At 57.9% G+C, this 56,440-nt stretch carries 56 protein-coding genes and 3 pseudogenes (1 of these 59 cut by a window edge); 32 read left to right on the top strand and 27 right to left on the bottom strand.

What is annotated here, in order from left to right; genetic code table 11:
* The coding region annotated (gene tnpB, locus ASD36_RS14055) for an IS66 family insertion sequence element accessory protein TnpB (RefSeq protein WP_156393857.1) crosses the window boundary (this coding region is incomplete at its 5' end): on the top strand, window positions 1–197 show 197 of its 348 nt. 151 nt of the annotated region lie to the left of the window's left edge.
* Window positions 198–271: 74 nt separating this feature from the next.
* Window positions 272–1,705, top strand: a pseudogene (locus tag ASD36_RS14050) (IS66 family transposase); the annotation flags it as partial.
* A gap of 42 nt (window positions 1,706–1,747) precedes the next feature.
* On the opposite strand, the gene ASD36_RS30150 reads toward ASD36_RS14050, so the two are convergent.
* The 3 genes from ASD36_RS30150 to ASD36_RS14040 all read right to left on the bottom strand — a co-directional run bounded on the left by ASD36_RS30150 (window position 1,748) and on the right by ASD36_RS14040 (window position 3,719).
* Window positions 1,748–2,203, bottom strand: a complete 456-nt coding sequence (locus ASD36_RS30150) for a nucleotidyl transferase AbiEii/AbiGii toxin family protein (RefSeq protein WP_244489842.1) — start codon at window positions 2,201–2,203, stop codon at window positions 1,748–1,750.
* A gap of 130 nt (window positions 2,204–2,333) precedes the next feature.
* A complete protein-coding gene (locus ASD36_RS14045; RefSeq protein WP_060511289.1) occupies window positions 2,334–2,921 on the bottom strand; it encodes a DUF6088 family protein in 588 nt (195 codons plus the stop codon).
* A 141-nt stretch (window positions 2,922–3,062) separates the two neighbouring features.
* The gene (locus ASD36_RS14040) at window positions 3,063–3,719 is read right to left on the bottom strand and encodes a 3'-5' exonuclease (protein ID WP_244489841.1); all 657 of its coding nucleotides are present in this window, start codon (window positions 3,717–3,719) and stop codon (window positions 3,063–3,065) included.
* On the opposite strand from ASD36_RS14040, the gene ASD36_RS31700 reads away from it, so the two are divergent.
* On the top strand, window positions 3,657–5,819 hold the full coding sequence (locus ASD36_RS31700; RefSeq protein ID WP_277996000.1) for a LuxR family transcriptional regulator: 2,163 nt from the start codon (window positions 3,657–3,659) through the stop codon (window positions 5,817–5,819). The genes ASD36_RS14040 and ASD36_RS31700 overlap by 63 nt on opposite strands.
* A 116-nt stretch (window positions 5,820–5,935) precedes the next feature.
* Here the strand turns inward: ASD36_RS31700 and ASD36_RS14030 are convergent, their stop codons facing one another.
* Window positions 5,936–6,841 carry a LysR substrate-binding domain-containing protein gene (locus ASD36_RS14030; RefSeq protein ID WP_060511287.1) on the bottom strand — a complete coding sequence of 302 codons (906 nt, stop codon included), beginning with the start codon at window positions 6,839–6,841 and terminating at the stop codon, window positions 5,936–5,938.
* A 147-nt stretch (window positions 6,842–6,988) separates the two neighbouring features.
* On the opposite strand from ASD36_RS14030, the gene ASD36_RS14025 reads away from it, so the two are divergent.
* From ASD36_RS14025 to ASD36_RS30145, 8 genes are all read left to right on the top strand, one after another.
* Window positions 6,989–7,687: a type 1 glutamine amidotransferase domain-containing protein gene (locus ASD36_RS14025; protein WP_060511285.1), complete on the top strand. Its 699-nt coding sequence runs from the start codon at window positions 6,989–6,991 to the stop codon at window positions 7,685–7,687.
* 64 nt (window positions 7,688–7,751) lie between these two features.
* Entirely contained in the window at window positions 7,752–8,192 is a 441-nt protein-coding gene (locus ASD36_RS14020) for a heme-binding protein (protein ID WP_060511282.1), read from the top strand.
* A 190-nt stretch (window positions 8,193–8,382) separates the two neighbouring features.
* Window positions 8,383–9,144, top strand: a complete 762-nt coding sequence (locus tag ASD36_RS14015; RefSeq protein ID WP_060511281.1) for an alpha/beta hydrolase — start codon at window positions 8,383–8,385, stop codon at window positions 9,142–9,144.
* Between the two features lie 76 nt (window positions 9,145–9,220).
* Entirely contained in the window at window positions 9,221–10,501 is a 1,281-nt protein-coding gene (locus ASD36_RS14010; protein ID WP_082562823.1) for an MFS transporter, read from the top strand.
* Between the two features lie 86 nt (window positions 10,502–10,587).
* The gene (locus ASD36_RS14005) at window positions 10,588–11,319 is read left to right on the top strand and encodes an SDR family oxidoreductase (protein WP_060511278.1); all 732 of its coding nucleotides are present in this window, start codon (window positions 10,588–10,590) and stop codon (window positions 11,317–11,319) included.
* A gap of 356 nt (window positions 11,320–11,675) precedes the next feature.
* Window positions 11,676–12,350, top strand: a complete 675-nt coding sequence (locus ASD36_RS14000) for a hypothetical protein (RefSeq protein ID WP_060511276.1) — start codon at window positions 11,676–11,678, stop codon at window positions 12,348–12,350.
* A gap of 527 nt (window positions 12,351–12,877) precedes the next feature.
* The gene (locus ASD36_RS13995) at window positions 12,878–13,756 is read left to right on the top strand and encodes a 3'-5' exonuclease (protein WP_244489839.1); all 879 of its coding nucleotides are present in this window, start codon (window positions 12,878–12,880) and stop codon (window positions 13,754–13,756) included.
* Window positions 13,757–13,925: 169 nt separating this feature from the next.
* Window positions 13,926–14,072: a DUF1127 domain-containing protein gene (locus ASD36_RS30145; RefSeq protein WP_003551724.1), complete on the top strand. Its 147-nt coding sequence runs from the start codon at window positions 13,926–13,928 to the stop codon at window positions 14,070–14,072.
* 550 nt (window positions 14,073–14,622) lie between these two features.
* Here ASD36_RS30145 and ASD36_RS13990 read toward each other — a convergent pair.
* Window positions 14,623–14,826 (bottom strand): cold-shock protein, encoded by a 204-nt coding sequence (locus ASD36_RS13990; RefSeq protein ID WP_011654114.1) that lies wholly within the window; start codon window positions 14,824–14,826, stop codon window positions 14,623–14,625.
* A 147-nt stretch (window positions 14,827–14,973) separates the two neighbouring features.
* Between ASD36_RS13990 and ASD36_RS13985 the strand changes: the two genes are divergently transcribed.
* On the top strand, window positions 14,974–15,360 hold the full coding sequence (locus ASD36_RS13985) for a type II toxin-antitoxin system RelE/ParE family toxin (protein WP_037103288.1): 387 nt from the start codon (window positions 14,974–14,976) through the stop codon (window positions 15,358–15,360).
* 30 nt (window positions 15,361–15,390) lie between these two features.
* On the opposite strand, the gene ASD36_RS13980 is transcribed toward ASD36_RS13985, so the two are convergent.
* Window positions 15,391–15,714, bottom strand: a complete 324-nt coding sequence (locus ASD36_RS13980) for an XRE family transcriptional regulator (protein ID WP_037103286.1) — start codon at window positions 15,712–15,714, stop codon at window positions 15,391–15,393.
* A gap of 219 nt (window positions 15,715–15,933) precedes the next feature.
* Here ASD36_RS13980 and ASD36_RS30140 point away from each other — a divergent pair.
* From ASD36_RS30140 to ASD36_RS13950, 6 genes are all read left to right on the top strand, one after another.
* A protein-coding gene (locus ASD36_RS30140; RefSeq protein ID WP_112834743.1) for an IS5 family transposase occupies window positions 15,934–16,697 on the top strand; the annotation gives its coding sequence in 2 pieces (ribosomal slippage) (window positions 15,934–16,249 and window positions 16,249–16,697; 765 coding nt in all).
* Window positions 16,698–16,779: 82 nt separating this feature from the next.
* Window positions 16,780–17,067 carry a hypothetical protein gene (locus ASD36_RS13965; protein WP_060511268.1) on the top strand — a complete coding sequence of 96 codons (288 nt, stop codon included), beginning with the start codon at window positions 16,780–16,782 and terminating at the stop codon, window positions 17,065–17,067.
* Between the two features lie 61 nt (window positions 17,068–17,128).
* Window positions 17,129–17,290, top strand: coding sequence for a hypothetical protein (locus tag ASD36_RS30625; protein WP_156393856.1), 162 nt, complete (start codon window positions 17,129–17,131; stop codon window positions 17,288–17,290).
* A gap of 45 nt (window positions 17,291–17,335) precedes the next feature.
* Window positions 17,336–18,646: a DUF3300 domain-containing protein gene (locus tag ASD36_RS13960; protein ID WP_082562822.1), complete on the top strand. Its 1,311-nt coding sequence runs from the start codon at window positions 17,336–17,338 to the stop codon at window positions 18,644–18,646.
* 22 nt (window positions 18,647–18,668) lie between these two features.
* Window positions 18,669–19,631 carry a DUF2950 domain-containing protein gene (locus tag ASD36_RS13955; protein ID WP_060511267.1) on the top strand — a complete coding sequence of 321 codons (963 nt, stop codon included), beginning with the start codon at window positions 18,669–18,671 and terminating at the stop codon, window positions 19,629–19,631.
* Between the two features lie 24 nt (window positions 19,632–19,655).
* Window positions 19,656–20,852: a hypothetical protein gene (locus ASD36_RS13950; protein WP_060511265.1), complete on the top strand. Its 1,197-nt coding sequence runs from the start codon at window positions 19,656–19,658 to the stop codon at window positions 20,850–20,852.
* Between the two features lie 336 nt (window positions 20,853–21,188).
* On the opposite strand, the gene ASD36_RS13945 is transcribed toward ASD36_RS13950, so the two are convergent.
* Together ASD36_RS13945 and ASD36_RS13940 are read right to left on the bottom strand one after the other, a co-directional pair.
* On the bottom strand, window positions 21,189–21,482 hold the full coding sequence (locus ASD36_RS13945) for a type II toxin-antitoxin system RelE/ParE family toxin (protein WP_060511263.1): 294 nt from the start codon (window positions 21,480–21,482) through the stop codon (window positions 21,189–21,191).
* Between the two features lie 2 nt (window positions 21,483–21,484).
* Window positions 21,485–21,763, bottom strand: a complete 279-nt coding sequence (locus ASD36_RS13940) for a type II toxin-antitoxin system ParD family antitoxin (RefSeq protein WP_060511260.1) — start codon at window positions 21,761–21,763, stop codon at window positions 21,485–21,487.
* 381 nt (window positions 21,764–22,144) lie between these two features.
* On the opposite strand from ASD36_RS13940, the gene blh reads away from it, so the two are divergent.
* The 5 genes from blh to ASD36_RS13915 are packed head-to-tail and all read left to right on the top strand — an operon-like array spanning window position 22,145 to window position 25,392.
* On the top strand, window positions 22,145–23,440 hold the full coding sequence (gene blh / locus ASD36_RS13935) for a bifunctional sulfur transferase/dioxygenase Blh (protein ID WP_060511258.1): 1,296 nt from the start codon (window positions 22,145–22,147) through the stop codon (window positions 23,438–23,440).
* Entirely contained in the window at window positions 23,440–23,781 is a 342-nt protein-coding gene (gene bigR, locus ASD36_RS13930) for a sulfite-sensing transcriptional repressor BigR (protein ID WP_060511299.1), read from the top strand. The genes blh and bigR overlap by 1 nt, the downstream gene beginning before the upstream one ends.
* A complete protein-coding gene (locus ASD36_RS13925; protein WP_060511251.1) occupies window positions 23,778–24,188 on the top strand; it encodes a YeeE/YedE family protein in 411 nt (136 codons plus the stop codon). Before bigR ends, ASD36_RS13925 begins: the two co-directional genes overlap by 4 nt.
* A complete protein-coding gene (locus ASD36_RS13920) occupies window positions 24,185–24,616 on the top strand; it encodes a YeeE/YedE family protein (protein ID WP_060511249.1) in 432 nt (143 codons plus the stop codon). Before ASD36_RS13925 ends, ASD36_RS13920 begins: the two co-directional genes overlap by 4 nt.
* Entirely contained in the window at window positions 24,613–25,392 is a 780-nt protein-coding gene (locus ASD36_RS13915) for a sulfite exporter TauE/SafE family protein (RefSeq protein ID WP_244489838.1), read from the top strand. The genes ASD36_RS13920 and ASD36_RS13915 overlap by 4 nt, the downstream gene beginning before the upstream one ends.
* 136 nt (window positions 25,393–25,528) lie before the next feature.
* Here ASD36_RS13915 and ASD36_RS13910 read toward each other — a convergent pair whose 3' ends face one another.
* The 8 genes and pseudogenes from ASD36_RS13910 to ASD36_RS13880 all read right to left on the bottom strand — a co-directional run bounded on the left by ASD36_RS13910 (window position 25,529) and on the right by ASD36_RS13880 (window position 36,001).
* Window positions 25,529–26,782, bottom strand: coding sequence for an MgtC/SapB family protein (locus tag ASD36_RS13910; RefSeq protein ID WP_060511244.1), 1,254 nt, complete (start codon window positions 26,780–26,782; stop codon window positions 25,529–25,531).
* Window positions 26,783–26,972: 190 nt separating this feature from the next.
* Window positions 26,973–27,368, bottom strand: a complete 396-nt coding sequence (locus ASD36_RS13905; RefSeq protein ID WP_277996001.1) for a CBS domain-containing protein — start codon at window positions 27,366–27,368, stop codon at window positions 26,973–26,975.
* Between the two features lie 111 nt (window positions 27,369–27,479).
* Window positions 27,480–27,617, bottom strand: a pseudogene (locus tag ASD36_RS31770) (CBS domain-containing protein); the annotation flags it as partial.
* Window positions 27,618–27,726: 109 nt separating this feature from the next.
* Entirely contained in the window at window positions 27,727–30,399 is a 2,673-nt protein-coding gene (locus ASD36_RS13900) for an HAD-IC family P-type ATPase (RefSeq protein ID WP_060511241.1), read from the bottom strand.
* A gap of 353 nt (window positions 30,400–30,752) precedes the next feature.
* Window positions 30,753–33,143, bottom strand: a complete 2,391-nt coding sequence (locus ASD36_RS13895) for a phosphoketolase family protein (protein ID WP_060511239.1) — start codon at window positions 33,141–33,143, stop codon at window positions 30,753–30,755.
* 62 nt (window positions 33,144–33,205) lie between these two features.
* The gene (locus ASD36_RS13890; RefSeq protein ID WP_060511237.1) at window positions 33,206–34,408 is read right to left on the bottom strand and encodes an acetate/propionate family kinase; all 1,203 of its coding nucleotides are present in this window, start codon (window positions 34,406–34,408) and stop codon (window positions 33,206–33,208) included.
* The gene (locus tag ASD36_RS13885; RefSeq protein ID WP_060511235.1) at window positions 34,405–35,346 is read right to left on the bottom strand and encodes a bifunctional enoyl-CoA hydratase/phosphate acetyltransferase; all 942 of its coding nucleotides are present in this window, start codon (window positions 35,344–35,346) and stop codon (window positions 34,405–34,407) included. The genes ASD36_RS13890 and ASD36_RS13885 overlap by 4 nt, the downstream gene beginning before the upstream one ends.
* A gap of 88 nt (window positions 35,347–35,434) precedes the next feature.
* Window positions 35,435–36,001 (bottom strand): GNAT family N-acetyltransferase, encoded by a 567-nt coding sequence (locus tag ASD36_RS13880; protein ID WP_060511233.1) that lies wholly within the window; start codon window positions 35,999–36,001, stop codon window positions 35,435–35,437.
* A gap of 391 nt (window positions 36,002–36,392) precedes the next feature.
* Here ASD36_RS13880 and ASD36_RS13870 point away from each other — a divergent pair, with 391 nt between their 5' ends.
* Window positions 36,393–37,949: a bifunctional aminoglycoside phosphotransferase/ATP-binding protein gene (locus ASD36_RS13870; RefSeq protein ID WP_060511230.1), complete on the top strand. Its 1,557-nt coding sequence runs from the start codon at window positions 36,393–36,395 to the stop codon at window positions 37,947–37,949.
* A gap of 299 nt (window positions 37,950–38,248) precedes the next feature.
* On the opposite strand, the gene ASD36_RS13865 is transcribed toward ASD36_RS13870, so the two are convergent.
* On the bottom strand, window positions 38,249–39,607 hold the full coding sequence (locus tag ASD36_RS13865) for an adenylate/guanylate cyclase domain-containing protein (protein ID WP_244489837.1): 1,359 nt from the start codon (window positions 39,605–39,607) through the stop codon (window positions 38,249–38,251).
* 641 nt (window positions 39,608–40,248) lie between these two features.
* On the opposite strand from ASD36_RS13865, the gene ASD36_RS13860 reads away from it, so the two are divergent.
* Window positions 40,249–40,548, top strand: coding sequence for an EF-hand domain-containing protein (locus tag ASD36_RS13860; protein WP_244489840.1), 300 nt, complete (start codon window positions 40,249–40,251; stop codon window positions 40,546–40,548).
* 43 nt (window positions 40,549–40,591) lie between these two features.
* Here the strand turns inward: ASD36_RS13860 and ASD36_RS13855 are convergent, their stop codons facing one another.
* From ASD36_RS13855 to ASD36_RS13835, 5 genes and pseudogenes are all read right to left on the bottom strand, one after another.
* Window positions 40,592–41,005 (bottom strand): hypothetical protein, encoded by a 414-nt coding sequence (locus ASD36_RS13855; RefSeq protein WP_156393855.1) that lies wholly within the window; start codon window positions 41,003–41,005, stop codon window positions 40,592–40,594.
* Window positions 41,006–41,056: 51 nt separating this feature from the next.
* Window positions 41,057–42,655, bottom strand: a complete 1,599-nt coding sequence (locus ASD36_RS13850; protein WP_060511222.1) for an MBL fold metallo-hydrolase — start codon at window positions 42,653–42,655, stop codon at window positions 41,057–41,059.
* Between the two features lie 152 nt (window positions 42,656–42,807).
* Window positions 42,808–43,827 carry a carbamate kinase gene (arcC, locus tag ASD36_RS13845; RefSeq protein WP_082562820.1) on the bottom strand — a complete coding sequence of 340 codons (1,020 nt, stop codon included), beginning with the start codon at window positions 43,825–43,827 and terminating at the stop codon, window positions 42,808–42,810.
* Window position 43,828: 1 nt separating this feature from the next.
* The gene (gene argF / locus ASD36_RS13840; RefSeq protein ID WP_060511221.1) at window positions 43,829–44,830 is read right to left on the bottom strand and encodes an ornithine carbamoyltransferase; all 1,002 of its coding nucleotides are present in this window, start codon (window positions 44,828–44,830) and stop codon (window positions 43,829–43,831) included.
* A 21-nt stretch (window positions 44,831–44,851) separates the two neighbouring features.
* Window positions 44,852–45,457 (bottom strand): annotated as a pseudogene (locus tag ASD36_RS13835) (arginine deiminase family protein); the annotation flags it as partial.
* Window positions 45,458–45,497: 40 nt separating this feature from the next.
* On the opposite strand from ASD36_RS13835, the gene ASD36_RS13830 reads away from it, so the two are divergent.
* Entirely contained in the window at window positions 45,498–45,692 is a 195-nt protein-coding gene (locus tag ASD36_RS13830) for a BON domain-containing protein (protein ID WP_347360131.1), read from the top strand.
* Window positions 45,693–45,903: 211 nt separating this feature from the next.
* On the top strand, window positions 45,904–46,887 hold the full coding sequence (locus ASD36_RS13825) for a zinc-dependent alcohol dehydrogenase family protein (protein WP_060511219.1): 984 nt from the start codon (window positions 45,904–45,906) through the stop codon (window positions 46,885–46,887).
* A gap of 220 nt (window positions 46,888–47,107) precedes the next feature.
* On the opposite strand, the gene ASD36_RS13820 is transcribed toward ASD36_RS13825, so the two are convergent.
* The gene (locus ASD36_RS13820) at window positions 47,108–48,988 is read right to left on the bottom strand and encodes a heavy metal translocating P-type ATPase (protein ID WP_082562818.1); all 1,881 of its coding nucleotides are present in this window, start codon (window positions 48,986–48,988) and stop codon (window positions 47,108–47,110) included.
* A gap of 221 nt (window positions 48,989–49,209) precedes the next feature.
* Between ASD36_RS13820 and ASD36_RS13815 the strand changes: the two genes are divergently transcribed.
* Complete coding sequence (locus tag ASD36_RS13815) at window positions 49,210–49,659, top strand: hypothetical protein (protein WP_060511216.1); 450 nt, start codon at window positions 49,210–49,212, stop codon at window positions 49,657–49,659.
* Window positions 49,660–49,666: 7 nt separating this feature from the next.
* Here the strand turns inward: ASD36_RS13815 and ASD36_RS13810 are convergent, their stop codons facing one another.
* Window positions 49,667–50,380, bottom strand: coding sequence for a response regulator (locus tag ASD36_RS13810; RefSeq protein WP_060511214.1), 714 nt, complete (start codon window positions 50,378–50,380; stop codon window positions 49,667–49,669).
* Window positions 50,381–50,524: 144 nt separating this feature from the next.
* Here ASD36_RS13810 and ASD36_RS13805 point away from each other — a divergent pair, with 144 nt between their 5' ends.
* The 3 genes from ASD36_RS13805 (at window position 50,525) to ASD36_RS13795 (ending at window position 54,181) form a co-directional block, all read left to right on the top strand.
* On the top strand, window positions 50,525–51,277 hold the full coding sequence (locus ASD36_RS13805) for a helix-turn-helix domain-containing protein (protein WP_082562817.1): 753 nt from the start codon (window positions 50,525–50,527) through the stop codon (window positions 51,275–51,277).
* 14 nt (window positions 51,278–51,291) lie between these two features.
* The gene (locus ASD36_RS13800; protein ID WP_060511212.1) at window positions 51,292–53,205 is read left to right on the top strand and encodes a PAS domain-containing sensor histidine kinase; all 1,914 of its coding nucleotides are present in this window, start codon (window positions 51,292–51,294) and stop codon (window positions 53,203–53,205) included.
* A gap of 142 nt (window positions 53,206–53,347) precedes the next feature.
* Entirely contained in the window at window positions 53,348–54,181 is an 834-nt protein-coding gene (locus ASD36_RS13795) for a universal stress protein (protein ID WP_060511209.1), read from the top strand.
* A 118-nt stretch (window positions 54,182–54,299) separates the two neighbouring features.
* Here the strand turns inward: ASD36_RS13795 and ASD36_RS13790 are convergent, their stop codons facing one another.
* Entirely contained in the window at window positions 54,300–54,746 is a 447-nt protein-coding gene (locus ASD36_RS13790; protein WP_347360130.1) for a pyridoxamine 5'-phosphate oxidase family protein, read from the bottom strand.
* A 155-nt stretch (window positions 54,747–54,901) separates the two neighbouring features.
* Here ASD36_RS13790 and ASD36_RS13785 point away from each other — a divergent pair, with 155 nt between their 5' ends.
* Window positions 54,902–55,549: a BON domain-containing protein gene (locus ASD36_RS13785; RefSeq protein WP_060511207.1), complete on the top strand. Its 648-nt coding sequence runs from the start codon at window positions 54,902–54,904 to the stop codon at window positions 55,547–55,549.
* Window positions 55,550–55,633: 84 nt separating this feature from the next.
* On the opposite strand, the gene ASD36_RS13780 is transcribed toward ASD36_RS13785, so the two are convergent.
* Window positions 55,634–56,155: an Hsp20/alpha crystallin family protein gene (locus ASD36_RS13780; protein ID WP_244489836.1), complete on the bottom strand. Its 522-nt coding sequence runs from the start codon at window positions 56,153–56,155 to the stop codon at window positions 55,634–55,636.
* Window positions 56,156–56,197: 42 nt separating this feature from the next.
* On the bottom strand, window positions 56,198–56,440 hold a 243-nt coding region (locus ASD36_RS31170; protein WP_210173793.1), incomplete at its 5' end, for a hypothetical protein.

Raw genomic sequence — 56,440 nt, 5'->3', positions numbered from 1 at the left:
GTGTCCGGATCGTGTGGTGGGATGGCAGCGGGGTCTGTCTCTATTCGAAAGTTATCGAAGGAAATGGCTTTTGCTGGCCGGCAGCGACGGCGGCGCGCATCCGTCTGGATCATGCCCAGCTCATGGCCCTACTCGCCGGAATGGATTGGAAGAAGATCCGCCCGGCGACAATCAGGAGGCCGCTTTCGACGGGTTGAACCCATCCAAGAAATCTCACGCATGTTATTGTAAACGCTAGGAAAAGATCACTATTTGTGATCTACTTCCAGCTATGATGTTCTCTGCTTCGGACCTTCCTGACGACGTTGATGCACTCAAGGCGATGATCGTCGCCATGAGCGCAGAAGGCGCCGCTGCCCGAGCGGAGATCACCCGGCTTGAAGCGCTCAAGAAGGATACGGACGAGCGGATAGCCACTCTCACTGCGATTGTAAAAGTGCTTGAGCGGGCTCAGAAAGGCAAGCGCTCGGAACGGCTGCGACTGGGGATCAACGACGATCAGATCGACTTTGCGTTCGAGGAAGTCGAGACCGGCCTGGCAGCGATCGACAGCGAGCTCGACCAGTCACGGAAAGACAAGCCAAAGCGGGAAGCACGCCCGCGCAAGGGCTTTGCCGCTCATCTCGAGCGCATCGAGGAGGTCATCGAGCCTGAAATCCCCCAAGAATGTCGAGGTCTGGAAAAGGTTTTGATTGGCGAAGACCGATCCGAGCGGCTCGATGTCATCCCACCGAAGTTTAGGATCATCGTTACTCGGCGGCCGAAATACGCATTCCGAGGGCGTGACGGTGTGCTGCAGGCTCTAGGCCCTGGCCATATCATCGAAGCCGGACTGCCGAGCGAACAGCTCCTAGCTTACATCGCCGTGTCCAAATATGCCGACGGCCTTCCGCTTTACCGTCAGGAAACAATCTACCTGCGCGATAGCGTGACGCTGAGCCGCTCCGTGATGGCTCAATGGATGGGACATCTCGGCTTCGAGCTCAAGATCCTGGCCGATTACATCCTGGAGAAAATCAAAGCAGGTGAAAGGGTCTTTGCCGACGAAACGACATTGCCGACCCTGGTGCCTGGTTCGGGAAAAACAATGACGGCATGGCTATGGACCTATGCACGTGATGATCGGCCGTTCGGGGGATCAGGGCCACCAATGGTCGCCTATAGATTTGAAGACAGCAGAGGTGGGCGCTGTGTGGCCCGTCACCTGAGCGGCTTCAACGGCATTCTCCAGGTTGATGGGCACGGCGCCTATACGAGCATGGTTAAAGAGCAGGTCAAGGCAGGCAGCAACGAAACCATCACGTTGGCAGGGTGCTGGGCGCATGTCAGGCGCAAATTCTACGAACTGCATATCGGTGGTATCAATCACGCCGCGACAGCCTCGGTGAAGGCGATGAGCGAGTTGTGGAAGGTTGAGGACGAGATCCGGGGAAAGGATGCCAACATCCGTGCTGCCGCACGACAAGAGCGGTCTGCGGCCATTGTCGCCAACCTTTTTGACATCTGGGAAAAGGAGCTGGCCAAGGTCTCTGGCAAGTCCAAGACCGCGGAAGCGATCCGCTATGCAATGACCCGTCGACAATCTCTGGAACGCTTTCTCGGTGACGGCCGCATCGAGATTGACTCCAATATCGTCGAGCGCGCAATCCGTCCCCAAACGATCACACGCAAGAATAGTCTATTTGCCGGAAGCGAAGGCGGTGGCGCCTGTGAGCTTGGTGCCGGGGCGAGAGAGGCGCTTTTGGGACTATCCAATGGGGCGTGCGGGGTGAACGGGAAGTGCGCGATTATCGATCAGCTCGACGCGCGATGCCGCGTAATCATAGGCCCAGGAGCTGATATCCTTGTTGATATTGGGAGCCACCGTGTCAAAGCCGGCTTCGAGCAACACGCCGTCCTTGAGATCCGATTTCGTTCCGGTCGTCTCGGGGTAGTAGAGGCGGATGCCGCCGCTGCGATACGTCTCGTTGTCAAATTCGGTATCGCGCTCGATCTTCTGGATGCCGTCGATCGTGATCGTCTCCGCCAGCCAGTCATAGAAGCCCTTGCGGCTTTCACGATGCGCTGCCTTATCGTGATTGGGGCCGGTTTTTACCTCCATTGCCTTCGGCGGTTCGATACGGATATCGATATCCTCCGAAAAGCGGTTGATGATGCGGTATCCTTTCGATAGCGAGGTGCCTCCCTTCAGCTCGAACGTCATCTCCAGCTGCTGCAGGCCGTACAGGCAATGCATGATCCAGTAGTCTTTTTCGACCAGCACCGGCTGCACCTTTATCTGGTCAGCGACGATGCGCAGCAGGGACGCAAAATCCTTGTGCTTATGGAGGAAATCAGCTGGCATGCGTGTCGGCGGCGAGGGTGTTGAAGAATTTACGCGTGCGCACCATGCCGTATTCCTTGGCGGCACGGGTGAGTGCGGTGCGATTGCCCTGCAGGGCACGTTCCTTCACGCGGGCCAGCACCTGATAGCGGTCCTCGGCCAGTTGGTCGAGATTGTTGACCAGGTCGACCAGCAGGAATTCTTTGGTCAGGGTTTTGGGGAAGGCTGGCTTTCTGCGGAACTCGAACTCTCGGCCGCCCAGCATGAAGTTGCCGTGGCGCTTATGGTTATAGACGACGGTCTTGTTATAGAGCTGCGTCGCGCCGACACCCAGGCTGTTATAGGCATTGGGCGAGGTGACGAGGTAACGGTCATCCTTCAGGAAAGCCTCGACGAGCGCGTCATCCTCGGCGGGGGCTTTGCCGAACGCGGTCTGCTTCGGCCGGTGATAGACGCCGGTCGATAGCTTGGTCAGGTATCCTTCTGCCAGCAGCTGCTGAAGATGCCGATCGACAGACGACGACCATTGGGTGAGATCCTCCCGACGGTAGACCTTGCCGGACCGCAGATGCTTTTTCAATTCCTGTAACTTCGTCATGGGTTAGCTCCTGCACTCACTATAGCGACATATGGTCGTGAATGCAATTTTTTCCAAATTTCATGCAAATTTTGGCGACGACTCAACACCCAGTTTACTGAAATCATAGAATTATATAAGGGGACTTTCCGGCAACCTCCACTACTCGAATATCGAAAATCCCGGAACCGACTTGCCCTCCGGAAGGTCATGGACGATAGCGACGACATGACGTGCCCTCGTCAAGGCGACGTACAGTTTGGCACGCGCCTCTCCTTCCAGTTGGTCCTTTGGGTCTTCCAGCCACGACATCATTTTTTCCGTGGGATAGATAACGACGCGGTCAAAACCGAGGCCTTTAGATCGTCCGAACGTAAGCGTCGGTAGATCGGCCGCCGCGACCTTGATGCTGGAACTCCACCGAAGCTGCACCGGCTTACCCGTTTTTAGATAGCGAGGCAGGTCCTTGCGCCTGACGATATGAAGTCCTGCGTCATCAGGGACTGGCTGGCGGCAATGGTCGCAGTCGCATGCAGCGGTCGCTGCCATGGCAGGATAGAGTTTGGAGGACAATGCACAAATAGCGGCGCTATTGCGGTGCGATGTGGCAAGGCTCGCCGTATCGATCTCGCAGGAAACCTTTTTAGGCAGTTTCTCGCGAATGAAGTTCTCGATTCCGCCGTTCCTGTATTTCTCGTAGCGTGCTTCCAGATGGGTGAGGTAGGTCACCTGCCTCGGATCACCTACGAGCACGACATGGGAAGGCGTTTTGAACAAGGCCACCAGGATATCGAGATCGTAGCCAGCAAGATCCTGCACTTCGTCCACAAAGATGAACGGGTAGACGTCCCTGCATTGAGCAGGGCTGCCGTAGGTGAACTTGCAAAGCTACGCGGTTTTGACGGTGATGAGATTTTTCGTGTCACCGGGGGCAATCCCTATTTCATTACCGAGCTGATCGAGGCGGGCGGCTGGAAGGTGATGCCGACAACCATTCGCGATGCCGTTCTTGCGCGTGCGGAGGGTCTAACGGCTCCTGATAGGGATGTTCTTGCCGCAGCCTCGATCTTTCCCGATGCAGTCGACTTCAAGTCTCTCGATGCGATTTGCGGCGATGGCGCCGAAAAATCTTTGCAGGCATGCCTCGACTGCGGCCTGATGCGTCGGGTTGACGGAACATACTCGTTTCGTCACGAGATCACTCGCCAGGTGATAGAGCAATCTTTATCGCCCATTCGCCGTCGTGGCTTGAACGCAACGGCCCTGGCAGCCTCCCGCCATGCCGAGCATGTGCCGTGGGTGCGGTTGATACACCATGCGAACGAAGCGCAGGATATCGCTGCCATCTGTGAACTGGCACCGCAGGCGGCAGCAGAAGCGGCAAAGCTGGGTGCCCATCGCGAGGCGATCGAGTACTATGAACTGTCATTGAACCATGCCTCTGCTTTTGATGAAAAGATGCAGGCAGACCTGTATGAAAACTACGCCTTCGAATGTCACCTGGTCGGTCAGGTCGAGCGGGCCATAGTTTCGCAGAAAAAAGCGCTCGCTATTCATCACCGGCTCGGCGCGCCATTGCGAGAGGGCGAAAGCCTGCGGTGGCTGTCTCGGCTCAGTTACCTCGCAGGCAACCGCGAGGATAGCGACGCCTATGGAAAGGAGGCCGTGGATCTCCTGGAGGCGCAGCCTGAGGGAGCGGAGCTCGCCATGGCATATTCCAATCTCTCGCAACTGAGTATGCTCGCAGGCGACACGGAGACAGCATGCCACTATGGGCAGCGGGCGATCGGCCTGGCGCAATCCGAAGCTATCGGCAGACCCGATATTCTCTGCCATGCACTGAATAATGTTGGCACCGCAGTCTTGTGGCGTGACCCAGATCAAGCCCGGGAGCTCCTTGGACGTAGTCTGGAAATTGCCCTCGCTCACCAGCTCGAGGAGCACGCAGCTCGGAGTTTCACTAATCGAGGCTGGATAGAGCTGCGTTTGCATTCTGTCGCAGACGCCGAGGATTTTCTCGGGCGTGGAATTAGCTACTGTATCGAACACGACCTCGATACGTGGCGTGACTACATGCGTGGTGAACAGGCGGAGTTGTTCACCCATCTCGGCCGCTGGGACGAGGCGGAGGGGGCCGCCAGCTTGGTCGTCGGCAACGTCAATGCGCCTCCCTTGTCACGATACCCGAATGTTCTTGCGCTCGCGGTTCTCTGGACACGGCGTCGTGAGCCGGCAGATGCGTTACTGGAGGAACTGTCGCGTTTTCTTGAGACGGGCAGGGAGCTGCAGAGGCTGGCACCCTATGCCGAGCTGATAGCGGAGCGGGCTTGGTTGGGCTTGGAGTGCATCGGACGAGCCTTGAATTTGCTCGATCAGGCCATAGCTCTTTCCAGGGATGACGCCAGTGTTTCGCTGCTGCTTGTCTGGAAACGAAAACTTGGAGCAGACGTTTCGCTCGACTCGGCTTTCGGCGTAGATCAGGTCGTTCGCCAGATGCTGGCTGGTGACTGGGCGGCCGCAGCGGAGACATGGGGCGAGAGGGGATCGCCCTATTGGCAGGCCATGGCACTCCTCGATCGCGACGATAATGCCATCTATCACGCACTAGACCTCCTTGAAGGCTTGGGAGCCTCGGCAGTTGCCCAGCATGTCCGTGCGATCATACGTGGCCGACTTGGCCGTGTTGCCGCCCGTGGTCCAAGGGCCAGCACGAAGGCCAACCCGGCCGGCCTGACGATGCGCGAGATGGATGTGTTGCGATGGGTTGATCTGGGCAAATCCAACGGAGAGATAGCTGCTTTGCTGTTCGTCTCGGTCAAGACGGTGGATCACCACGTTTCTTCGATTCTCGCCAAGCTCAACGCAAAAACGCGGACAGCTGCTGCATCTCACGCTCGTAGTCGGGGTCTGCTTTCATAACCACAACAAAGCCAATAATGAGATATTTGGAGGCTTATTTCATTCGACAACAGGTCACCGGTTTGTATCTCATCAAGGCGATACTTTCGCGAGAACGAGCGAAACTCGGAATTGGCTTATTGCGATACCAGGTCTTTCGCAATTTCGCTGACGACGCCCCTAAGCCAACGATGAGCGGGATCGTGACGATATCGCACATGCCAAGCCATCTCGACCGGGAATGTTCCAAGATCGACAGGTGCTTCCACGACCTTAAGCCGAGGGTCGCGCTCCAGGCTGCGACAGATCAGGCGCGGCAATGTTGCGCAATAATCGGTCACCGCGACCATCTCGGGAACTGACAGGAAATGCGTGACGGAGACAGCAACCTCGCGCTTGAGGTTCTGCTGCCCCAACGCCTGGAATACGCCCGCGCGAATGCGACCCGGCGGCAGGACGTTGACGTGCTTCAGGCTCTCGTAAAGATCCCGCGTCAGGCTGGCACCGACATCCGGATGGTCGCGACGTACGATGCAAGCCAGTCCATCGTCCATGAGATGCTGGACGACGAGGTTGTCCGGTGGGTCGATGACCCGTCCAAGCACCATGGCGGTCGTGCCTGAAATAACTCCCGTATCAGCTAGATCGTTGCCGAAAGGCGTCATGCGAAGTTTGATCCCCGGAGCTTGCTCTCGCAGCCTTGCAACCAGCGCTGGCATCAACACAAGTTCGACGTAGCTGTTGGGCGCGATCAGAAAAAGCCGCTCTGCGCTTGCTGGATCGAAATCCTGCTGGTGGATGACGAGATCATCAAGCTGCGCCAACGCCGCCTCGATCGTCGGCGCGATCTCCTCGGCAAGCTGTGTCGGTCTGATGCCGTAGCGCTCCCGGATGAACAGCGGGTCTTTCAGCATGTCGCGAAGCCGATTGAGCGAATTCGACAGCGCAGGCTGCGTGATGCCAAGACGACTGGCAGCGCGGGTGACGCTCCGCTCCTCCATGAGAGCCAGGAAGACGGGCAGAAGGTTCAGATCGTATTTCATCCAGATGTAATTGCACGTGAATATCTAAAATCCAATAAGTAAATTTCTCAAATATCTATGCGGATGACATGATCACTTCATCGAAAGGCCAGCAGCGCTGATCGACAATCCGGGCCGATCTGGCCGCGACCATCAAAGGATAAGACGATGAAAGTTCTCATGGTACTGACTTCGCACGATACGCTCGGCGACACCGGCCGCAAGACCGGGTTCTGGCTTGAGGAGCTGGCCGCGCCTTATTACCTCTTCAAGGACGCCGGCGCGGAGATCACTCTTGCCTCGCCCAAGGGCGGCCAGCCGCCGCTCGACCCGAAGAGCGACGAACCGATGTTCCAGACCGAGCTGACGGCTCGTTTCAAGGCAGACGCCGACGCTAACGCGCAGCTCGCCCAGACGGTGCGCCTCGACAGCGTCGACCAGAAGGATTTTGATACGGTCTTCTATCCCGGCGGTCATGGCCCGATGTGGGATCTCGCTGAAGACAAGAATTCCATCGCGCTCATCGAATCCTTCATCGCCGCCGGCAAGACCATTGCGCTTGTCTGCCATGCTCCGGGCGTGCTGCGCCATGTCAAGAACGCCGACGGCTCGCCGTTTGCTCAGGGTCGCTATCTCACAGGTTTCACCAGTACCGAAGAAGAAGGTGTTGGCCTGACCAAGGTGGTCCCTTTCCTGGTCGAGGACGTGCTCATCGCCCAGGGTGCCGTGTTCTCCAAGGTGAAGGACTGGGGAGTCCACACGGTCGTCGATGGCCAGCTCATCACCGGGCAGAACCCGGGATCTTCCGCCGAGGCCGCCGAAGCTCTGCTCACAGCCTTGAGCCAGACGCGGGGCCGGGCAGCCTGATCATTCAGCATCGTGGACGGCCGCCAGCAGACGGCGGTCGGCCACCCGAAAATCGGATATCGAAATGATCAGCCTCAAACCAACGCTATCGTCTGCGCATGCCCGCCAGATGATCGAGACATCAAAGTCCAAGGCGAACGAGTTGGATGTCGCATGCTCGATCGCAGTGATTGGCCCGGACGGCCACCTGCTTTCCTTCGATCGCCAGGATGGAGCCATGCCGGGATCCGTTGAACTGGCGATCAACAAAGCGTTCACCGCTCAGATCTTCAACAATGGGACTGACGCGCTGAGCGTGTTGGCTCAACCGGGTGCTGAGCTCTTCGGAATTCAGCATTCCTACAACGGTCGCGTGGTCGTGTTCGGAGGAGGCATGCCTATCCGATTCCAGGGGCAGGCGATCGGCGCGATCGGCGTTAGCGGCGGCACAGTCGCAGAAGATGTGGCCATCGCGGAGGCTGGCGCTGGAGTTCTGGCTGAGAGTTTTGTCCCCTGTGGCGCCTAGGCCAACCAAGGGGCTGAAGCCAAATAGTATTCGGCCCCGGTAATCTAAACCTGTCGCGACCGCCCATGTCCGCGGCTTGTCCCTTCATCGCGCATTTTTGTGCCCGATTTCAACCGCGGTTGTTTCGGGATCGGACAAGTGCGCGCTCAATTTCCCCTCCGATCACCATGATTTCAGAAGGATACATGAAATGAAACTCCTGAACTCCCTCATCTCGGCTGTGGCCGTCGTTGCAATCACAGCCAGTGTCGCTCTGCCGGCGGCTGCGGCAGACTTCAAGGCCAAGACCGTTGTCCTCGTTCACGGCGCATTTGCCGATGGTTCGTCTTGGAACAAGGTCATCCCGCTTCTGAAGAAGGCAGGATTGAAAGTCGTGGCGGTCCAGAACCCGCTGGACACCCTGGAAAATGACGTTGCTTTCACCGACCGGGCGATTGCCGATGCTGAAGGCCCGGTCGTGTTGGTCGGTCATTCCTACGGCGGCGCCGTCATCACGCAGGCGGGTGTTAATCCGAGGGTTCACTCGCTCGTGTACGTCGCGGCCTATGCTCCAGAGGTCGGACAGTCGGTCCTCGATACCCAGAAGCCATATCCGGATGCTCCGGGCAGACCATTCATCAAGAAAGATGATGCGGGTTATCTGAAGTTCACCGACGAGGGGGTCTTCAATTACTTCGCAGCCGATCTGCCTCGCGACGAACAGGAACTGATCGCAGCCACACAGGGTGCGTTTGGCGTCAAGGCCGTTTCAACGCCCGTCACACAGGCAGCCTGGCACACGGTTCCTTCCTTCGAGGTTGTGTCCACGGACGATAAGGTGATCCCGCCGCAGCTCCAGCGAGATCAGGTCAAGCGCCTAAAGGCGACAGCCGTCGAGGTGGCTGCCAGCCATGTCGTCATGCTGTCGCACCCGGACGTGGTGGCGAAGCTGATCATCGAGGCTGCGAAGTAACTCCCATGTCATGGCGGGTTGGCTTCGTCTTGGCCCGCCATGTCCATCAATCTGCTTCTCACCCCGGAGATCCCTGATGACGCATATACTTTCCACCCGCCCGTTAGCCGACTATCGTCTTCGGGTTGTTCAGGCTGATGCTGCCAGCGCAGACGTTCCGGCAGCACTTGCCCGCCCGGCGCTTTCGTTCGCCGCCACTGTCGCTGCGATCGTACTGGTCGCGATCGATCTTCGTCCGGGGATCGTTTCGATCGGACCACTGCTGCCCCATATCAGTCAGGAGTTTGGGATGTCCAACGCCGAGGCATCCCTGCTGACAGCTATTCCTGCAATGCTGATGGGTTTGCTGGCGTTTCCCACCCCTTGGCTCGCCCACCGATTTGGCCGCGACAGGGTCATTCTGACCGCGCTGATCCTCCTGATGTTGACGACAATTCTCCGAGCCTTCTCCGGCTCCGTCGTTATGCTTCTGGCTTCCACTGTGGGAATAGGAGCGGGGATTGCAGTCGCAGGTGCGCTGATCCCAGGCTTCGCAAAGAAGAGTTTTCCGAAGCAGGCAGCGGTTCTAATGGGGATCTACGCATCTTCATTGGGCCTTGGCAGTACGCTTGCGGCCGGCCTGACCGAGCCGCTTGCAAATCTGGGCGGAGGCTGGAGGTTCGCTGACGGCATCCTGGCAATTCCGTGCCTGACGGCCATAGCTGCCTGGATCGTTGTCTCTGCCGCTGAAGGCAGAACACTGGCGCTCGTCAAAGAAACGTCGACATCGGCACGACGCCGTCTGCCCACCGCCAATCCTGTTGCCTGGCTGATTGCTCTCTACTTCGCTGCCAACAACATCCTGTTTTTCGGGTTCGTGTCGTGGACAGCGCCGATATTCAGTGAATTGGGCATGAGTGCCACCGCTGCGGGGCTCCTGCTGGCAGGCTTCACTGCTGCATTCATGGTCGCGAATCCGTTGGCTGGATTGATCAGCCGCGACGAAGACCGTCGCCTCGTGATAGCTCTGTTCGCAGGATTGGCCCTTGTCGGCTCGGCTGCCGTCGCGATTTCGCCAGACTTCCTGCCGTTTTTCTTCATTCCGATGATTGCTTTCGGCGTGGGCGGATCTTTCACGCTCGCAATGATCCTGCCCCTCGACAACGCGGTGGATGCCCACGACGCCAACGCCTGGACGGCGTTCGTCATGGGGATTGGCTATTTTTCCGGCGCGCTTGGCCCACTGCTTCTGGGGATCCTTCGTGACAGTACCGGCGACTTCAGGTTCCCTCTCTGGATCCTCGCTGTTGTGGCGCTCTTGATGTTTGGTCTCTCACCTTTCCTGCAGCCACATCACCACCGTCGCCCCAAAGCATAACATTTTCCCCGAATTGCTGGCCTGGGCCCGCATCAAACGGCTGCCTCGTGGCTGGCCATAACCCCACCGAACTCAAGGACAAGACCATGATCAAAGACAAAGTCGTTCTCATCACCGGCGGAAGTACAGGCATCGGAGCGGAGGTCGCCAGAACTCTCGCGGCAAAGGGCGCAAAGGTGGCGATCGCCGCAAGGCGCCAAGACAAGCTCGATGCGGTCCGTGCCGAAATCGCAGCGCTGGGCGGTGACATCCGGGCGTACGTGATGGACGTTACCGACAAGCATCAGGTCAAGGCTGTCGTCGAGGCCGTGGTTCAAGACTTCGGCCGCCTCGATGTCATCATCAACAATGCGGGCATCATGCCGATCCGGCCGATGTCTGAAGTCAACACGGACGAGTGGGACGCGATGATCGACGTGAACATCAAAGGCACCCTCTATGGGATCGCCGCGGCCTTGCCATTGTTTCTTGCGCAGCAGAGCGGCCACATCATAAATCTGAGCTCCGTCGCAGGCATCAAAGTATTTGCGCCGGGCGGTACCGTCTATTCCGGCACGAAGTTCGCGGTCAGCGCGATCTCGGAGGGGCTTCGCATCGAGGTCGGAAGCGCCGTGCGTGTCACCTCGATCGAACCGGGCGCCGTTGAGAGCGATCTGAAGCTGGGGACGACGGGCACCGCGCGGGACACGGTGCATGGTTTCTACGAACAGGCCATCCCGGCATCGTCCGTGGCACGCGCAATTGCCTTTGCAATCGAGCAGCCCGACGACGTCGATATCAATGCGATTGTGATCCGTCCCTCGGTGCAGGAATTCTAGTCGTCTTGGAATCGGGCGGGATTAATTTTCGCCCGATCTCCGTATTCAATCTTGAGAGCCAATGGCAGTCGTCAACCAACCATATTCGACGTTCGGCTAGCACATAGGTTAAGCTCTATACGGCCTCACAACTGTTATCCCGCGGCGAAACAGAGGGTCGACTGTTCGGATCGGCTCAAGACGACTGGGTTTGCAAGTGGTTCGAAATCAAATCGTATCGGGGCAGATGACGGCGGTAAAATATTCCGGCATTATGCTTTCCCATGTTCCGCCCGTCCACGCTCTCCCCCTTTGTGTATTTGTCTCCGGCTCTTCATCAGGATGAACTGGCAGCTAGCCCACTTGCCACCAATGGCATGAAGCTTCTCCGCTATGTCGAGCAAAACGGCGGCATTCCGTTGACGCAGTCCATGGGCGCTTTCCATAGGAAATGTGTCGAATGGGCCGCACATGGATTCCAGTGGCCCGGGTATGAGCCGGAAATACTCTATTCCGTGAACAAGGTTCTCAACGAGCCGGATTTTCCTCCGCTCTCCATCCTGCATTGGGCGCTGCAGGACCTTCGTATCATCCGCCACTACAAGGGTAGGGCCGTGCTCACGAAGCGCGGCAGTTCGATCCTCGGCAATCACGGCGAGCTTCAGGCAGTTCTCGCAGAATGGATTCTGGCCGCTCCGCTGCAAGAGAGTCTATCCCCCGAAGCCGCCGCCCTGTTCTGGGATCTTAGGCATATGCTGAGCATCGTCTCGACCCGGTTGGGCGACTGGGTGACGCTTGGCGATTATACCGAATGGGCACTCCCGGTGGAGATTTTCCCGGCGCGGGGACCACTCGGCCCCCGACACGAGGCAGGCTGGTTCATCGCCCATAATCTCGTTCGCCCGCTGACCTGGCTCGGCATACTGGAGAACTCGCCGCAGAACGTGCCAGCCATGTCGATGATGGACAGGCAATTTCGGAAGACGGTGTTGTTCGATAAATTCTTCAGGATCGGCCTTCCGATCGGAGTCGAGGCCGTTATCCTCCACTGATAAGGCCAAGTGCCTGTGGATGCTGCAAATCTGGTTCATCGCGCAGGGCTTGGGACCTCTTTGCCGCCAATTCTGATCATGGAGCTAAGGTGGCGGCTCTGGGATGTGAGAAGCGGCCCCGCGCGCCGGGGGCTGTCGATCCCGGATCCCGGCGTTGCCGTCGCTGTGCTAACCCTCCTGCGGCAACCCTTTAGACCGGTCTTACGGGAGGCGAACGGCTTTCGCAGTTCCCGCTACAGCTGGTATGCCCTTTCCTGTTTGGGACGTATCTGCAACGACCCAAGAGCTGTCACTGCGTGAAACTGCGCGATCGTAAACCTTGCTCGACAGATTGGCTGAAATCGCACCTCCACCAACAAGGTTGATCTGCCGATCGTGCCGTGTTTTGAAGCAAGAGAATTGGCGGTGAGGCTTTCACAACAGGAATGGCACAACAGTTTGACATGTTTCCGGAGCAGGTTCCGCGCGACGATTTGGTCACGCGTGCCGCCTCCAGATTAGCCAAACCTGAGCGGCCTGCCGTCCCCATGAGTGAAGAGGACATGGTCCGTCATCTGTCGGAGACAGGCCGCTACCGCATCCTTACGAAAATGGTGCCGCCAGCGGTCGCGCCGAACCCGCGTCCGGAGTATCCCCTCAAAGGTATTGTGCTCGACACCGAGACCACGGGCCTCAATGCGCGCAAGGATGAGATTATCGAGATCGGCGTGGTCGCTTTCAGCTTCGATGCGACCGGACGTATCGGTGACGTGACCGGCATCTATGGTGGACTTCAGCAGCCCAGCGTTTCCATTCCTTCCGCAATCACCAGGCTCACCGGAATAACCGACGACATGGTGGTCGGGCAGTCGATCGATACGGCTGCGTTGCAGGCACTGATCGAACCCGCCGATCTGCTGATTGCCCACAATGCCGGTTTCGACCGGCCATTCTGTGAGGCATTTTCTCACCTATTTTCCGGCAAGGCCTGGGCTTGCTCTAACTCTGAGATCGACTGGTCGTCGCGGGGATATGAGGGCACGAAGCTCGGATACCTGATCGGGCAGGCGGGCTACTTCCATGATGGTCATCGCGCTGTCGATGATTGTTTCGCACTTCTGGAGGTCCTAGCTCTTAAGGGGGATGGCTCTGCTTCCACGGCTTTCGCCGAACTCTATGAAGCAAGCCAGAGATCGCGTATCCGAATTTTTGCGGAGAACAGTCCCTTCGACATGAAGGATCACCTGAAGGCGCGAGGCTATCGCTGGTCCGACGGAAGCGATAGCCGACCCAAGTCCTGGTGGATCGAGGTTGGTGAAGAAGCGCTCGAGGATGAGCTCCGCTATCTCAGGGCCGAAATCTACCGCTATCCAGAGGCCGATCCACCGACTAAACGCCTCACCGCCTTCGACCGGTTCCGGGCCTGATAGCCTCTTCAGCTTACATCTGATTGGACCCATGCTTTGAGCGCATGGCCGGCCTGAGAGCTTGTGCCTTATCGACGGGTGGGTAAGGGTCTACATCCCAATCATCGAAACGACGTTGGAACCGAAGCAAGGTTGCTGGCGTCAAGAGACCTCACGGAAGGGGATCATCATGAACGTAGCACGCTCTTTCAATAACTGGCGCAAGTATCGTCAGACCGTTACCGAACTCGGCCGCATGAGCTCGCGCGAACTGCAGGACCTCGGTATCAATCGTGCCGACATCCACAGTGTTGCTCGCCAATCGGTCGCTCGCTAAGCGGCCCGCTCCCAAGCCGACCTGAATGACAATACGCCCGCTGGTGACGCGGGGCGTTTGCGTGTCTAGCTTGCCGCAGGGCGCTAAGCTGGAGATTTCTTACGATCAGTTTGAGGCCATGCGTTTGTCGCATGGCTGCGCTGCTTCAAAGTCTATTTAATGTGCGGAGGAAAAGAGTATCCTGGTTTCATTGAAGCGATGCACCTCCTCCCGCAGAGCTTCGATTTCAGACGACCCACTCCTCCTCCCAAGGGGCGTCTGTCGGAACAGCGGCACTCCTCCTCCCAGCCGTTGTTCAACTCTTTCGAAAAGCCTGCCGCACCTCCTCCCGCGGCAGGCTTTTTCGTTTTGCGGACGTGCTGATTAGAGCCCAAGAGCTAAGCTGCGGTTCTTGCCCGCTTTCGTCCGTGTTAAGGGACGACAGGGTGATCCCCAGGAGCCGCATCGATACGCTGAAGGTGAAAAGCAGGAATTTTCAGTAAGCACGTAGAGCGCGGACGAGACCAGTCTGCCCAAATCTATCGGTCAGGCTGGCCTCGCGGCCCGCAGTTCAGAGCACGCTAACGTTCTCAGCCTTCGATTTTCCGGTCTTGCGGTCCTGGCCAACTTCGAAAGTGACCTTGTCACCTTCTCTGAGCGAACCGCCTTGCTGCAAGGCGGACACGTGAACGAACACGTCGGTTCCGCCAGTTTCCGGCGTGATGAAACCAAATCCCTTGTCATCGTTGAAAAATTTAACAGTACCGGTTGGCATGACAGTTCCTTTTCAATTTTCGCAGCCTTCTGACTCAAAGCTGTGTTAAAGTTTGCATGTCTGTGTGTGCTTTGCATCCAGGCTGAAACCCAACCCCGCTTCGCGGGAGAAAGAGAGTCCTATAAGCAATGGGGAATTTGAAACTAGATGTCCAAGAAATTTAAGTTTGTGAACGAAGGCGCCAAACGCGCTTTTATGGATCTGCCAACAGATATTAGAATCAATTTTTCAGGCGAGATCCGGAGAGTTCAGGAGGGCGAGGACCCGCTCGATGACTTCAAGGTTCTCAGAGGCGAATGGAAGGGCGTCATCGAGCTACGCGAAAACGGTTCGCCCGCCTATAGAGCCGTCTACTGCGCAAAACACCTCGACACCGTCTACATTCTCCACGCCTTCACCAAGACCAGCGAAAAGGCTGATCAGAAGGAAATGGACACTGCACTGTCCCGCTACAAGGAGATGATGGCCGAGGTCCGGGAAGTGACCCAGGCTGAAGCGAAGGCGGCTAAAGACAAAAAACCGACGAAGAAATAACACTCCGAAACTGGAGCAAGGAGAGGCCGGTTATGCGGCCTCTTTTTGTTTTTCTTCGACACGGCAAACCACGTGATGGTTGCCATCAAGCGACGGCTTGAAGCGGTAGCCGAGAATTGCCAGGTAGCCAAAAAGCTTCTGGACCGAAAGGACGGCGATCTTACCGCGCACGAGTTCACTGACGCGCGACTGCGGGATGTCGAGCGCGGCGCCGATATCGGCGTTCTTCCAGCCGCGCTCCTTGAAGATGGCGACCAGCGTGTTGACGAGATCCGATCGCAACGTCAGATCCGCAGCTTCGATCGGATCGTCCGTGATCGCTTCAAAGATGTTGTCGTATTCAAGCTGTGTCATCGCACAATTCCAAACTTCAAAATTACAGAATTCTGTAAATAGGCCAAAATGACGGAGCCGTCAAGTTGGCAACGCTGGATCGTGCGAACCGGTGCGGAACGCTGCAAGGCCCATCGCCCTTTGGCCGGCCAAGTGGCTGCGCTAGGCCGCGCACTCATAAACCGGGTTTGCAAATCGGGTTGATTTTGATTCATTGAAGCCTTGATTTGGAGGCTTCTCATGACCCGTCGCCGGTTTGATCTCACCGATTTCGAGTGGACTGTTATTCAACCCTTGTTGCCGAATAAGCCGCGCGGCGTGCCCCGCGTTGACGACCGGCGGGTGATCAACGGCATCTTGTGGCGATTCCGGACAGGCTCGCCCTGGGCAGACGTTCCGGATCGATATGGCCCGTATACCACCTGCTACAACCGGTTCGTGCGATGGCGCAAGGCGGGTGTCTGGGATCATGTTCTGGGCGAGATTTCCAAGGCTTTCGATGGCGATATCGTCATGATCGACAGCTCCTGTGTCCGTGTTCATCAACATGCGGCGACGGGAAAAAGGGGGATCAAGACGATGGCTGCATGGGACGTTCCCGTGGCGGCTTGACCACCAAAATCCACGCAGTTGTCGATGCCGATGGTCGACCGATCCGTCTCGCACTCACAGCCGGCCAAGCCCATGATGGCCGTATGGCGGAACCAATGTTACAGACAATCTCAAAGGGTGCGATCCTGCTGGCGGACAAGGCCTACGATACCAACGCTATAAGAGCATTTGCAAAGCAACGGCAGGCATGGGCCAATATTCCTGCCAAGAGCAATCGGAAGGGAAGCTTCCCTTTCAGCCAATGGGTTTACCGCCAGCGCAATCTCGTTGAGCGTTTCTTCAGCAAACTCAAACAGTTCAGAGGCATCGCCACCCGTTACGACAAAGACCCGATGAACTTTCTCGCCGCCGTCAAATTGGCAGCAGCAAGAATTTGGATCAGATCGTTATGAGTCTACGGCCTAATACGCGCTGCCGGTCTGCGCTCTTCCGGCGATGCACGATGTCGCGGGGCCACAGCATCGGGCGACTGCAATGGCCATCTACGTCGCGACATCTTCGATGATTGGCGGCACGTTAGGTCCCTTGTTGATGGGCTTCCTTTCCGATGCCTATGCTTTGCGTGCGATGGTGGGGGCGGGCGGAACCGAAATGACAGAGCAGTTCAAAGCCGTCGGCCTGCACGATGCAATGCGGCTGGTACCGGCCTTTCTGCTCGCCACCGCGATTGCCCTTTTGCTTGCTGCGCGAAGCTTTCCCAACGATGAAAGGGCAGCGACGATGCAGGCCCGACCAAAGGCAGATCGCTCTTCTGGCGGGTGAAAGGCGATCAGCCAGCTGAGTTTCCGGTCGGGGGCGCGCATCGGATGGAGCCTCGCGCTCAATGGCGGCGAAATCCGTCAGCCAGCACCTGGCGAGCAATGCCACCCATGAAGGTGGTCAAAAATCAATTGTCACCGGCGAAGCAAATTGCCCAATCATGGGCAATCCGACCTTCGAGAAGCTGCTACTGAACAAGCTGCCGATCTTTGAGAGGGTGAAATGAAAGCCCGATCATTTGTTTATCGCCGGTAGTGGAAGAGGATAGAATATGTTCCTAAGGTACTGTTCGCAGCGTGTGCCAGCAATTGCGTTGCTCGCGCTTCTGACCTGCCCGATCACGATAGCAAGTACCGCGGCGCAAGACAAAGGCGCTGCCACGGCCGGCGCCGCTGATACAGAGGAAACGCAACCCCGACCGCTCAGCGAAGACGAACTTGAAATACTCGTTGCCCGTATAGCTCTCTATCCCGACGAGCTGGTGGCGGTTGTCACATCAGCCTCGCTGTATCCGCTGCAGATCGTCGAGGCGGTCCGCTTCCTCGAACAGGTAAAGAAAGATGCCAAGCTGCAGCCGAAGGACACTTGGGATGGCAGCGTCATCTCGCTCTTGAACTATCCGCAGATCGTTATGATGATGAGCGACGATCTCGACTGGACGCAGTCGCTCGGCGAGGCGCTTTCCTATCAGCAGCAGGACGTCCTGCTTGCCATCCAGCAGCTCCGCAATGAGGCCGTGGCCGATGGCGTCATCAAGACAAACGACAAGATCATGGTGACACAGGAGAACGACAACGTCGTCATCACATCCGTAAGCCCGGAGAAGATCTACGTGCCACAGTATGCCCCGGAGATGCTTTACGAGCCGGACTACGTGGTGGCCCCGATCTCGTACTATCCCGATCCCTATCCGAACTACTACTATCCGACGGCGACCTTCTTCGCAGGAGCTGTAACCGGAGCGATCTGGGCTGCGACCGTCGACTGGGATCATCATGGAGTCTGGGGTGGCGGCTGGTACGGCGACGTCGACATCGACTGCAACAACTGCTTCAACAACATCAATGGCAAGGTCAACATCAACGACGTCGACTGGAAAAACGTCGATCGCAACAAGATCAAGATCGACAACAACCAGTTCAACAAGGTCGACCGCACCTCGGTTCGCAACAGCATCGAGGCGAACGGCAACAACAGTATCAAGGCGAAGGCAAACGTGATCGGCAACGACCGTTCGACCAACATCCGCAACAACTCAGGCAATGTCAGCGTCAAGGACGTCCGCAACTCCAAGATAGAAAAGAGCGACCTGTCGCGTGCGAAAGTCGGCAACAATGACGGGCTGGCCGTTCCCGGCAAGAAGCCGGCTCAGGCCGCGCAGAATCGCAAGCCGGATCCGAAATTGAGTAAGCAGAAGGCCAACTTCGACCGCCCGAAGACGCCCTCGGCGCTGGGGCGCGTGGATAGCGGACGTCGCACCGAGATGCAGTCCAATCGCGGCAGGCAGGCAATGGGTGGCGGTAATCGCGGCGGGGGCGGCGAGCATCGCGAAATCAAGCGCGGCGGCGGCCGTCACCGGTGACCCAGGGAAAAGGAAGACAGTCATGACCACGTCAGTCAAAAACATGCTCCTGGGCTCGGTGTTCGCCGTCACGCTGATGGGCATCGCTGCCGCTCCCGTTGCGGCCTTCGCACAGGAGCCATCGCAATGCACGGCTATTTCCGGATTCGCCTCCCCGACCGATCCGCCCGTCTTCGATACACCGGAACAGGCTGTCGATGCGTTCAAGGCAGCGCTTGCCGCGGACGATTTTGACAAGCTCACGACCTTGCTTGGCCTCGATGCCGCCAAGTCGAAGGCTGGCGAAGGCGTCATGGATACCTATGCCGAAATCCGCGACGGCACCAGGAAGAAGCTCATCGTAGAGGATGTCGAGGGACGCAAGATTCTCGACATCGGCGACAAGCTCTGGCCGTTGCCGTTCCCCATCGTCAAGGGAAACGACGGCAAATGGGCTTTCGATACCTATGCCGGGTTCGAGGAGATCATCAACCGTCGTGTCGGCGAGAACGAACTTCAGGCGATCGCGACTATGCGCGCCTATGTCGACGCCCAGAAGGAATATGCCTCCGCAGACCATGACGGCGACGGCGTGCTGGAATATGCCGGGAAGCTGATTAGCAGCGACGGCAAGATGGATGGACTCTACTGGTCGCCCGATCTCGGCGAGGGCGACAGTCCGGCCGGCGATGCCTTCGAAAGCGGTGCGGCACTTGACAAGGCGAAGGCAGGAGCGGGCTATTTCGGCTACCTCTACCGGATCGTCGAAAGTCAGGGGCCTAACATCGCCGGCGGCAAGTTCGAATACGTCATCAACGGCAACATGATTGCCGGCTTCGCCCTGATCGCCTGGCCGGTCCGATACGGTGAGACGGGCGTGCATACGTTTTCTGTCAATGCCAACGGCACCGTCTATCAGGCAGACCTTGGGCCGGAGACGGAGAAGATGGCTTCAGGGATCAGGACGTTCAACCCCGATGACAACTGGTCGGTAACAGAAGACTGAGACAATGTTGAGGCGAGGGACAACATGACGGACATCCGTAATCAGAATCCGGAAGTCACATCCGATTTTCTCGCCTCGCATGGTGGTCCGTTCTACGAACTTCAGCACAGGTTGCGACTTCTACACGAGCACGCACTGAAGACCGGGCAGCGAGCGTTGATCTTCATCACCCTTGCATGGTTCATCCCCCTGCTGCTCGGTTTGCCGCAAAGCCTGTCATTGGATACCTCCAGCGGTCTTACATATCTCGCGGACCTCGGCGTCTGGAGTAAGTTCTTCATTGCGGTCGGGGCCTTCGTGCTATCCGAACAGCAGATCGAAAAACAACTGAGGAAGAAGCTACGGCAGGTGATCTCGGCCCCGATCATCGCCCCGACGTCGTTTACCGCGGCCGCACATGCCGTCAACCAGGCCTTGCAACAACGAAACTCCAAGGTGGCGGAGATCATCTGCCTGGTCATCGCAATCTTGGCTGCCATGGTCGCGATCCGTCACCAGTACACCGTCGAAACATCGTCCTGGGCGGTCGTTGCATCTCCCGCTGGAAATACCATCACGTTTGCCGGATGGTGGACGCTGATTGTCAGCGTGCCCTTGTTCTGGTTCCTGGCGCTCAGAGGCGTGTGGAGACACTTCGTCTGGTCGATACTCCTGCGCAAAATCGCCCAGATGGAATTGCGGCTTGTTTCCACTCATCCGGATGGCAAGGGCGGCATCGGCTTCCTTGCAGATTATCCGAATGCTTACATGACGTTTGTGTTCGGCATAAGCTGTGCCGTCGCCGCAGCCGTCGCGAAGAACGTGCTGCAGGAAACGCCACCGATCAGCCATCTCACCATGCTGATGGGCGGCTGGCTGGTGATCGTGCTGGCACTGTTCGCCTATCCGCTCTCCGCCTTCTCGAAACCTCTGGCCGAATTGAAGAAGGCCACCATGACGAGACTGACCGCGCAGGCAACGCAGTTCCAGCGGCTGACCGAGCGCAAACTGATGGGAAGCAATGTGGTGGCAGACAGCGCCTCCGAGGCCGAAGAGGTCCAGGACGTCACCGATCCCGGCAAGCAGTACGATGCCACGAGGAAGCTTTCGACGCTTCTGCTCAATCGATCGGCGCTTCTGCCTGTCTCGGCCGCTGCCCTGTTTCCGTTCGCCATCGTCGCCGCTACGAGGGTGCCGTTCAAGGAAGTGATGTCGCTGGTCAAGAAGCTGCTGTTGCTATGACACCCGCCGCACCGCCGCGATGGCGAAGTTGATCGGCAAAAGGGTCTTTGTTGGAAACATCCGACGACAGAAACAAGCAATTGCGGGGATGCGATGAGATGAAGAGAAATGACGGTGGCGGTGCTTTCCCAGGCTTTGCTGTTGATGTTAATCAATGATTGGTGACGAACGAAGGCGGGCGCTGCATGCGTCCGCTTGTGGCCCGCGAAGCGGAAATCATTTCCGCTCCGGCTCATAGTCGTGATCGCACGAGAGGAATACGCGTTTCCGAGTTCCATAAATCAGCGTTATGCCACGCGTGCGTTTCTTGCCCGTAGTCACGCTGACAGGCGACCCTTAGTCAACGACTTGGGAGGAGATGTTCCGGCGCCCGTGCAGCACGCGGATGATTTCGACTGCGCCGCCGGTGAGCCGGTAAAGAGTTAGATACTCGCCTGAGACCAGATGCCGAATACCCGGTGAAATGTCGTCGCGCGCCACTCCCGAGTAAGGGTGCCGTGCGAGATGCTGCCAGCGCGCCTCAATCGCATCGAGAACTCGATCAGCTGCGACTATGTTTTCGACGGCAATGTAGGACCAGATTTCGATCAGGTCCTCATCGGCACGATCCGTGCGGACAATAGAAAGCACAGTTAGCTTTCGCCTTGTGAAGATTCAAAGCGATGGCGCGCGGCGGCTTTCACCTCGGCCATCGTCGAACGCTGACTCGGACCGCTGTCGATGCCCTCATGAACAAGCGCTCGCAGATCCTCAACTGTATAGCCAAGCAAATCCCGTCTTTCCTTCCACTCACGCACGGCGTCGCGGATGGCTTCGCTAGTTGACGCATATTCGCCAGCATCTACCGCGTTTCGCACAAATCCCGCCATCTCAGGTGTCAGTGCAATGGTAATCTTCTCAACCGTCGTCATCGTAGAAGCCTTCTTATCGTCACATCCATGGTATGCGATTAGCGTACCGAAGGCAAGATGCCGATATGCCGGACTCGGGCAACTACTTGATTCCCTTCCGTGTCGGCTTGCCGGCCGAGGTGGCCCGCAGTTCATATCCCTTCAAGGCGAGGGAGCGGTAACCTTCACTGGTCCCGGTGCACAGTATTCTACTCGGAAGTCAAGGCAGGCAACCCTTCCTCTCTGAGGTGGGGAACATCGTCGGGAGGGAGGGCCACTGTTAAGTTGATCGGCGGGCTTGCATGGGCGACGGTCAAGCAGCTTTTCAAAAACTCCAAGGCTTGAAATGATGTCAATATACATTATATTTAATTGTATAATGTTAAATTGGAGATCACCATCATGGCCCTCACAAAGATAACCGACAAGTTCTCCGTCATGCCACAACCCGAGATAGCAGACTTTCGGTCGTTTGCGGAACAGGGGTTTACGACTCTGATCAACGCCCGTCCAGATTTGGAGGAGCCAGCGCAACCGGGAACGAAAGCCGAGAAAGAGGCTACAAACCGGGCAGGGATGACTTACGCCTACGTGCCAGTCACGGTCGCGACAATCACCGAAGCCGACGTCCGCGCATTCCGGCGGGCCATGGATGAGGCGGACGGCCCGGTCGTCGCTCACTGCAAGTCCGGCACCCGCGCATTGCTGCTGTACGTCATCGGCGAGGTTCTCGACGGGCGCATGAAGCGCGATCATGTTGTCGCCTTTGGCCAAGAGCACGGAATCGACTTGGCGGCCGCCGACGACTGGCTGAACAAACACTTTGCCCGCCGCCCGATCGTGAAGGGCTTCTTCGACGAACGGACCTGGAGCATCCAGTACGTGGTATCGGATCCGGATACGGGCAAGTGTGCCATTATCGATCCGGTCCGCGATTTCGATGAAAGGGCTGGTGCGACAGCGACGATCAATGCCGACGGGATCCTCGAATATATCCGGGAGAACAAACTCACGGTCGAATGGATCCTGGATACCCATCCCCACGCCGATCACTTCTCGGCCGCCCAATACCTGAAGGAGAAGACTGGCGCACTCACCGCGATCGGCGAGCGGGTTGTCGACGTTCAAAAGCTCTGGAAGGCCATCTACCACTGGCCAGAACTCGACACAGACGGTTCGCAGTGGGACAAACTGTTCGTGCATGGCGAGACCTTCAAGGTCGGTTCGATCGATGCGAAGGTTATGTTCTCGCCCGGCCACACGCTCGCTTCCATCACCTACGTAATCGGTGATGCCGCCTTCGTGCACGACACTCTCTTCATGCCGGACAGCGGCACGGCACGGGCTGATTTTCCTGGTGGCGACGCACACATGCTTTGGAAGTCGATCCAGGACATTTTGGCTCTTCCGGAGAAGACGCGCATTTTCACCGGACACGACTATCAGCCCGATGGACGGCCCCCGCGCTGGGAAAGCACGGTCGAGGAACAGAAAAGGAGCAACTCTCACATCGCCGGCGTGTCGGAAGAGGAATTCGTGAAGATCCGAACGGCGCGGGACGAAACACTTCCCATGCCAAAACTGATCCTGCATGCCCTGCAGGTGAACGTTCGCGCGGGGCGGCTTCCGGAGCCTGAGGCCAACGGCAAACGGTACCTTAAATTCCCACTGGACGCTCTGGAGGGGGTCGCATGGTGATGGCCTTGGATCCAGACGCAAGCAAACAGTCTTCAATGACGCCGCAGGATATGGCAGCGCGCGCAGCCGAAGTGTCCGGTCTTTTGAAGACATTGGCCCATCCCGCCCGGCTGATGCTCGTCTGCACTCTCGTCGAGGGTGAGCACTCCGTCAGCGAACTGGAGGCGAAGCTCGATCTTCACCAACCGCATCTTTCGCAGCAGCTGACGGTGCTGCGGGAGGCGAATATCGTCAACACCCGCCGAGAAGGCAAACAGATCTTCTACAGCCTGACAGAAGAAAAGGCGGCCCAGCTCGTGGCGGCGCTCTATACGATTTTCTGCAAGGAGGAAGAACAATGACACACTACCTTCCTTCGCTCATCGGAGGCATGTTGATCGGTTTGTCGGCCGTCATGCTGCTTCTCGTTAACGGCCGTATCGCCGGGATCAGCGGAATCGTTGCGCGTCTTGCCCAAGGAGCAGGGATCGCAACGAACCTTGCGTTCGTCGTCGGTCTGATCCTCGGCCCGGTTGTCTACCTATACAGCTTCGGGCAGTGGCCGACCGTCGAGATTTCTGCTGGCTGGCCGCTGATCATCGGCGCGGGTCTGCTTGTCGGTTTCGGATCAAGGATGGGGTCTGGATGTACGAGCGGACACGGCGTGCTCGGGCTCGCCCGGCTTTCACCCCGGTCGATGGTGGCCGTCGCAACATTTCTGACCGCAGGCGTCGTTGCCGTGACAGTTCTGAGAGGAATCGGACAATGACACGCTACATCCTTCAGACGGCCTCCGCGCTAACATCCGGTCTAGCGTTCGGCTTCGGGCTTTCGCTCTCCGGCATGCTGAACCCGGCGCGGGTGCAGGGTTTCCTCGACGTCTTTGGGGCCTGGGATCCCAGCCTTGCCTTCGTTCTCGGCGGTGCGGTTGTCATAGCGTTCGTCGGCGTTCGCATCATGTACCGAATGGATCGTCCCGTTCTTGATGAATCCTTCCATGTCCCGAAGAACAAAAAGATCGACCCGCCGCTCCTTATCGGTTCGGCGCTGTTTGGCGTTGGTTGGGGCTTCGGTGGTTTCTGCCCCGGCCCGGCGGTTGCGTCCTTGTCGGTCGGCCTCGGTGAATCCTTCGTCTTTGTAATAGCCATGATCGTCGGCATGACGCTACACGACCGTGTGTGGAGGAGGGGATCGTGACCTATTCGATCGTCTCAGCAGTTGGCTCCGGCAGCGTCGTCGGCTTCATGCTTGGTCTACTCGGCGGCGGCGGCTCAATCCTCGCCACGCCGCTGCTTCTGTATGTCGTTGGCGTCGCCGAGCCGCATGTGGCCATAGGAACGGGCGCACTGGCCGTTTCAGCCAATGCCTTTGCCAATTTCGGGATCCATGCGGTCAAGGGTCACGTCTGGTGGCGCTGCGCCATCGTCTTCTCTCTCCTCGGGACAATTGGAGCGCTCTTGGGGTCAACTCTCGGTAAGTCGATGGATGGTGACAAGCTGCTCTTTTTATTCGGCATCGTCATGGTGGTGATCGGCGGGCTGATGCTGCGACCCAAAAAGTCCCTCTCGACCGTGCCACGTCCTATTGATGGCAAAATGTGTCTGATAACCGCGGCTGTTGCGTTGGCTTCGGGTGCTGCATCGGGGCTCTTCGGGATTGGTGGCGGATTCCTGATCGTCCCAGGGCTCATCCTCGCGACAGGCATGCCGATGATCAATGCAGTCGGATCATCGCTTTTATCTGTCGGTGCGTTCGGCTTGGCGACGGCAATCAACTATGCTGCGTCAGGACTCGTCGACGGGATGCTTGCCGTCGAATTCGTGGGCGGTGGGATTGTCGGCGGCGTGTTTGGCATGATCCTCTCGACGCGACTCAGTGTCTACAAAGGCCTGCTCAATCGGATGTTTGCGGGGCTCATCTTCATGGTTGCCGGATACGTGCTGTACCGAAGCCTGAGTGGAGTAATACCATAAAGTTCGTCAACGTTCGGTCCGATCCGTGGGCGCTTGTCAATCATTCTGCCACCGGTGTCCGCACTCGATGAGTTCATCCGCCGACGGGCGCGGGCGTCTTCTGTGACGCGCGACGGGGCCTTCATCATTCAGCCGGTTATCGGGTCACCAGGTAGACAGCACTACCAGCGCTAATTGCCAGTATAGAGGCGATCACGATAGGCAACCAATAAAAGAGCGTTCGCGATGCGATTGCGACGATCAGCCGCCCGACGGCATTGGCGGCGATAGCCGCAAGCACTGCCTGGCCGATGGCAATCAACGGCAGCGGCAGGCCGTCCTGGCCTGCGCGCAAGGCGCTGAGGACCGCAACGTCAACATCGAATGTCCCGGAGATGGCCGAAAGGGCGACAAGTCCGCTGTCGCCAATACGGGACACCAGCGCGGCGCTCAGGGTCGTGGTCAGTGCGAAAAGACTGGCAAAAACGACAATGGGGCCGAGTTCGAATGGGTTTCGCGCGGTAAAAGTCTCTTCCTGTCGCGCGGCGTGCAACGTCATCAACGAGCCGCCGGCAAGAGCCAGCACCGTTGCCGCTGTAAGAGCAGCAGGGGCGATCAAGGGAAAGACCGCTGGCGCGATAACGAGAACGATCGCAATGACCCGAAGGACTGATACAACGGGCGCTAGGATCGCGGCCCCAGCCAACGGCAAAGGAGCCTCGCCGCTTCTGGCCTTCTGTCCGAAACTGGCTGTGACGGCGGTTGAGGAAACCAACGCTCCTGCCAGGCTGCTGACGAGCAGACCCTTCGTCGAGCCAAGCAGCCGGACTGCGATATAGCCGGTGTAGGAGATCGTTGCGCTCAGCACGGTGAAGAGCCAAACTTCCCAGGGATTCAATCCGCCCCATGGATCGGTTGTGCGATTAGGAATGAGGGGAAGGATGATCGCGGTCATCACGGCGAGAACGAGGGCCGAGCGCAACTCGATCCAGGATAGGCGCTGCAGGAGGCCATGGAGCGCTTCCCTGCTTGCTAGCAGAGCTGCAAGGGCGGCGCCGGCCGCGGCGGCAGCTTGATAATCTCCGGCAACAGCGATCCCGCCAAGCGCGAAAACGCAGAGCGCTGCGCAAACCCCGGTGACACTGAAATCGTCGTCACGCCGGGCTTCGCGCAGCTTGAACCAGCTGAAACTCAGTGAAAAACCGAGGAACCCTAAACCGAAGATCACTCCGCCGTTCTGTTCCTGCACCAACGTGCCGAATGCGCCGCCAAGCAAGCCCGCAATTCCATACGTCCGGATGCCGGCGGTGCGACTGCCTGCAGGGGCATCGCGATCCCGCCAGCCACGTTCGAGCCCAACCAGAAGGCCAATAGCGAGGGCGAGGCCAAGACGTGGAATGATCGAGTCCATCTTACTTTTCCCAGTTTCCTGGAAGTGGAGCCGGAAGCCCGCTCGCCAGCGAAATAGACCTGATCTTCATGGGTGCCCCACTGATTTACTTGTAGGGTAGCACGGCATGGCCGGTACCCAGACCGGCTTGTGTTGATCGCACGCAAAGATGCGCAATCCGAACCTGAGGAGCCGTCCATATTCTGCATCGCTAGTGCGCCGCAGTTGGCCGAGCCTTTCGGGTGACAATGCAACTGGCGCCGGCGATAGCTTCGGTCACGATCCTTACGGCTTCGCACGCAGCATCGGATTCGAATTCGCCAATTACCTCCACCACTGAATCCCGGACATTGACCTCCACTTTCTCCCGGCGAAGTCCCAATTCGGCTTGAAGCCGCGTCGAAACTGCCAGCCGTAATGCGTCATCACCGCGAGCGACGGAGTCTGGTGTTGCAGAGATGGCCTTGAGCACGTCGCGCCGGCTGACGATTCCCGAGAGTCTGCCGTTCGTGAGGATGGGAATCCGTTTGATATTGTGACGGCGCATCAGCGCGACGATTTCGGCAAGCGTAGCTTGCGGCGAAGCGACGACGACGTTGGCCGTCATGCAATCTTCGACCGCCCGCCCGTGTTGTTTGATATAGCTTTCGAAAAACGCCACGTCCGGCTGAAGGTGTCCGATTTCATGCCCGCCGTTGAACTCGTGCCGCTTTAATAAGTCTCCCTCGGTCAACATCCCGCATACGCCTCCAGCATCGTCGACCACCGGTAGGCCACTTACATCTCAGTCGATCATAATTTCTATCGCCCGCTTGAGGCTCGTGCCCACCGTCACATAAGCTACATTCGTCGTCATCAGATCCCTGGCAAGCATCGTCGTCTCCTAAGGCCGCTATTGTTTAGTGCGTCGCCAGCTTCGGGGATTGCGGCGTTCACCGCCTTGATGCAGCGCAATTGAGTGCACCTCAATTCACGGTCGTTCTGCGTATCAGCCATTTGTCGAGTTCATTGACGAAAAGAATCGACGAGGCGGCGACGCAGATCCAGGCCCATTGTGCGAGCGAAATCGGCGTGAGTTGCAGTGTCTCGCGCAACCAGGGGACATACATCGCCGACAGGTGCAGTGCCTGGGACGCGACAATGCTCAAGAGCAGCAGCGGGTTGCCGAGGAAGGCCAATGCAAAGATCGACTTGCGTTCTGAGCGGCTGAGGAAAGTCTGGAAGTTTTCAAATATCACGAAAAGCAGGAGCAGCATGTTTCGTGCTTGCGAAACCTCGTATCCATGCTGCAGCAGCCACCAGAAGACAGCAAAACCTCCAACACCGATGGTCAAAGTCGACAGAACGATTCTGCGAACCATGAGCCGGTCAAAGATCGGTTCCCTCGGGCGGCGGGGCGGTCGCTCCAGTTCGTCTCCCTCCGCCTTTTCGCCCGCCAACGCGACATCCTGAATTCCGTTGGTCACCAGATTGAGCCAGAGCAACTGCACCGGCAGCAGGGGCATGGGCAGACCGAGCGGGATCGCCAGCAGGAACAGCAGCATCTCAGCCGCTCCCGTTGCGACGAGCATGTAGATGACCTTTCGGATATTCGAATAGGCTATGCGGCCTTCACGAATACCGCTCACGATGGACGCGAAATTGTCGTCCGATACCACGATGTCGGCACTTTCCTTGGCGACTTCAGTACCCTTTCGCCCCATCGCGACGCCCACATGAGCATGTTTTAGCGCCGGGGCATCATTGACGCCGTCGCCGGTGACCGCGACGAAGTGCCCGTTGCGGGCAAGCGATAACACGATTGCGAGCTTTTGAGCTGGCACAACGCGCGCATAGAGTCGGGCATCTTTTGTCAACGCGTCCAGCCTACCAGGCCCCCCGTCTTCCGCCTTCCCGACATCATCACCCGCGACCACCTGATCAGGCCGAAACTTCAGACCTGCCTGGCAGGCGATGGCGGAGGCTGTCCTTGGGTCATCTCCGGTGATCATTGCGACCTCGATGCCGGCGGCATGACAATCCCGGATAGCTTTGGGTACTTCCGGACGAATAGGATCCTGCATACCCGCAAGCCCCAGGAAGACAAGGTCGACGAGATGATGGTGACCAAATGTGCGGTCATTGGCCGCCTTGATCTCGCCCTCGGCAAAGGCGAGGACGCGCAGGCCGCGTCCTGCCATCTCCTCCTTTTGCGCGAGGAGCCCCTCACGGTCGATGGGCACATTACGATTACCCGCATCCATGCGATCGGCCATATCGATCAAGGTTTCGGCCGATCCCTTGGCGAACATGTGGACACTGTCTCCCCGCTGATGGAAGGAGGCTGCATATTTTAGATCAGGCTCATACGGGATGCGTGCCAGAAGCGGATAAGCATCCTGCATGACCCTATGCTCAAGACCCGCTTTGCGGGCAGCTGCCAGAAGCGCTACGTCGACTGTATCTCCGATACCCTGCCAGCCGGCTTCCTGTTTGCTGAGCGCGCCCTCGTTCGGCAATGAGGCAGCCTTGAGCAGGCGTGCGGCCTTTTGACGGGCGTCCGCCACACTCATGTTTGGGCCGCGAATCTCGCAACTATCGAGATCCGTGCCAGCGTCAAGTTCGAGGCAAGTGCCGTCGGGAAGCCGGATATCGGTAATGGTCAGCTCGTTGAGGGTCAGAGTGCCTGTTTTGTCGGTAGCGATCATCGTGCAGGAGCCAAGGGATTCGACCGCCGCCATGTGGCGGACGATGACATTTTGCTTGGCCATGCGGCGCATGCTGATGGCCAGCGCGATTGATATGGCGATCGGCAAACCTTCGGGAACCGCGCTGACCGCAAGTCCGATCGACATCATCAACAGCTCGTTCCAAGGCAACCCTCTTATCAATCCGACCGTGATAAGTACGGCACTGGCAATGCCGACCACCCAGGCGATCCTGTTAGAGAAATGCGCCAGCCGGATCATCAACGGTGGCTTGGAAATGGACGCTTTGCCGACGTCGAAAGCGATTTTGCCGATTTGGGTAGAGGGGCCGGTGGCCGTCACCAGACCCTTGCCGCGGCCACGGGTGACCAACGATCCCCCAAATGCAAGGTCCGAGTTCCGATGTTCCCCAGGCACATCGGCAAGGCCAATGTGCTTGTGGACCGGCGCTGATTCCCCTGTCAGCAGCGATTCATCGCACAGCAGGCCGTTGGCCTCGATAAGCGTGATATCAGCAGGAATTTTGCCGCCGGCCTCAATGCGGATGAGATCGCCGGGAACCACCAAACGAGCGTCGATCTCCCGTGCTTCTCCGTTACGAATGGCGTTCGCATAGGGCTGCTCAAGATTGCGTAGCGCAGCGGCTGCGCGGCTGGCCGAATGTTCCTGAATGCCACCAATCAACCCATTCAGCAGAAGGACGATGGCGATAAAAACGGCATCTTCGGGTTCACTGACGGCGAGCGATACAGCAGCTGCGACAAGGAGGATGTAAATCAGTGGACTGCGGAATTGCCTTATGAAGATCAGCAACAGAGACGCCGCTCTGGGCTCGGGGATGGTGTTCGGACCGAATTGCACCAGGCGCTCGGCAGCCTCAACACTGGTCAGTCCTCCAGGCCCTTGTCCGGTGGCCTGGATGTCACGAGGCAATTGAGCGGTGGCGGTCATGCGACACTCCAGATCAGACGGGTGATCGTCACGACAAAGAGCCGACGATGATCCCGGAGTGTAGTGTTCATGATGTTCCTGGACATTGATATCGGTCAACGTCAGCATCTGATCTTGAACAGGGCGCGACGGCGAATCCACGCCCGCGACGCGTTCAGGACAGCCAGGTTTCTTCTTCGAGAAGGTTGCCCGCAGATCCCAAGGCCACCTCCACATGGGCACCCTTTGGAATTCTATATGGCTGGCACTGACTTACGACTGCGATTGCCTTGCTCGCCCGCTAGAACCGGCGCTGTCCCAGCCGGGTCCGCCTGCAATTCTGGCTCAGCAAGGTTTCGATCCGGACATGCGCATCACGGGTCCCATTTCCAATCGCGGATTTCCGGCATGTCCTCGCCATATTCGCGCACATAACGGGTATGTTCCACGAGTTTGCTCTCAAGAGCGGCGATGGCCGCATCGGCATTCTCCTTCAGGCCAGGCACGCGCTTGATCGCCTCTATCGCCAGGTGAAAGCGGTCGAGCTCGTTCAAAACAGTCATATCGAATGGCGTCGTCGTGGTGCCTTCCTCGATGAAGCCGCGAACGTGGATGTTCTCGTGGTTGGTGCGTTTGTAGGTCAGCCGGTGGATGAGGGCGGGATAGCCGTGATAGGCAAAGATGATCGGCCGGTCTTTTGTGAACAGGCGGTCGAACGCATCGTCAGAGAGGCCGTGCGGATGATGCTCTTGCGACTGAAGGGAAAGCAGGTCGATTACGTTGACGACGCGGATACTGAGCTCAGGGATAGCCCGGCGCAGCAGCTTCACGGCCGCCAGCGTCTCTAGGGTCGGTACATCGCCCGCGCAGGCCATCACGACGTCTGGCTCAACCGAGCCCTCCTCATTGCTGGCCCAGTCCCATATGCCGATACCGGCTTCGCAGTGCTGTTCCGCCTCGTCGATTGTCAGCCACTGAGGCTCCGGCTGCTTGCCCGCGACGATGACATTGATCCGGTCCCAGGTTCTCAGGCAGTGATCGCCGACCCAAAGGAGAGTATTGGCATCCGGGGGCAGATAGATCCGCACCGTGTCGGCTCTCTTATTGGCAACAAGGTCCAAGAAGCCGGGATCCTGATGGCTGAAGCCGTTATGATCCTGCCGCCAGACGTGCGATGTCAGCAGGTAGTTGAGCGACGATACCGGTTTGCGCCATTCAAGTTCCCGCGAGACCTTCAACCATTTGGCATGCTGGTTGAACATCGAATCGATAATGTGGATGAAAGCTTCGTAGCAGGAAAACAACCCGTGGCGGCCGGTGAGCAGGTAGCCTTCCAGCCAACCCTGGCACAGATGTTCACTCAGGACTTCCATCACCCGGCCATCACGCGCGAGTTGGACGTCGTATGGTTCGATCGCCTCCATCCAGACACGATTGGTAACTTCGAATACGCTCCCAAGGCGATTCGATTCCGTTTCGTCGGGACCGAAAATTCGGAAATTGGCATTCTCGTCGTTGAGCTTGAGGACGTCACGCAGATAGTGTCCGAGAATTTCGGTCGTCTGAACCATGGAGCCGCCGCGGGTGGTCACGGGTACGGCGTAGTCGCGGATCGAAGGCACAACAAGTTCCTTGCGAAGCAGTCCGCCATTGGCATGGGGATTGGTGCCCATACGCCGCTCACCCATCGGCGCCAGTGCCTGCAGCTCGGGCTTGAGCCGTCCCCCGACATCGAAAAGGTCTTGCGGATCGTAGCTGCGCATCCAGTCTTCGAGAATCTTGCGGTGGTCGGCATCTCCCCGGCAATTGGCCACCGGCACCTGATGCGCCCGCCAGAAGCCCTCGACCTTTTTGCCATCGACTTCCTTCGGGCCGGTCCAGCCCTTTGGGCTGCGCAGCACGATCATCGGCCAGCGCGAGCAGCCGTCCTGTGAGGCACCTTCGCGCGCATCGTGCTGAATAGTGCGAATACGCTCGAAAACCGCGTCGAGCGTCGCTGCCATCTGCCGATGCATATCCGCAGGTTCATGTCCTTCAACAAAAAAGGGCTCATACCCAAGGCCGCGAAACAGATTGTCGAGGTCTTCGTCGCTTGTGCGGGCCAGCAGCGTCGGATTGGCGATCTTATAGCCGTTCAGATGCAGGATAGGTACGACGGCGCCGTCGCGGGCCGGATTGAGGAACTTGTTTGACTGCCAACTCGCGGCAAGCGGCCCGGTCTCAGCCTCGCCGTCGCCGATAACACAGGCTACGATGAGATCCGGATTGTCGAACGCCGCGCCATAGGCGTGCACAAGCGCATACCCGAGCTCACCGCCCTCGTGGATGGAGCCTGGCGTTTCCGGCGCGGCATGGCTGGGGATTCCGCCCGGGAAGGAAAACTGTCGGAACAGCTTCTGCATGCCGGCGGCGTCCTGCGATATATCCGGATAGATTTCGCTGTAGCTGCCTTCAAGATAGGTGCTTGCAACCATACCCGGCCCGCCATGGCCCGGGCCGCAGATATAGATCATACTGAGATCGCGATCTCGGATGATGCGATTGAGATGGGTGTAGATGAAGTTGAGGCCGGGCGTCGTGCCCCAGTGGCCAAGCAGACGGGACTTTATATGCTCCGGTTTCAGCGGTTCGCGTAGCAGCGGGTTGTCGAGAAGGTAGATCTGTCCGACGGACAGATAGTTGGTAGCGCGCCAGTAGCGGTCGATCAGCGTCAATTCTTCCGCTGTCATCGTATCCTTTGAGGCCAGGGAGGTATCGGACTGCATCTGTTTGTTCCTTTGGTACATCGGGGCCGTCGCGCCGGAGGCGGACTGCATCCACGATCGGCTTATGATTGCGGTGGCAAATCCCGCGAATTGAGGACGGCGAGGCATTCTTCGGCGATCACCATTTCCTCGTCCGTTGGAATAACGTAAACAGCGATCCGACTCGCGGCAGTGCTGATCTTGAATGCGTTCATGTCATTGGCGCGCCTATCCAGCTCGACGCCAAGCCAAACAAGCCTTTCGGTGACGAGTTCGCGAACCCGCGGTTGGTTCTCGCCAATGCCTGCCGTGAACACCAGGGCGTCGAGTCCCTTGAGCGTCGATGCAAGCCGACCGATTTCACCGGCGATCCGTAGCGTAAAGAGGTCAATTGCTTCCTTTGCAACCGTTCCATCGTTGTCGAAGAGCTCACGTATATCGCCGCTCAATCCACCAGAGACGCCGAGCAGGCCGGACTGGTGGTAGAGCATTTCCTCCACCTCCCCGACGGTCTTTCCGAGCGGTCCCAGGAAATGCAGGAGCACACCGGGATCGAGCCAGCCGGGACGCGTGGCCATCGGGATACCGTCGAGCGTTGAAAAGCCCATACTGGAATCACGACTGGTGCCATTATCGATCGCACACAGGCTGGCGCCGCTGCCAAGATGAGCCACTATGATCTTGCCATGGGCGACTTCCGGCGACTTCGAGGCCAAGGTACTTGAAACGGATTGGTAGGAAAGACCGTGGAACCCGTATCGCTTGATACCTCGCTCGTGATAGACGCGCGGAATTGCGAACCGGCGCACGAGATCCGGCTGCGCGGCGTGAAAGGTGGTATCGAACGAAGCGGTCTGGAACAGATCCGGCCGCAGGTGTTTGATCGCCCTGACAAGTCTCAGCGCCTGTGGCTGATGGAGTGGTGCAAGGTCGGTTAGCGACGTGATCTGTTCGACGGTCCTGGCATTCAGTTCGGCTGGACCGGAGAAGAGATCGCCCCCATGAACGACCCGGTGGCCTGCAGCCGCTACTGAATCAAGATCAAAATGCCCGGCCAGCGCCTTGAAGACCTCTGCCATCAGTTCCGACAGATCGTCGCTTCGGTCACCCATTCGAGCAAGGTCGAGGTGCGTCGAACCTTCCTTCACAGTCAATTGCAGCGAATGGGAGCCGAAATCAACAACCGCCTTGCCGCACCGCTCTAGCCCTTTGTCACCCAACTCGAAGATGCCAATCTTGACCGTGGATGAGCCGGCATTGAACGTCAGGAGGAGTTTGCCCGTCATGCGATCGCCTTTGGTTCATGGCGTTTTGCGGTGGTCAGCACAGCGAGGGCTGCCGAGGCCATGCGAACCTTGGCCGAATCCGCGCGGCTTGTCAGGATAATGGGAACGCGCGCGCCAAGGACAAGTCCTGCGGCATCCGCGCCTGCGAAATAGATGAGTTGCTTGGCCAGCATGTTTCCGGCTTCGAGATCGGGAACCAGAAGGATGTCTGCTTGCCCTGCCACCTGCGAATTGATGCATTTGGCCCGCGCGGCCTTGATGCTGATCGCGTTGTCGAAGGCAAGCGGACCATCGACAATCGCGCCTTCGATCTGGCCGCGCGCAGCCATCACTGTTAAGGCGGCGGCGTCCAGCGTTGCAGGCATCTTGCTGTTGACAGTTTCGACGGCTGCGAGCGCTGCAACGAGCGGCCTTTCAACGCCGAGAAGCCGCATGAGATCGATGGCGTTCTGGCAAATGTCCTTTTTTTGATCGAGGTTCGGCCGAATATTGATTGCAGCATCGGTGATAACCAGCAGCTTTCTGTAAGCCGGCACATCCATCACGTAGACGTGGCTGATGCGGCGTTCTGTTCGAAGCTTGGAGGTGGGTGACAAGACGGCGGAAAGCAGTTCGTCGCTGTGGAGGCTGCCCTTCATCAATGCCGCGACCTTGCCGGTCGAGGCGAGTACGACGGCGTGGTTGGCTGCAGCATGACTGTGCTCGACCGGCTCGATGTCGATACCGGCGAGGGAAAGTGCAGCCGCCTCGGCAATCGCCCTGATTTTGTGCTCTGGCCCGATCAACAACAGGTCGAGAAGTCCTTGGGTTTTCAGATCAATCGCGGAGCGGAGGGTTTCCTCCGAGCAGGGATGGACCACTGCCGTCCGCATTGGTGAAATGGCGATGGCTCTACGGACGAAGGAATCGTAACGGCTGTGTCCCGGCATCGTCTCCATTGGCCAATCGGTTCCTTTTCAGAGTTGCAAGATGAACGCCTGCTTCGGTCTCTGCGACGCTCCGAACGGAGGGATTGCCCTGAATGGATCATCGCAATATATGCGAAACCTCGCTGCCGTCGATTGGGGCCGCGTCGGGCTGTAGTTTGAGATCTCGGCGCAGCACGACTACGGTCGGATCGTCTTCGTCGTCGAAGACCTGAAACTCCATATCGCGCTCCAGATCGATCGCCGCATGGTTTGCACGGCTTTCCAAGGATTCAATGCTTTTGAAATTGTGCCGCTCCGCATAGCGGCAGATATGCGCGAGCATTTCCCAGCTTATTCCCTGATGTTTGAAGTCATTGCGGATCGTGAGCGCGACTTCTCCGCGCTGAGCATCTTCGCCAGCCGCAAGCATTGCCACTGCCAACAGCGCTTCATTCGGAGCGAAGGCCAAGAAGTTCACGACCTGAGGATCGTCGGCGCGCGTCATTTCGAGGAGCCGTTCGTGAGATACGGTCTTCATGCCGGAGAGGAACCGAAATCGGATGTCCTCCGGGGTTACGTGTGTGAAAAACTCGGCCACGATCGCTTCGTCTTGCGGCGTGGCGTGGCGTACATGGAAACGGAAACCAGTGCGTGTGGTCAGGTCGTCATCGGTATCTTCGAGCATTTCATGTCTCCTTCGAGCCGGCACAACGGTCGTTGGCTAGCGCCGTTCAGTTGGGTCAACCGCTGCGCCCTGTGGTCAAGGATAATAGCGATCCAATCTGGCTGCACTTTGATCTAGCGCAACAACTGGAGAAACGCTGGATTTTGGATGTTGCGATCCCCGTGAACCACCTCTGGCACCTGAGCTACTCGGTGGTTGAAAGGCGGCCGAAAGTGCTTCGATCCGCAAATTGCGAGGAAGACTGCTGACGAGCGCGATCGCGTGACGCCTGTCTGATGTTTTCGAAAGCAAGTCCGACGGCGGCAATCTGATCTTTGACCCACGTCAATGCATTGCGTGCCGGGTCATGGTCAACTTGCTGATCTGACCACGGCATCCGAAAGGTTTGCAAATGATCACCGAGGATCAGTCGGCAACCATCTCCTTTCTTAAGGACGCATTGTCCTTGAATGCCGCGCCCGTCGAGATGATGGACACTCACATCTCGCGCATTTTTCTGGTGGGGCAGCGAGCTTATAAGATGAAACGTGCTGTGAAGCTGCCATATGCTGATTTTTCCTCAGCGGAGAAACGGCTAGCGGCCTGTCGCAAGGAGGTAGAGCTGAACACCCTGACAGCACCTGGCATCTATCTTGGGGTCAAGACCGTCACACGGGAAAATAGCGGCGACCTTGCGCTTGGCGGCGAAGGACAGCTGCTTGATGCTCTTGTAGAGATGAAGCGTTTCGATCAGTCTTTACTGCTCGACCAGATTGCCATTTCAGGGGGATTGACGCCGACGATGGTGGCCTCTCTCGCAAGAGCGATCGTCAAGTTTCATCGTCTCGCACCGATCATATACGGCAGCAGCGGCACGGCCAATATGGCGGCTGTACTGAAGGTGAATGAGGATGGCTTTGCGACAAGTCATGTCTTTTCAGAAAAGGAGGTCCACGATTTGACTGCGGCCTTCAATCGGCGCCTGACGCAGCTTGCCAATCTCTTGGACCGACGGGAACGATCTGGCAAAGTGCGGCGTTGCCATGGCGACTTGCACCTCCGCAACATATTCTTGCTAGAGGGCGAACCATGCTTGTTCGATTGCATCGAGTTCAACGACCAGATCGCCACGACCGATATACTATACGACCTCGCCTTCTTGCTGATGGATCTCTGGCATCGCGGACATCTCGAACTCGCCAACCTCGTCATGAACCGATATCTCGACGAGACAGAGGAGGATGACGGTTTCGGCGCGCTGCCATTCTTCATCGCCGTGCGTGCTGCCGTCCGGGCCCGTGTGATCGCCACACAGGCGGAAGATGCAGGTGACTTGGCAACAACGTTTGCGGGCGAAGCGCGATCCTATTTCCAGCTTGCCCAGTCTCTGTTGCAGCCGGCGGCGGGGCAGCTTGTCGCCATTGGTGGTCTCAGTGGATCGGGCAAGTCAACACTGGCGGAAACGCTCGCACCGCGCATCGGGCCCGCCCCCGGGGCGCGTATCATCGAGAGCGATCGTATCCGCAAGGCGATGCATGGCGTGCCGCCAGAAACGAGGCTGCCGCAAGCTGCGTATCGACCTGAAATTTCCGCAAAAGTCTATCAGGAGATGGTCTGGCGGGTCCGCCTCATACTGGCGGAAGGCGGTGCGGCGGTGGCGGATGCGGTTTTCGATAAGAGGCACCATCGACAGATGTTCGAAAAAGCGGCGGCCGAGGGCAGACATCCATTCTCAGCCTTCTGGCTTGAAGCGGATCCGGCATTGCTCAGGCAGCGGGTTGCAGCAAGGGTCGGAGGTCCCTCCGACGCGACCGTTGAAATCCTGGCCCACCAGCTCTCACAAGAGACAGATGACATTCAATGGCTCCGGATGGACGCGACGCAACCCGCCGAAACACTCTGCCAGGATATTCTACGCATCATCCACGGGCAGCGCCTGGTATCTGATTCGATGAGCGAGAGCGTTTGAGCTGAAGCGCCTAAAAATTCATCCGCCAACCCTGTCGTAGCAACTGACGGTGCTAGGCAATTCGGCATCGTTCCCCACGACGAGATCCTTAGAAAATCGCCTACCGGCTGAACGCAGAGAAGGTTATTTGGGAGTTGAAAAGAACGGAATCGTGCATTGCAGACTTAACGCATCCGCCATCAGGCTGTGGGATCTGGGCTCGCGAGCCAATCTGATCCTTGCATTCTAAGGACAGTAATGCCCAGAAGAATATGGGATCCAAGCGCCCATTCCCTGAATGAACATCATCGTCTGGGCACTCAGCCGCTCGACTTTGTCCCCGAGTGAGCGAAGATCGCAAGGTGCTCGCCGCGCCCTCCTAGCGGCTCACGGCCGACCTCCTGCCATGTGGGAAGTTGTCCCGAGCGCATCACCACGGTCTCAGAAGCCAGCAGCGCTTTGTTAAACCGCTTGGTGGCCTGTTCGATCTTGGCAGCCACATTGACGACGTCGCCAAGCACTGTGAACTCAATTCGTTTGTCATCTCCAACAAGCCCGCAATATACCTCACCCGTGTGGATGCCGATCCCCACCCGGATAGGAGGATCAAATCCGCGCTTCGCGTTCCATTGATCCACGAGTTCGAGAAGCTCCTGGGCACATGCTATAGCGCGGGTACAGTCATCACTCTGGGGATCTGGAACGCCGAATACAAGCAGAGCGCCATCGCCAATGAACTTGTCGACCACGCCGCCGAAGGCCTCCGCCGCATGCGTCACCCGTCGCCGAAAGGAAGAGATGAAGATGGAGAGCCTCGCTGGATCCATGCCTTCCGCATAAGCCGTAAACCCCCGTATATCGACGAACAGGATGGTAGCCTGCTGGTGTCGGCCTTGCCGCCATCCGGCAATACCATTCTCTCCCACCAATGGCGCGATCTCGGCTGGCAGGAAGCGAGCAAGGTTTGCCCGCCGCGTTGTCTCGTTGACGGCGTGCATGAGAAGACGCCGAGACCGCAGCATTGCAAGTGCCGTTGTGAGACCGATTAGCGTCAGCATGACGGCCCGCATGAGGTAAGGCGGCAGCGAGAACAGGCGACCAAAGCTTGCCTCAAGGTCAGAAGGAAATGCAGGGATCCCAAAGCCGTCCGGGAACGAGCGAAAGCCAAGCGCGAAAACGACGCCAACCAGGGTGATCATTGTTACAAAGGTGGCCCACACTTGAACGAGTGGCCGATATCGAAGCGCGCCGACGGCGAGGCCGAGAGGTACGAGCCAGATGGTCGGTATTGCAGCGACCCAGTTCCCGCCTAGGCCAATGCCTTCCAAGCCGAAAAAGAGGCTGGCGCCAAGAATGGCCGCGTCACCGGTAACGAGGAAAAATGCCATCCATGGCCTGAACCAGTGGCGGATAACCAAGAGCAACGACACGAGGCCGAGTGCTAGAAAGCTCCCGACCGTGAACAGGGCCGTGAAACGAACTTGGCTCAGGCTGTATTCATTGGTGAGCTCGGCTGTCCCTGACGACACGAGGACACCACTTGCAAGGAGGGCGAGCCCAACGGCGATTCGAACCCATCCGATCGCATATTCCGCCTCAATCTCCGATTCCCGGAACAGCTTATCTACAGAAGCGCTGGTCGGGACCGAGCGGCCCGCATGCGATCGATTGGCGATCATTTGGAAAAGCCACCCCAACAGATCCCTCCCGGCACTCGGACGACAGGCACACACGCCAGATGTTCTACGAGGCTGCGGCCACCTCATATCATATTTAAGTGTGCAGCACTTTTTGAATTTTCGCGGAGCTACGTTCTTGTTGATCTCCGACTGCGGCAGGCCCAGAACGATGCGCGGCGATTGATGTGGCGGTTTGATAACGCCCTTGGCCTCATTGTGGGCGGTACGCCTTCCAAAGAGTTTCGGCGTGCTCAGCAGCCAAGGACCTGCGTGCGTTCCATGAGCTTGCCATCCCAAGACTATCGTCGCGTGCGCAATCGGCCACGGGTTTCCGGAAAACAGACGAAGTACGTCGGAAGTTGGAGCGGGGCGGGATCAGGACCGGGCATTGTGAGCCTCGTTCATCGATACATGGTCGTGGCCGGAGCTGAATCAGGCGTCATCTCTAGCGACTGATTGATGTAACGCAAATCGGCAACTTCGCTTCCGGGGTATTATAAATGTTGGCACTGGAATGGCGTGGGAAACGACAGCGCTGCTGCAGTCGCCTTCAGTTCCTATAGCTCAGAAGGAGAACGCACATGACGTTGACAAAATTGGCATGCGTGGCAACGGTCGCCACACTTTTTTCAGCCAGCACCATGACTATGGCCTTCGCGCAGGCGGCCCCGGCCGAGGACCAGAATTTACAGTCTGGGACCTCGGAGATGATGCCGGGTGCGATGATGGGGCGGGCCGGTATGATGGGCGGAATGCGCGGCGGCGCGATGCGTGGTCACATGATGAAAATCATGTTCGCCATCGCGGATGTCGATGGAGATGGAGCACTTTCCTTCGAGGAAGTGACGACGATTCACAAACGGGTGTTCGACAACGTCGATGCAAACAAGGATAGCAAGGTAACAACCGAGGAGATGCAAGGTTTTATGCAGGACCAATAGGAGCCACTTACAGTGGCCTTTTTTGCGTTGTACCGAAGTAGATTCAGCTCAAATCGATCCGCGCCGACAAGAGAATGGCGGTGCGGATCGCATCGAAGCTGATGGCTGTGCCTTGCATCGGGCATAGCATCGGCACGAGTGCTCCGCACCGAGTTTGAAGGCTGGCCGGCGACGCCGCTGCACCGCGTAGCAGATGGTCCCAACAGTCGACATCGCGGTAACCGTCGCGCCGCTCGGCGTGGGGGGTCTTCGTATACTCCAGCCGATACGATGAGGCGGAGAGCCCGGCCAACGCGTCGAACAGCAGATGGCTAGATCCTTTTTGCCCTGGTTCCAGCGGCCCTTGATCAGCGTCAAAGATGGTACTGTCGATCGTAAGATTCATTGTTTCAAGCGCCTCGATACCCTCCCACATGCCGGCATTTCGCGCGGTCAGAACGGTAGCGAACGGTTTCACCCTCACCTTGATCGACTTAATCGCTGAAATCTTCTATGGGCGCGCCGAAGATCAGTTCGGTTCTTCCAACGCCCGGCGGATCCTGCGGATGATCACGCCTCGTGCTTTCTCGTCAGCGGCCGATGCCAATTGCTCCTGAAGATCAAGAATGAGAGCTTGAACGTCATTGTGCCAGTCGCGATGGCCCGCTTGTACCGGATCGATGCGCGGAGGAGGCTCTGCCGGAGAGATGTCCACGCCGCCTTCAGCGTCCAGACGATAGGCAGCGTCCAGCCGGGGCACAACGATCTGGTCCGGCCGAAGGAAACCCGACAGTCGCTGGCGCAGCCCCGCGAGGGCCTCCGCTTCGCCATGAACCAGGAAGATATCCTTTTTGATCGGCAGCCGCGCCTTGACCCATGTTTCGAGTTCCGTGCCGTCCGCATGACCGCTGTAGACGTCCAGTTTGCGAATTCTGGCGCGCACCATGATATCGTCGCCCTGAATTTTAACGATCGAGGCCCCATCTGATAGGATACGTCCCAGTGTTCCTGCAGCCTGATAACCGACAAGCAGGACTGTTCCCTCTTCGCGCCAGAGCCAGTTCCTGAGTCGATGTCGAATACGGCCAGCCTCGCACATTCCGCTTGCTGCAATCACGATGTGAAATCCGTGAATGGAATCGATGGCTTTCGACTGTTCCGCACTTTCGGTGAACCGGACATTCCTCGACCTCATGGCCCGTACCAAAGCATCGCCGTTCTGGAGAACGCGGGCGTATTTTTGAAAAATCTGGCTGGCGCGAGCGGCCAGCGGCGAATCGATAATGACCGGGCATGATGCAATCTCGTGTCTTTCCATCAGGATGATCAGATCGGCCAGAAGTTCTTGCGTCCTTTCCACCGCAAAGGAAGGGATGATGAGAGCCCCGTCGCGATGGCGCGCAGCTTCCCTGACTTCTTCACGCAGCCTGCTTCGCCGTGTCTCTTCGGACACCTCGGATCGCGTGGTGTCGCCATAGGTACTTTCGCAGACAATGTAGTCCCATCCTGTTGGTGCTTCCGGATCGAATTGCAGGAGTTTGTGGGACGGGCCGAGATCGCCGGAAAACAGGATGCGCTGGCGGTTACCACCGTCCCCAACCTCGAGTTCGACAGACGCGGACCCGAGAAGGTGGCCAGCGTTCCAGAAACGGAACCGAATCCCGGGCACCACCTCATGCCACGCCTGGAATGCAATGGCCTGAAACTGCGTCATGCACACCGCGGCGTCTGTGGTCGTGTAAATCGGGGTTACCGGCTCCCTCGCCCGTCTTTGGTTGCGCCGGTTCAAATGCTCGACTTCCATCTCTTGGATATGTGCGGAATCGGCAAGCATGATGGTACACAAATCGAGGGTCGCCGCTGTTGCATAGATGGGGCCGTCAAACCCGTCTTTGACAAGCTTCGGCAAGAGACCGGAGTGATCGATGTGAGCGTGGGTCAGGATAACAGCGTTGATCTGCGACGCGGCAAAGGGGAAGGGGCGATAGTTCAGCTCCTTTTCCGTTTTCGATCCCTGGAACATGCCGCAGTCGATCAGAACCCGGTTTCCGTCGTGCTCCAGGAGGAAACAAGAGCCCGTGACGGTCCCGGCGGCACCATGGAAGTGAATGATTGGCTGAGCGGTCATGGTGGGTCTCCTCGCTTCGGTTCGGTATGCCAGCCTAGCTTCGCGTACTGCACGGGCAATGATCCGAATCAACAGTCTGCGAAATAAACGAAAATCGATCTGTGCGGAGGCTCTTCTCCAACCAGGTTCCAGTCTGAACGGTTCGATATTTCCTATCCTGAGAATGTTCGACGAACAGGATGCTTAAGACGAGCGCGATCATAATGAGGAGCACAAGAGCGAGCGGCGGTGGAACCTTGGCTTGCAGTTACGACGGGATCCCGTGGCACCCTGCCGTCGAGCCATGTTCCCCGTTTACCGGAAACAATATCGATGGCTTCTTCGAGGTTGCCGATTGCCGCTATCTTGCCTGTGAGGGTCGAAAACTCGATTGCTGCGGCGACTTTCGGCCCCATCGAACCGGTCGGAAATGCGCTTGCCTGGAGTGAAGCCGGGTTTACATGTGCGAGCGCGCAAGCCGCCGGCGTGCCGAAGTCGCGATAGACCGCATCGACGTCAGTCAGTAAAAGCAGCATGTCCGCTTTCAGGTCTTTTGCAAGCATGGCACTCGCCAGGTCCTTGTCGATCACGGCTTCTACGCCGGCCAGAATGCCGTCCTCTCGTTCCACGACTGGAATACCTCCACCCCCTGCGCAGATAACGATAACGCCTTGTTCAACGAGACTGGCAATGACTGGAACTTCCAGGATTGCCAGTGGCCGCGGCGAGGCAACCACCCGGCGCCATTTGTCTCCGTCGGCAGCGATCTTCCATCCCCGCTGGTCGGCCAAAGACCGAGCCGTTGCCAGATCATAGCCTGGTCCAATAAACTTGGTTGGATAGTCAAAAGCCGGATCAGATGGATCGACCTTGATTTGGGTTAGTAGTGTCGCAAAGCGGCGGTTGTCGACGACGTTTGCCAGTTCTTGTTCAAGGACATAACCGATCATTCCAGCGCTTTCGGCATCCAGAACGTCGAGGGGAAACGGCGAACCCGGAGGGATCATAGACTGGAGTGCAAGAAGCCCCACCTGAGGACCGTTCCCGTGCGTAACGACAAGATCATGGCCGGCAGCGATCAATGTCGCCAACGCCGATGCAGCCCGCTTGATATTGGCACGCTGGTTTTCTGCCGTCATACTCTCTCCTCGTTTGAGAAGCGCATTTCCTCCCAGTGCCGCGACGATCAGCATCCTAGCCTCCCATCGTTGCGACGAGCAGCGCCCTGATCGTATGCATCCGGTTTTCCGCCTGATCGAAGACGATGGAGGATTTGGACTCAAACACCTCGTCCGTGACTTCCATGCAATCCAAGCCGAACTGTTGGAAAATGCGGGCGCCCACATCCGTATTCCTGTCGTGGAACGCGGGGAGGCAGTGCATGAATTTGGCGTAGGGATTTTCCGTCGCGGTCATCACCTCTGTCGTCACGCAATATGGCGACAGCAGGCGGATGCGCTCGGCCCACGCACCCTCATCCTCGCCCATCGAAAGCCAGACATCGGTGTAGACGAAATCGGCTCGAAGGACGCCGGGACGGATATGCTCCCCAATGGAGAATACCCCGCCGTTCTTTCGAGCCTCGGCCGCGAGATTTTCGATGACGTCGGGGGCAGGCCAGAACTCTCTTGGCGAAACCACGCGAAAATCCATGCCCATCTTGGCGGCGCCAGTTGCCAGCGAGAGCGCGACGTTATCCCGACCATCACCGACGAAGGCCATGACCATGTCGGACAAATGCTTATGGGTGAACTCGCGCATGGTCATGAAGTCGGCAAGAACTTGGGTTGGATGCGCTTCATTCGTCAGGCCATTGTAGACGGGAACACCTGCGAATTTCGCAAGGTCCTCCACTGAGCTTTGGGCAAAGCCGCGATATTCGATCGCATCGTAGATGCGGCCGAGCACGCGGGCTGTATCCTTCATCGTTTCCTTGTGGCCGATGTGGCTCCCGGAAGGACCGATATAGGTGACGTGGGCACCCTGATCGTAGGCGGCGACTTCAAAGCCCGATCGCGTCCGGGTGGAATCCTTTTCGAAGATCAAGGCAATATTTTTGCGCGACAGGCGCGGCTGTTCCGTTCCGGCCATTTTCGCTTCTTTCAAATCGGCCGCCAGCCGGAGCAGAAAGCGAATTTCGCCGGGGCTGAGATCATCAAGCGCCAGCACGCTACGTCCATGAAGATTGATCGACATTTTAGGTGCCTCCGGTACGAGTTAAATGGGATCCCTTATGAGCGGGCACGTCATGCAGTGACCACCACCGCGCCCGCGGCTGAGCTCCGCACCCTCGATGGTGATGACCTCGACACCAGCGCGTCGTAGTAGCGTGTTGGTGTAGACGTTGCGGTCATAGGCGATAACGAGCCCGGGACTGACGGCGACGACGTTGTTGCCGTCATCCCATTGCTCCCGCTCTGCCTCGTAGCAGTCACCCCCGGTTGCCACGACGCGCAACGCCTTCAATCCCATAGCGGCCGCCACGACCGAAATGAAACTCGCGCTCTCCTCTGTGACGTCGACACTGCCTTGCGCAGAGCCCGGCCGCAGTGAAAAGCTTCTGATGCGATCAACGACCGGCGGATACATGGTGACCAGATCGCGGTCGCAAAAGGTGAACACCGTGTCGAGATGCATGAAACTGCGGTCTCTGGGCATCAACGCAGCGATCACATGTGTCGCCGTTCCCGCCCTGAATAGATGGCGCGCCAGAGCATCGACAGCCTGTGGCGTCGTTCGCTCTCCCATGCCGATCAGAACAGCCCCGTTGCCGATCGGCATGACGTCACCCCCCTCAAGGCTCGCTCCGGCGCGCTGCGTGTCCGGGGAGATCAGCGGGAAGCCGCGTGTTTCCAGTTTCGATGTGAAGAAACGCATCGAAGATGCACTGAAACGCACAGCCGAAGTTGAGGCCAACGGAATCACGGTTCTGGTCGCCGACGGCAAGGTGACGCTGGAAGGTCATGTGAATGCTTGGCCGGAACGCAGCGCGGTCGAGCGTGCCGCGTGGTCCGCACCGGGCGTGAAGGCTGTCGTCGACCACATCAGAGTTTCCTGAGTTCCGAAGCAGCAAGGCACCGGCGCGGCCGTGGTCGCGCCGTCGGCATTCTTGCTGCTGACAAAAATCCTCCAGGATTAATCGGTCTGGAGATCGCGGCGATGATGTGTTTCTGCGGTTCCTTCACGCATCCGTGTCGCCGATCGTATTATGATCTTTATTCTTTCGAAGGAACTTTTGCCGGTTCCAGCCGGGAGGAAGGAATTGATTCATGAAAGCGATGGTTATTGGGGCGATCGGCACGCCGTTGGTGATGGTCGAAAGGCCAGACCCGCTTCCCTTGGCAGGCAAGATCCGGCTGAAAGTCGAAGCCTGCGCGGTGTGCAGAACGGATCTGCATGTGGTCGACGGAGAGTTGCCAGAACCGAAGCTGCCGCTGATCCCCGGGCATGAGATCGTCGGGATCGTGGATGCGATCGGAGAGGGTGTCGACCCGGCGCGGCTTGGTCGCCGTGTAGGCGTGCCATGGCTCGGTCACACCTGCGGGGTTTGCTCCTACTGCCTGTTGAAGGCGGAAAATCTTTGCGACCGGCCACAGTTCACCGGCTATAGCCGGGACGGAGGCTTTGCCACCCATGTCGTCGCAGATGCCGGTTTCGCATTCGACCTTGATCCGCATGCGGACCCCGTCGCGCTTGCACCCTTGCTGTGTGCAGGGCTCATAGGCTGGCGATGCCTGAAGAAGGCGGGCGATGGGAAGAAAATCGGCCTCTACGGATTCGGGGCCGCCGCTCACATCATCGCGCAGATCTGCATTTGGCAACGCAGGCACGTGTATGCGTTCACGACGCCGGGCGATCTTATTGCGCAGGACTTTGCCCGCAGCCTGGGAGCTCGGTGGGCCGGAAATTCCGACGTGACGCCGCCGGTGGAGCTGGATGTGGCAATCATTTTCGCGCCCGTAGGGACACTTGTACCGGCCGCTCTCAAGAACGTGCGAAAGGGCGGTCGGGTCGTCTGCGGCGGCATCCACATGAGCGACATACCATCCATGCCCTACGCGGCTTTATGGGGCGAGCGCGAACTGTTGTCGGTCGCTAACCTCACACGGCAGGATGCCGAAGAATTCTTCCCCGTCGCAACTGAGGCCGGAGTTCGAACTCACACGACCGCCTATCCGCTCGAAAAGGCCAACGAGGCTCTTGCCGACCTTCGCCAAGGCCGTCTCAGAGGTGCCGCCGTGCTGGTGCCTTGATCGTTCTCCGCTAGAACCGGTAGCAGACGCGTTAGCCGCCGTTTTGTCGCTTCCGAGACGATGAGATAAAGCACTATGGGTCTGTTTCTCTTACCGATATGTCGCGGGCATGGCTGGCCCACGAGCGGAATCGATCCGCAGATCGTAGGATCTAGCCGCCACAACAGCCTCGGCTTCCTGCCTTTGTTCATCCAGGCAACAAGGTTGGTTTTGCCTCGCACTACACGCCGACCGCTATCCTAGCCGGTCGCAGCGCGCGTAACGCATTGACGATCACAGCAACGTCTATCGCCTCCTGGAGAAGAGCCCCATGTAGGGGAGGAAGGTATCCGAAGGCGGCGGCGACCATGCCGGCGAGAGAAAGGCCAAGGCCGGCGAATACACTTTGTCGGGCTATATGGATCGTCCTTTGGGCAATGCCTAAAGCTTCGGCGAGCGGTTCGAGATGATCGACAAGCAGGACGACCCCAGCCGACTGCGAGGCGGCGGCGGCACCTCGTGCCCCCAAGGCCACCCCAACGTCGGCCATCGCCAAAGCGGGTGCATCATTGACACCGTCGCCGACCATGAGGACGGGCCCCCATTGGCGCGCGGAAGCAACGATAACGACTTTGGAAGCTGGTGTTTGCTCGCCAAGAATTTCGTCGAGACCGAGGTCTTGGCCGATCCTGATTGCAACATCCAGCCTGTCGCCAGACGCCAGGATGATCCGTTGGATTCCGTGATGTCGGAGCTTTTTAAGAACGTTTCGTGCCTCTGGGCGAACCCGATCCGATAGCACAATCGATCCGGCAATTCGCCCATCGACAGCGACGGAGATCGTCGCTTCTCCAGCACGCCGCGGGTTCGGCACAGGCAGTTTTACGGCCTCCTCGACCCGACCGGCCACGAAGGCGTCACCGCCGACGATGACGCGATGGTGACCGACGGAGCCTTCTATGCCGTCACCTGGCGCCTCATCGACATTGGTCGGCGGCTCAAGAGGCAGGCCACGGTCATGAGCGGCCCCTATCAAAGTAGAGGCAAACACGTGGCCCGACGCTTGGTCGAGCGAAGCGGCAAGGCGCAGAAGCTCGTTTTCCTCCAGCCAGCCAGTTGTCTCGATGGCGGCCACGGCCGCCTTGCCATGGGTCAGCGTACCGGTCTTATCAAGAATGGCGACTCGAACTCGTCCGAGCGCTTCAAGTGTGCCGCCGTCCTTGACCAGGCAACCCTGCGCTGCACAACGAGAGATGCCGGACATGATCGCCACTGGCACTGCAAGGATCAAAGGGCAAGGTGTTGCGATCACCAGGACGGCAAGAGCCCGTCGCGGGTCGCCGGACAACCACCATGCGGCAAAGGCGACTGACAGGGTGACGAACAGGAAAAGGATCGCGTATCGGTCAGCCAGACGCACCATGGGCCCCCTGGTCTGCTGGGCAGCCTCCACCAGGCGGACGACGGCGGCATACGTGCTTTCGGCTGCCGGACGAAGGGTGGCAAGATCGAAGATGTCTCCAACCGACGTGGTGCCGCTCAACACTTCCTGGTCGACCAAATGGCGTTTTGGTACGGCTTCACCTGTCAGTGCCGACTCGTCGAGCATTGCTTCGCCGGAGAGGATCACACCATCGACGGGTAGAACCTCGCCGCGGCGGATCATCAACCGGTCGCCTGCCATGACGTCCTTTATCGGGACTTCCTCGAGAGCATCGCCGGCATAACGCATTGTCGTGTGAGCGACCCTACCCATCAAAGCCGTCATTTCGCGCGCCGCGCGGCTGGAGGCGAAACTCTCAAGCAGTTGTCCGCCGGCATACATCAACGCCACGACATTGGCGGCAAGATGCTCGCCAAAGGCGAGGGCGACGGCCATCGATAATGCCGCGACGATATCGAGTCCGGCGTCGCCTTTGCGAAGCGACCGAACAATCTGGACAATGAGCGCCAACAGCACTGGAACGGTTCCGGCCATGAACGCCAGCCCGGCCAGCTCCGACTGTCGAGCAATCAGAAAGAGTATCCCGAGCAGCAGACTGATAGAGGCCGTCAGCACCAATAGGATGCCACGCGAGCGCAGGGTCTTTATCAGGAATTCGCAGCCGCGCTTGGAAATCATCGGTAGTCCTTGCGAGTTGGAGGGCGCAACGCATGCGTTCTGCCCGGTTTTGGCTTGGAATGTCCAATTCAGCTTAAATTCAAAGATCCGACATTGATCTGTCGTAATGCAATAGGCTGGCCTTTCCTCTTTCGTAGGCATTCGAGACGAATGACATTGGCAAGCCCATCGCTTGAAAGGCGGCGTCAAGCTCGGCCTCGAGGTTCACTGAGGAAATGCGTATGTCAGCAATCTATACTATTACACAGATCCAGCCGTTTGATGTGGACAGAGCCTATCCGCTTATCGAACCTGTCGCCTCGGTACTCGATCTTGCGGCATGGCGACGATACTGCGCTCAGCTGGCGACCAACACCGACGTCGCGGAGCAAGGGGAGCAGGCGTGGATCGCGCTTAATCCGATGGGTGTGATTCAGGGACTTGCTTTGTGCAAGCTCGGCGATGATTTCGCGCATAAACGAATGCTTGATGTGCCCATCTTCGTCGTTGCAAGCGCTGCAGACGAGGCCGGGGTCTCAAAGGCCCTTATCGACAAGCTGCGGGGCATCGCCGCAAAAGCCGAATGCACAAGCATTCGCTTCTGGACATTGACGTCCGACAATTGGAGGCGGCGGCTACAGCCTTTAAACTACAGCCATTGGGATCATGGCGTCCGGCTGGTCCTCAAATAGTCGTGCTCTATCGGGATACAGTCTTGCCGGTAAAGACGTAGCCAACGCCCCGGACCGACTTGATCAGATCGGGCCTCGATGGGTCAGGTTCTATCTTTTTTCTCAAGCGACCGATCTGTGCGTCGATGCTTCGGTCAAAGGCATCAAGATTGCGGCCTCGGGTGAGTTCCATCAGCGTCTCGCGTGAATATACACGTTTTGGGTGGCGACAGAGAACGACGAGCATGTCGAATTCGCCCGTCGTCAAATCGATCTCGCTTCCGCCCGCACTCATCGCAAGGCGCCGGCCGAGGTCGAGGGTGAAGGTTTGGAAGGCAAGGACATCGACGTCGGCATGTCCGTTCGGAGGGCTGATCGCGGCGCGCCGCCGAAGCACCGTGCGCAGGCGCGCCAGTACCTCCCTCAGGTGAAAAGGCTTGGCAATATAATCGTCCGCCCCGATCTCCAGGCCCACAATTCTGTCGATAACGTCGTGGCGCCCCGTCAGCATGAGGATTGGAATGTCGGACGTTGTACGGATTTCTCTTGCGATCGCTAGTCCGTCGTCGCCGCCGGCCAGGACGAGATCAAGGAGAATCGCATCGAAGGTGGTGCGGGCCAGACAGGTGCGCATCGAAGGTGCGTCTGCCACCGCCGTCACGCCGAATCCCTCATCCTCGAAATAGCGGGTCAGCATGTCCCGGATGCGCGGGTCGTCATCAATAACAAGAAGGTTCTGCATTGTGTGACCCAATCGCTGTGTATCGTGGTGATCGTGGCCTGTTACAAATTGTTGCAATTTCGCGCACACTATTACAAGCCCAGCGTCTGCTCGTCACGTGTACCAGTTCAACTGTCCTCGTCAAACAGGAGTGAGGAAAAGGTCATGTTTCGTACAGAAGTCGCTTATCAGTCCCGTTCCGGAACAGTCATCCCCCTGGCACCCCACCTTCAGCCGAGCTTGGCGTGCGTCTTCGAACGACAGCCGATCGAAATATTCGAGCCGGGACAGCCGATCTTCTGGCAAAGTGATCCCGCAAAGCACGTGTTCGAAATCGTCGAAGGTCTCGTCAGAGTTTTCAAGATACTCTCCGACGGTCGCCGCGTCATTACCGGGTTTCTCTACGCTGGCGATCTGATTGGAATTTCGCTTATGGATCGATACCTCTATGGATCCGAGGCTGTGGCGAAGACGAGGGTCCGGCGTTTTTCCAGGCAGAGCTTCCAGCAAAAGATGGACCAGTCGCCCGAATTCCGGCCCAGCCTTTTCGCGCGACTGAGCGACGAGATGGCCGCGGCGCAGGAACAGATGGTCCTGTTGGCGACAAAGACGGCAGAGGAACGCGTCTGCACATTCCTTGTCCTGACAGCTCGACGCGATCGGGAAGCATTTGTCATGTCTCGGCTCGACCTGCCGATGACACGCCAGGACATCGCAGACTATCTTGGCCTGACGATCGAAACCGTATCCCGGACCTTTTCGAGCCTTGCATCGCGCGGTGCCATCACGCCGGAGGGACGTCATCAATACAGAATTAAGATCGAAAAACTGATGACGCTCGCCGGTGAAGTTGCCGCTTTTCATGACGGGTCCGATATGCATGATGGGGTGAACGCGCGCCAGTTTGCCAGCGCTTAACATGAAGAACCGTGATGTCTCAATTCCAAGCGTTACAAACGGTCACCCACCACGGATTGGACGAGGTCGAACGGATCCTCGGCGGCGCGAGCGTCATTGTTCATCGCTTTGACGGGGTGATCGAGCGTTGGACCGTAGGATGCGAGGCCCTTTACGGATGGTCCCGTGCCGAGGCGATTGGTGCCATCGTCCACGACCTTCTTTCCACAGAATTTCCGGAACCGATCGAGAACATCCGTCGCAAGCTCCGTGAGACGGGCATCTGGTCGGGCGAGCTGAAACACCGGCATAAGGACGGGCACAGTCTCTATATCGCTGCTCGCTTCGTCTGTGTGGTCATGGAGGACACTGGGACCTTGGTCGTTCTTCAGACGAACAACGACATTACCGCGCTGAAACAGGTGCAGGGCGACCTCGCACAGCGGGAGGCACATCTAGCCTCCATCCTGGCTACGATTCCGGAAGCCATGATCGTGATTGACAAAAGGGGTTCGATCACCGCCTTTAGCGCGGCTGCGGAACGACTTTTCGGTTATCGGGCCGCGGAACTGCAGGGGGTGAACGTCAAGCAGCTGATGCCCCAGCCGTATCGTGGCGCACACGACGGCTACCTCTCGCACTACCGGGAAACCGGCGAACGTCGCATCATCGGTTATGGACGAGTCGTCACGGGCTTGCGCAAGGATGGTGCCGTATTTCCGATGGAGCTTTCTGTCGGCGAGGCGGTCTCTCACGGCGAGCGTGTGTTCACGGGCTTTATTCGCGACCTGACGAACCGTCACCGCATGGAGGAGGAACTGCGGCAGGCGCAGAAGATGGAGGCTGTCGGTCAATTGACGGGCGGCCTCGCACATGACTTCAACAATCTGCTCACCGTCATCGGCGGCAATTTGGAAATGCTGGAGGCGAAGCTTTCGGACCCGAAGCTTATCAATCTTGCCCGCGAGGCACAGTTGGCTGCAGACGACGGGGCGAAGATCACCGGTCAGCTTCTCGCCTTCGGGCGCCGGCAGGCGCTCAATCCAAAGCCAGAAGATATTGGCCGGCTGATCGACGGTTTTTCGGATCTTCTCAGACGAACGCTCGGGGAAAGAGTGGAGCTGCACAGCACCGTGGCTGGCGCGGCCAATCTCGCGCTTGTCGATGCATCACAGCTGCAAAACGCCATTCTCAATCTCGCCCTTAACGGTCGCGATGCTATGCCCGACGGCGGACGTCTAACGATTGAGGTCAGCCGCGTTACTCTCGATGTCGATTATGCCGCGATGTATCCAGAGGTCCGGACAGGTGAATATGTGCTCATCGCTGTTAGTGATACAGGAATTGGAATGACGGACGACGTCAAACGCCGCGCGTTCGAACCCTTTTTCACGACCAAAGCCGTCGGCGCGGGAACCGGGCTCGGACTGAGCATGGTCTACGGTTTCGCCCACCAGTCTGGTGGGCATGTCCAACTCTACAGTGAAGCGGCTCAGGGAACGAGTGTTCGAATCTTTCTACCGGTCCAACAAGGTGTAATCGTCCCCGCCGGTCCACCCGGTACTGACGATGTCGCACTCCCAACAGGCGAGGAACTTGTCCTCGTCGTCGAGGATGATCCACGTGTCCGACGGGTGGCTGTCTCGCGGTTGAAAGGCCTGGGATATCTGGTGTTAGAAGCTGAGAACGGGACTGACGCGCTTGCCCTCTTCGAACAAATACCAGATATTGCCCTCGTATTCACTGACATCATAATGCCCGGGTCCCTAACCGGCGACCAGCTGGCGCAGGCGGTCAAGGAACGGCGTCCCGATGTTGCTGTGTTGCTGACGTCCGGGTATGCATCACCTGAGATTACCGGCGGAAACCTGCTGAAAAACGCGAGCTGGCTCAAAAAGCCCTATACGACGCGCGAACTGGCGGTACGCTTGCGCCAGCTTCTAGACTGATAACTCCCCCACACGCTGACGTGATTGACCGAGAATGAGGTCCCCGTAACCGTGTGGCCGCTCGTCTTTGCGCCAGATCAATGTGACCAGCCGCTGACTTGACTATGCTGGAGACGATCCTCAAACAGGAAAGGCTCAGACCATGACGATCAAGACAGTTCTCGGTGTCCTCGATGTCACCAAATTTCACAAGGACCTGGAGAGTGCCATCACGTTCTGTCAAACGCATCAAGCGCACCTAACCGCGCTCGTGGTATCCATGGGAGCTGCCCCCTATGTCGGCACGTACGAAGTCATTTCGACTGTCTGGGTCGAAGAGAGACAGCGCGAGATCGAGGAACTCGACACGGCAGCGAGTAACATCAAGTCGCTGCTAGAAAAAAGCGAGATCTCCTGGGACGTACAGGACATCTATACCGAATTCGCCTGGGCCGCGGATGATATCGCCGTGCGTGCGCTTTACGCCGATATCGTGTTGGTCGGACCTCAAGCCGCACGCGATGAGCAGTTTCGCAAGCAGGTCATTGACGGTGCTCTCTTCCATTCACCAACGCCGATCCTGCTCAATCCAACGGGTCGCGACATCAGTGCTGCGCCAAAGGCAGTTCTCCTCGCCTGGGATTCCAGCGACGAGGCTGCTCGCGCAGCCCAACTGTCCCTTGATTTTCTAAAAAGCGCGGGCGAGGTGCACGTCGCGCTGGTCGATCCCCTCGCGACTAGTTCCAGCAATGGTGAAGAGCCGGGCGCAGACATCGCTCGCTACCTTGCGCGGCACGGCGTCAAGGTTGCAGTCGATCGGATTTCGGGTGGCGGACGGCCCATCGACGAAACGTTGCGGCAACATGCGATTGATGTCTCTGCCGACATGATCGTCATGGGCGCCTATAACCATCCGCGTTTGGCACAACGTTTGTTCGGCGGGGTAACACATTCAATGTTGAAAGAGGCCAAGATCCCACTGTTTTTGGCCCATTAAGCCGTATTTCGGCTATGGAAAGGGTCATCGCAGAAGCAGTAAGCAGGCCACTGGATCTCGACAAATGTATAGGCCGCCCAAATTCCAATCTGGGCGGCCTCTTAATATCGAGTCTTTACTATCCCACGAAGCTCGCTCTGCGTCCGTGGATCTCCCCAACGACAATCCCGTAAAAGAGGTGCGGAGACGTTGACGATATTGGCAGTTCCTCCGGCTTCAGGGCGCCAATCTCCCACCAGTCAGGATATTGCTGTAAAACCGACCAGGCGTGCAGTCTTTGATTATGCCACGCTTCCGTATCCGGATATTCTTCAAATCGACCCTCGACGATAACGCTGCCCCATCCTTTACCCTCGCCTTCCGCATCGACCTGCAGGCAGACGTTGTTGTTCGCCCGCATCCATTCGACCTTCTTGCCAGGCATCGAAAAGCTGTAAATCGCCCCGTAATCGGCGACAAAATAGATCGGCACGACATAGGGCTGACCGTCCTTGCAACAGGCGAGGTGGCCAAAGCGGGCTTTGCTCAGCACCGTACGGCATTCGCCTTCGGTCAGATCTTTCAAGATATATGTCACCAGAGAATCTCCTCATTCTAGCATACATCAGACTAACGCAGGTAGCCCCGCCTCATCTTTGATCGAGCGCAAAGTGTGATGCCGTCGATTGGTTCAAATTAAAAATGAGGTGCATCCTGCCTCTTGAACGGATGGAGTAAGACATGGACGACCGAAAAATTCGAAGGGATATCCTCGACGAACTGGAGTACGATCCGAGCCTCGACGCCGCCCAGATCGGTGTCGCCGTCGAACACGGGATCGCAACGCTTTCTGGTCACGTGGAAACCTATGCCCAGAAATTGATGGCGGAGTTGATTACGCAACGCGTCAGAGGTGTCCGGGCCGTCGCCAGCGAGATAGAAATACGGTGGCCCGGGCATAAGCGCCATGAAGATGACGAAATCGCTGCGAGAGCACTCGACATCATATCATGGGATACCGCACTTCCCGATGCCGCGGTTGACATCAAGGTTCACAAAGGTTGGATCACGCTTTCCGGGGAAGTGCCGTGGCATTTCCAGCGGCAAGCCGCGGAAGACGCGGTCAAGAAGCTCGGCGGGGTCGTCGGTGTTGTCAACGTTTTGGAAGTCAAGCCTAAGGCAAATGTCGTCGATGTCAAACATCGGATAGAGGCAGCATTGCAACGGCACGCTCTCATTGAAGCGGCTGCAGTCAAGGTCAATGTCGCACACGGCAAGGTGACTTTGGAGGGTGACGTCCACGCCTGGAGCGAGCGCCAGGCTGCGGAACAGGCCGCGTGGTCGGTCCCCGGCGTAAACGTGGTCGAGAATCATATTCGTGTCTCCTGATACTGAAGAAGCGCGGGAGATTTGAGCTCCCGCGCTTCGTTTTCGACTTGAACAGTGTATTGGCCGTGATTAATTCGACTCCTATCAGGATGCCTTGATAGCGATCTTCCTATTGTTCTTCTGCGCATTTGGCTTTTTCGGAAGAGTGACCTTCAAAAGCCCGTTAGCAAACGAGGCGTCGATCTTGTCCGGGTCGGTCGCCTCTGGAAGCCGGATATCGCGCCGGAAGGATCCATAACGGCGTTCGGACAGGTAGTAGTCCCCATCTTTCCTTTCCTCGCGCTCATTTTTTTCGCCTTTTAACGTGAGGATGCCGTCCGACAGCGTGACATCAAGCTGCTTGGGATCGATGCCTGGTAGCTCGGCGGTCAACTCATAGGCGTCGTCCTTTTCGACAAAATCGACGGCCGGCGCGTTACCCTGAAATACCGCCGGCAAACGGGAAAAGGTCCGATCAAAAAATCCCGGCGTGAAGTCATTGAAGACCCGGTCGATTTCGGAACGAAGGCTTTCAAAGGGTGACCAGAGGCCCGATGTCGACGGTGTTTTTGGCTCTGTGTTGGTTGGAAGATTAGCAGGATGTTCTGCCATGTTTTCAATCTCCATTTTACCTGATGATTCTGACGGGAGGCGTGCTCCACTCTTTTTTCATCTCATGGGGTCGAGATGTGTTTTCATCATAGGCTGTCGAAGGGTGTGAACATTGATCGGCATCAAATCGCGGCCCGCCAATTGGCGTATTCTTGCAACAATACTAGCATTATCGGTTTGCATAAAACCGAGGCAAAGATCGTGTCCCAGGGAGTGGTGTAGCTGGATTTCATAGCCATCGGTGATTTCCGGTAGGGTCGGGTTGCTTAGAACCAACCTGAAGGACACCACCGATGACCG

Origin of the sequence: Rhizobium sp. Root1334 (assembly GCF_001426665.1) — a bacterium.
Taxonomy (GTDB): Bacteria; Pseudomonadota; Alphaproteobacteria; order Rhizobiales; family Rhizobiaceae; genus Pararhizobium.
This window is presented reverse-complemented; position numbering and strand designations above follow the sequence as displayed.

Coding starts and splice junctions, on each gene's coding strand:
- ASD36_RS13990 (WP_011654114.1), bottom strand. CDS start 14,826: ATGCCAACCGGTACTGTTAAATTTTTCAACGATGACAAGGGATTTGGT.
- ASD36_RS13905 (WP_277996001.1), bottom strand. CDS start 27,368: ATGACGGCCAACGTCGTCGTCGCTTCGCCGCAAGCTACGCTTGCCGAA.
- ASD36_RS13995 (WP_244489839.1), top strand. CDS start 12,878: ATGAGTGAAGAGGACATGGTCCGTCATCTGTCGGAGACAGGCCGCTAC.
- ASD36_RS13780 (WP_244489836.1), bottom strand. CDS start 56,155: ATGGAGATTGAAAACATGGCAGAACATCCTGCTAATCTTCCAACCAAC.
- ASD36_RS13955 (WP_060511267.1), top strand. CDS start 18,669: ATGACCACGTCAGTCAAAAACATGCTCCTGGGCTCGGTGTTCGCCGTC.
- ASD36_RS14020 (WP_060511282.1), top strand. CDS start 7,752: ATGATCAGCCTCAAACCAACGCTATCGTCTGCGCATGCCCGCCAGATG.
- ASD36_RS13940 (WP_060511260.1), bottom strand. CDS start 21,763: ATGACGACGGTTGAGAAGATTACCATTGCACTGACACCTGAGATGGCG.
- bigR (WP_060511299.1), top strand. CDS start 23,440: ATGGCCTTGGATCCAGACGCAAGCAAACAGTCTTCAATGACGCCGCAG.
- ASD36_RS14030 (WP_060511287.1), bottom strand. CDS start 6,841: ATGAAATACGATCTGAACCTTCTGCCCGTCTTCCTGGCTCTCATGGAG.
- ASD36_RS13920 (WP_060511249.1), top strand. CDS start 24,185: ATGACACGCTACATCCTTCAGACGGCCTCCGCGCTAACATCCGGTCTA.
- ASD36_RS13870 (WP_060511230.1), top strand. CDS start 36,393: ATGATCACCGAGGATCAGTCGGCAACCATCTCCTTTCTTAAGGACGCA.
- ASD36_RS13885 (WP_060511235.1), bottom strand. CDS start 35,346: ATGGAGACGATGCCGGGACACAGCCGTTACGATTCCTTCGTCCGTAGA.
- ASD36_RS13815 (WP_060511216.1), top strand. CDS start 49,210: ATGTCAGCAATCTATACTATTACACAGATCCAGCCGTTTGATGTGGAC.
- ASD36_RS13965 (WP_060511268.1), top strand. CDS start 16,780: ATGGCCATCTACGTCGCGACATCTTCGATGATTGGCGGCACGTTAGGT.
- ASD36_RS14025 (WP_060511285.1), top strand. CDS start 6,989: ATGAAAGTTCTCATGGTACTGACTTCGCACGATACGCTCGGCGACACC.
- ASD36_RS13800 (WP_060511212.1), top strand. CDS start 51,292: ATGTCTCAATTCCAAGCGTTACAAACGGTCACCCACCACGGATTGGAC.
- ASD36_RS13860 (WP_244489840.1), top strand. CDS start 40,249: ATGACTATGGCCTTCGCGCAGGCGGCCCCGGCCGAGGACCAGAATTTA.
- arcC (WP_082562820.1), bottom strand. CDS start 43,827: ATGCTGATCGTCGCGGCACTGGGAGGAAATGCGCTTCTCAAACGAGGA.
- argF (WP_060511221.1), bottom strand. CDS start 44,830: ATGTCGATCAATCTTCATGGACGTAGCGTGCTGGCGCTTGATGATCTC.
- ASD36_RS14010 (WP_082562823.1), top strand. CDS start 9,221: ATGACGCATATACTTTCCACCCGCCCGTTAGCCGACTATCGTCTTCGG.
- ASD36_RS13985 (WP_037103288.1), top strand. CDS start 14,974: ATGTCCAAGAAATTTAAGTTTGTGAACGAAGGCGCCAAACGCGCTTTT.
- ASD36_RS13810 (WP_060511214.1), bottom strand. CDS start 50,380: ATGCAGAACCTTCTTGTTATTGATGACGACCCGCGCATCCGGGACATG.
- ASD36_RS13980 (WP_037103286.1), bottom strand. CDS start 15,714: ATGACACAGCTTGAATACGACAACATCTTTGAAGCGATCACGGACGAT.
- ASD36_RS13785 (WP_060511207.1), top strand. CDS start 54,902: ATGGACGACCGAAAAATTCGAAGGGATATCCTCGACGAACTGGAGTAC.
- ASD36_RS13850 (WP_060511222.1), bottom strand. CDS start 42,655: ATGACCGCTCAGCCAATCATTCACTTCCATGGTGCCGCCGGGACCGTC.
- ASD36_RS13895 (WP_060511239.1), bottom strand. CDS start 33,143: ATGCAGTCCGATACCTCCCTGGCCTCAAAGGATACGATGACAGCGGAA.
- blh (WP_060511258.1), top strand. CDS start 22,145: ATGGCCCTCACAAAGATAACCGACAAGTTCTCCGTCATGCCACAACCC.
- ASD36_RS13950 (WP_060511265.1), top strand. CDS start 19,656: ATGACGGACATCCGTAATCAGAATCCGGAAGTCACATCCGATTTTCTC.
- ASD36_RS13825 (WP_060511219.1), top strand. CDS start 45,904: ATGAAAGCGATGGTTATTGGGGCGATCGGCACGCCGTTGGTGATGGTC.
- ASD36_RS13805 (WP_082562817.1), top strand. CDS start 50,525: ATGTTTCGTACAGAAGTCGCTTATCAGTCCCGTTCCGGAACAGTCATC.
- ASD36_RS14005 (WP_060511278.1), top strand. CDS start 10,588: ATGATCAAAGACAAAGTCGTTCTCATCACCGGCGGAAGTACAGGCATC.
- ASD36_RS13910 (WP_060511244.1), bottom strand. CDS start 26,782: ATGGACTCGATCATTCCACGTCTTGGCCTCGCCCTCGCTATTGGCCTT.
- ASD36_RS14000 (WP_060511276.1), top strand. CDS start 11,676: ATGAAGCTTCTCCGCTATGTCGAGCAAAACGGCGGCATTCCGTTGACG.
- ASD36_RS13890 (WP_060511237.1), bottom strand. CDS start 34,408: ATGACGGGCAAACTCCTCCTGACGTTCAATGCCGGCTCATCCACGGTC.
- ASD36_RS30625 (WP_156393856.1), top strand. CDS start 17,129: ATGGCGGCGAAATCCGTCAGCCAGCACCTGGCGAGCAATGCCACCCAT.
- ASD36_RS13795 (WP_060511209.1), top strand. CDS start 53,348: ATGACGATCAAGACAGTTCTCGGTGTCCTCGATGTCACCAAATTTCAC.
- ASD36_RS31700 (WP_277996000.1), top strand. CDS start 3,657: ATGGGAAGGCGTTTTGAACAAGGCCACCAGGATATCGAGATCGTAGCC.
- ASD36_RS13960 (WP_082562822.1), top strand. CDS start 17,336: ATGTTCCTAAGGTACTGTTCGCAGCGTGTGCCAGCAATTGCGTTGCTC.
- ASD36_RS13880 (WP_060511233.1), bottom strand. CDS start 36,001: ATGCTCGAAGATACCGATGACGACCTGACCACACGCACTGGTTTCCGT.
- ASD36_RS30150 (WP_244489842.1), bottom strand. CDS start 2,203: ATGACGTTCGAGCTGAAGGGAGGCACCTCGCTATCGAAAGGATACCGC.
- ASD36_RS30145 (WP_003551724.1), top strand. CDS start 13,926: ATGAACGTAGCACGCTCTTTCAATAACTGGCGCAAGTATCGTCAGACC.
- ASD36_RS14015 (WP_060511281.1), top strand. CDS start 8,383: ATGAAACTCCTGAACTCCCTCATCTCGGCTGTGGCCGTCGTTGCAATC.
- ASD36_RS13900 (WP_060511241.1), bottom strand. CDS start 30,399: ATGACCGCCACCGCTCAATTGCCTCGTGACATCCAGGCCACCGGACAA.
- ASD36_RS14045 (WP_060511289.1), bottom strand. CDS start 2,921: ATGACGAAGTTACAGGAATTGAAAAAGCATCTGCGGTCCGGCAAGGTC.
- ASD36_RS13820 (WP_082562818.1), bottom strand. CDS start 48,988: ATGATTTCCAAGCGCGGCTGCGAATTCCTGATAAAGACCCTGCGCTCG.
- ASD36_RS13925 (WP_060511251.1), top strand. CDS start 23,778: ATGACACACTACCTTCCTTCGCTCATCGGAGGCATGTTGATCGGTTTG.
- ASD36_RS13865 (WP_244489837.1), bottom strand. CDS start 39,607: ATGATCGCCAATCGATCGCATGCGGGCCGCTCGGTCCCGACCAGCGCT.